Below are 53,592 nucleotides of genomic sequence, written 5' to 3' on the forward strand. Positions count from 1 at the left end.
GCCGGCCGTTGACACGGGCCCCGACACAGGCGTGCGCCGCATCGCCGTACTGCGCGTAGGCGGCGTCCACACAGCTCGCCCCGGCGGGAAGGCCGAGGGTGCCGCCGTCCGCGCGGAAGACGGTGATCTCGCGGTCCTCGGCGAGGTCCGCCTGCAGCGAGGTCCAGAAGGTGTCGGGGTCCGGGGCCGACTCCTGCCACTCCAGCAGCCGGGAGAGCCAGCCCGGCCTGGTGGGGTCGGCCCGCTCGCCGTCCGCTCCGCCGGGGGCGTCGCCCGCGCCCGCGGTGCCGCCCCCGTCCGCTGTGTCCAGCGCCGTGTACGGGTTGCCGAGGGCGACGACACCGGCCTCGGCGACGCGGTGCATCTGGTGCGTGCGGATGAGGACTTCGGCGACGGCTCCGTCGGAGCCCGCGACCGCCGTGTGCAGTGACTGGTACAGGTTGAACTTGGGGGCGGCGATGAAGTCCTTGAACTCGGAGATCAACGGCGTGAAGCAGGTGTGCAGTTCGCCGAGGACGGCATAGCAGTCGGCGTCCTCGCCGACGAGGACGAGGAGGCGGCCGAAGTCCGTGCCGGACAGCTCGCCGCGCTTGAGCCGTAGGCGGTGCACGGAGACGAAGTGCCGTGGCCGGACGAGGACTTCGGCCGGGATGCCCGCGTCCCGCAGGACGGCTCCGACGCTCTCGGCGACGGTGGCCAGGGCGTCACCCGCGTCGGCGTTCTCCGCGATGAGCGCGCGGGTGCGTTCGTACTCCTCGGGGTGGAGGATCGCGAAGACCAGGTCCTCCAGCTCGGTCTTCAGCGCCTGGACGCCGAGCCGCTCGGCGAGCGGGATCAGCACGTCGCGGGTGACCTTGGCGATGCGCGCCTGTTTCTCGGGTCGCATCACACCGAGGGTGCGCATGTTGTGCAGCCGGTCGGCGAGTTTGATGGACATGACCCGGACGTCGTTGCCGGTGGCGACGAGCATCTTGCGGAAGGTCTCCGGCTCGGCGGCCGCGCCGTAGTCGACCTTCTCCAGTTTGGTGACGCCGTCGACGAGGTAGCAGACCTCCTCGCCGAACTCCGTCCGCACCTGGTCGAGTGTCACTTCGGTGTCCTCCACGGTGTCGTGGAGGAGCGAGGCGGTCAAGGTCGTGGTCTCCGCGCCGAGTTCGGCGAGGATCAGCGTCACGGCGAGCGGGTGCGTGATGTACGGCTCGCCGCTCTTGCGGAACTGCCCGCGGTGCGAGGACTCGGCGAGGACGTACGCCCTGCGCAGGATCGTCAGATCGGCGTCGGGGTGGTGGGCGCGGTGCGCCTCCGCGACGTGGCCGATGGCGTCGGGGACCCGGTCCCGTGCTGTCGGACCGAGCAGCGCGGCTCTGCCCAGCCGACGGAGGTCGAGCCTGGGGCGGGCGCGTCGGCGGCTGGGAGCACCAGGGTTGGTGGCCTCTGCACTCATGGGGCACCTCCGGCAGCGTCGACCGGCGGTGGGCGGAGCAGGTGTGCCCTCCCTGCCGGTGCTTGATGCTACCGAGCCCACCACGTAGCCGAGTTCACCTCTCGCTCAGCGTGAATCGGATCACCCATTCGAGCGATGGTTCAGGGGATGCGCGTTCCCATCGGCGGTGCGACCCGTGCCGTGGGACGCCGGGGAGCGCGGCCGGAGGCCCGTGCCGCGGGACGCGATGGAGCGCAGCTCAGGCCGGGGCCTCGAGCCAGGCGGGGTCGATGTGGCCCTCGGCGACGATCACGGCGGGACCGGTCATCTCGATCTCGCCGTCCGGGTGCTCGGTGATCACCAGCCGGCCGCCCGGAAGGTCCACCGTGTACGTGACGGGGACACCGGTCACGGCGGGGTCGGCGCCGTCCCTGCGCGCCGCCGCCACGGCGACGGCGCAGGCGCCGGTGCCGCACGAACGGGTCTCGCCGGAGCCTCGCTCGTGCACCCTCATGGCCACGTGGCGCGGGCCCCGGTCGACGACGAACTCGATGTTCACTCCGTCCGGGTACACCGAGGCCGGGGTGAACGGCGGGGCGGAGAGCAGTCCGCCCGCGTGGCCGAGGTCCTCGACGAACGCGACCGCGTGCGGATTGCCCATGTTCACGTTCCGGGCGGGCCAGCTGCGGCCGTCGACGGTGACGGTGACACCGTCCTCGGGGAGCCGGGCCCGGCCCATGGCGACGGTGATGTCGCCGTCCTCGTCGATGTGCACCCACTTGACGCCGCCGCGCGTGGCCACCGCGAGGTCACCTGCGCCGACGAGGCCCGCCCGGAGCAGATAGCGGGCGAACACCCGCACTCCGTTGCCGCACATCTCGGCGATCGAACCGTCCGCGTTGCGGTAGTCCATGAACCACTCGGCCTCGCCCGCCTGGGAACGCGCCTCGGGGTGCGCGGCGGAGCGCACGACGTGGAGCAGCCCGTCGCCCCCGATGCCCGCGCGGCGGTCGCAGAGTGTGGCGACCACGGAGGCGGGCAGCTCGATCTCGTTGCCGGGGTCCGGGACGATCACGAAGTCGTTCTCGGTCCCGTGGCCCTTCAGGAAGGCGATGGGCGAGAGCGGTGGCGTGGTCGGGGTGGCGTCGCTGGTCACCCGACCATCGTAAGGGCCGGTCCCGGCACTCAGCGGAGCCGGGCCACGCGCCAGACCGCGAGGGCGACGAGGGCCGCGGCCACCACGACGTACAGGGCGATCACGCGCCAGTCGGGGCGCTCCCCGGAGCTGCGCTCGGGCAGGCCCGGCCAGGTGTGGCCGACACGGCGGGCGGCCATCATGCCCCAGCCCGCGGCGCAGCAGCTGATCAGGAGACCGAGCATGGCGACGACCGCACCGCCGTCCCCGGAACCGAACGCGAGCGGGAACGCGAACATCAGCGAACCGACGGCGGCGAGGCCCACGATGGGCGCGAGCTGCCAGATCCTGAGGCGCCGGGGCGGACGCAGCTCCACCTCGACCGCGCCGTCGGCTCCCGAGTCGTCCGCGCCGTCCGCGAGCAGGTCAACGGTCTCGTCCGGGCCGTCGGGGCTCAGACGGGACAGGTCGTTCCGTGCCCGCTGTTCTCTGTCGCGAGGGCCGGCCTCCATCGCCACGCGCCCTCCCAACTCGGACCACTAGTCGATCGATGCTCGATGATGGCACGGCCCGAGGCACCGGAATGACGGCCGTGGCGTCCCGATGCCATCACGTGATCAGGCTGTAACCGGTCGTTCGACCAACGCGAGAGCGCGTCCCGGAAGTTCCCGGCGGTCCGCGGCGGCACCGCTCAGCCAGTGCACGCGCGGATCCCGGCGGAACCAGGAGTCCTGACGACGCGCGAAACGCTTGGTGGCGCGCACGGTCTCGGCGCGCGCCGCCTCCTCGGTGCACTCCCCCGCGAGCGCCGAGAGGACCTGCTGGTAGCCGAGCGCGCGCGAGGCGGTGCGCCCGGCCCGCAGCCCCTGGGCCTCCAGGGCCCGCACCTCGTCGACGAGACCCGCCTCCCACATGCGGTCCACCCGCAGCGCGATGCGTTCGTCGAGTTCGGGGCGGGCGACGTCGACACCGATCTGCACGGTGTCGTACACGGCGTCGTGGCCGGGCAGGTTGGCGGTGAAGGGCCTGCCGGTGATCTCGATCACCTCCAGGGCCCGGACGATTCGCCGGCCGTTGCCGGGCAGGATCGCGCGGGCGGCCTCCGGGTCGGCTTCGGCCAGCCGCGCGTGCAGCACTCCGGAGCCGCGCTCCTCCAGTTCGGCCTCGAGGCGGGCGCGGACCTCGGGGTCGGTACCGGGGAACTCCAGCGCGTCGATCGCACCGCGCACGTACAGCCCCGATCCCCCGACGAGGACGGGCGTACGACCCTCGGCGAGCAGCCGGTCGATCTCCGCACGGGCCAGCTTCTGGTACTCGGCGACGCTCGCCGCCTCCGTGACGTCCCAGATGTCGAGGAGGTGGTGCGGAATTCCGCCGCGCTCCTCCTCCGTCAGTTTGGCGGTCCCGATGTCCATCCCGCGGTAGAGCTGCATCGAGTCGGCGTTGACGACCTCGCCGCCGAGCTGCCGGGCCAGATGGACGCCCAGATCGGACTTGCCGGCCGCGGTGGGACCGACGACGGCGATGACCCGCGGTGCGGGGGCTGCGCTTCTCACCGGCCCAGTCTCGCAAACGACCCCGGCTGTCCCCGAACGAGCTACGTGACGGCACCTGCACGGGGTCGTTGCCTGTTGCGAGGTTCCGGCCGCCGGTCACTGAACCGGCGCCGCCGGGGCGGAGCGATGGGACGCTCCGGACGGCGCGGAATTTCGCCCACACGAGTAGGCTATGGAGTAGATATGGGCGTTTTTGCAAGGTTTCGCCGGAAGGTCAAAGTTGCTGGGGAGGCGTCGACCGAGGAAGGCACGGCCGGCCGTGTGACGGCCGGTCCCGAGGAAGGCGCCGCCGGGGAACCTGCCAAGGACGCCGTGCAGGTGAAGGAGCCAGTGGAGGCGTCCGCGGACGAGGCCACCGGCTCCGTGGACTCCCTGAACGGTGCGGACGACGACGAGGCCGCAACCGGCGCCGAGGAGGCTCCGGCGGCCTCCGGCGCGGCCGGCGGTCCCGGACCGTCGGACGGATCCTCCGGGGCGGAGCACGTCGAGATCCCGAAGCAGCAGTCCGTCGACGAGGCCGCGGACAACGGAGCCGGGGAAGGCGCCCGTAAGTAGATCCGGATGAGCGAAGGTGACCCATGGGCATCATGGACACGCTGAAGGCCAAGCTCGCCCCCGCCCGGGAGAAGGTCTCCGACCTCGCCCACCACCACGGGCACAAGATCGAGCACGGTTTGGACAAGGCCGCACGGACGGTCGACCATCGGACCAAGGGCAAGTACAGCGACAAGATCGAGTCGGGTACCGGCAAGGCCAAGGAGGCCCTGGACCGCCTCGCCCACAAGGACGACGGCACGCAGAAGGGCGGCGAAGGCACCCCGCCGCCGGCTTCCTGAGGGTGCGACGGCGCCACTGCCGCGGAGTTCCGGCTCCGCGGCGGTCCGCCGTGTCCGGGGGAAGGCCGAGCCGGTCGCGGCAGCGTGGTGCTCGATCGCTCCGGCGCCTCGGGGCACGCCCGCAGACGGCCGCCGCCCGCGCCGTGAACCGGTGCGGTCGTCCCCGACGGGGTGGGGGCGCGGTGTCAGGACCAGGCGGCGACGAAGTACCCGACGCCGTACGGGGCGTCCTCGTAGAGGAGCTGCCCGGTCAGTCCGGCGTCCTCGGCGGCTCCCGCGAGGACCTGCCACGGTGCGCGCCCGGCCACCTGGAGCTCCCGTGCGAGGGACTCGTCGAGCCCGGCGAGCACCGCGGTGTCCGCGGCCCCGAGCGCCCGGGCGGCCTCCGCGTCGAACGGCGCCGCGCGTTCGTCCAGGTATCCCGGTGCCTTGAGGGTGCGGCGGGCACTGCCGTCGCCCATGACGAGCAATGCGACCCGCCGGGCCCGCGCGGCCAGCTCCCGGCCCGTCTCCACACAGCGCGCGGTGGTCAGACCGACGTCCACGGCGAGACCCTCCACCGGGGCGATGGACCAGCTCGCACGTTCCAGCAGCCAGGCCCCGACGGCCAGCGCCACGGGAAGCCGTCCCTCCGGCGCAGGCCCCTCGCCGGTGCCCAGTCGCACGTGCGAGGCCACGCCGAAGCCCTCGAAGGAACCGGGCGTCCCCTGGGCGTGGGCACCGGGCCGCTCGCCGGGTCCCGCGGGGCCCACCACGAACAGCACCTCGGGACGGGAGGCGGCCAGCACACCCAGCACGTCGGCACACGCGGTCCGGGCCGCGTCGAGTTCGGAGGCGGCGCCGGCGGCCACGTCGGGCACGAGGAGCGGAGGGCTGGGGCAGACAGCTGCGGCGACAAGCATGATCGCAGCCTAGTGCGCGGGCTCCGGGCGGCCCCGGACGACCGGCGACTGCCCACGACGGGTCGGCCCGGGGCATTGGTTCCCGGACCTCGCCGGACGCACCGGCACCCGGCGGCAATGGCCCGCCACGTACCCGCCGGGTCAGCCGACCGCCGAACAGCCGCCCGTCGGAGCGGGCAGCGGAGCGGGGACGCCGACCGTCGGCAGGCCGAGCATCACGCCGGCGGGCTGCTGAGGGGCGGCGTTGCGCTTCTCCCAGGCCTCACCGGCACGAGTACGGCGCACGGAGATCGTCTCGCCCTCGGCCAGAAGGTGGTGCGGTGCCGCGTACGTGATCTCGACGGTCACCACGTCGCCCGGACGGACCTCGTCCACGGGCTTGGTGAAGTGGACCAGTCGGTTGTCCGGCGCACGGCCCGAGAGCCGGTGCGTGGCACCGTCCTTGCGGCCCTCGCCCTCGGCGACCATGACCTCCAGGACCCGGCCGACCTGCTTCTTGTTCTCCTCCCAGGAGATCTCCTCCTGGAGGGCCACCAGCCGCTCGTAGCGCGCCTGGACGACCTCCTTCGGGATCTGACCGTCCATCTCGGCGGCCGGGGTGCCGGGCCGTTTCGAGTACTGGAAGGTGAAGGCCTGGGCGAAGCGGGCCTCGCGCACGACGTGCAGCGTCTGCTCGAAGTCCTCCTCGGTCTCGCCGGGGAAGCCCACGATGATGTCGGTGGAGATGGCGGCGTGCGGGATCGCGGCGCGGACCTTCTCGATGATGCCGAGATAGCGCTTCTGCCGGTACGAGCGGCGCATCGCCTTGAGCACCGTGTCGGAGCCGGACTGGAGCGGCATGTGCAGCTGCGGCATCACGTTCGGCGTCTCGGCCATCGCGGCGATCACGTCGTCGGTGAAGTCGCGCGGGTGCGGGGAGGTGAAGCGCACCCGCTCCAGGCCCTCGATCCTCCCGCAGGCGCGGAGGAGCTTGGAGAACGCCTCCCGGTCGCCGATGTCGGAGCCGTACGCGTTGACGTTCTGGCCGAGCAGCGTGATCTCCGAAACGCCCTCGCCGACCAGCGCCTCGACCTCGGCGAGGATGTCGCCGGGACGGCGGTCCTTCTCCTTGCCGCGCAACGCCGGCACGATGCAGAACGTGCAGGTGTTGTTGCACCCGACGGAGATGGACACCCAGGCCGCGTACGCGCTCTCACGGCGCGTCGGCAGCGTGGAGGGGAAGGCCTCCAGCGACTCGGCGATCTCGACCTGCGCCTCTTCCCGGACGCGGGCGCGCTCCAGCAGCACGGGCAGCTTGCCGATGTTGTGCGTGCCGAAGACGACATCGACCCACGGCGCCTTCGTGACGATGGTGTCGCGGTCCTTCTGGGCGAGGCAGCCGCCGACGGCGATCTGCATCCCCGGCCGCCGGGCCTTCATCGGGGCGAGCCGCCCGAGATTGCCGTACAGCCTGTTGTCGGCGTTCTCCCGGACCGCGCAGGTGTTGAAGACGACGACATCCGCCTCGCCCTCACCCGTGCCCTCGGGCGCCCGGACATAGCCCGCGTCCTCCAACAGGCCGGACAGCCGCTCGGAGTCGTGGACGTTCATCTGGCACCCGTAGGTGCGCACCTCGTAAGTCTTCGCGCTCATCTCGCACACCAGGGTACGGGGTGACGGCCGCCCTCCGCCCCCTTGTTCCCCGGGCGGGAGAGGGCGGGAGAGGGGAGGACCGTGGGCGGGACACGGAGAGCCGATCATGCACGGGGAGGGGAGGGCCTGGTCAGCACCGTGCGTGAACTGGCAGGATCGCGCCATGCTCCCCGCTCTGTCCCGAATCAGCCGGCGCCGCGCCCTGCAGGGCTCCGCCGCGCTGGCCGTCGTGTGCGGGCTGCTGCTGTGGTGGCTGCTGCCGATGGACGACAGCAGCCCGAGCGGCCGGCTCACGTTCAGCACGGGCGTGCAGAGCGGCGTGTACCAGCGGTACGGAAACCTCCTCAAGCACGCCCTGGCCCACGACCTGCCGAAGGTCTCGATAGAACTCCGCAAGAGCGAGGGCTCCCAGCAGAACCTCGCCCGGGTGGCGAGCGGTGAGGCCGACTTCACGATCGCGACCGCCGACGCGGTGGCGAAGTACAAGCGCGACGGCAGGCCCGGCGCCGACCGGCTGCGCGGCTGCGCACGACTGTACGACGACTACGTACAGCTCGTCGTGCCCCAGGGCTCGCCCGTGGAGACCCCGGCCGATCTGCGCGGCAAACGGGTCGGCGTCGGCCAGGACCGCTCCGGTGTCCGTCTCATAGCGGACCGGGTGCTCACGGCCGCGGGCCTGGACGCCCGCCAGGACGTCGAACCGGTGTCCGCCGGCCTCGACACCTTGCCGGGACGGCTGGAACGGGGCGAACTGGACGCCTTCTTCTGGTCGGGAGGGCTGCCGACCGGCACGATCCAGAAGCTCTCGGAACGTTTTCCCGTACGGCTGGTCCCGGTCGGCGACAGGCTCATCGGCCGCGTCCACGCGACGGGCGACGCGACGCGCCACTACCACTCGGCGGTGATCCCGGCCGAGGCCTATCCGCGTATGGGCGCCAGGTCCCCGGTGCAGACCGTCGCCGTGGCCAATCTGCTCGTCACGACGGACCGGGCGGACCCGGAGCTGACCGAGCGGTTCACCCGGACCGTGATCAGGAGCCGGGACCGCATCGGCCGTGTGGTCCACCCGGCGCAGCTCGTGGACCTGCGGACGGCGATCTACACGGACCCGCTGCCGCTCCACGAAGGCGCCCGCCGCTACTACAGCTCGGTGAAGCCGTAGGACGAGCGCCGGGGACACGGACCCCGGACGCCGGGGTCGGGCGCCGTCGCGGGGGTGACGCTCCGCGGTGCCACCGGCCGGCCCCGGCTCTCGGGGCGAGCGGGCGATCGGCCCCCGCCTCCTGAGGTCGGGGGTGGCGGGGACCGGCCGGGCCGGACGCGGGCCGGTCCACCGGCGGCAGGCCGGCCCCGTACGGACCGCCCCGTCCCTCGTTCCCGCGCACCGGTCCCGGCCGGGAAGCCCTCCCCCTCCGGCAGCCGGCCCCGTACGGACCGCCCCGGCCCCCGCCTCAGGCCGTCGGCGGGTGGCGCGGCAGTGCGACCGTCACCCGCAGTCCGCGCGGTTCGTTGTGCGCGTACGCGATCGAGCCGCCGCCCGCGGAGAGCAGCGCGCGGGTTATGGAGAGTCCGAGGCCGGAGCCCTTCACATTCTGGTGGCGGCCGCTGCGCCAGAAGCGGTCCCCGATCCGGGCGAGTTCCTCCTCCGTGAGCCCGGGGCCGCCGTCGGCGACCACGACCGTGGAGGTCGTGCCGTCGGCCGAGGCCGTGACCGTGACCTCCTCCCCCTCTGGCGTGAACTTCAGCGCGTTGTCGATCACGGCGTCCAGGGCGCTGGAGAGCGCGATCGGGTCGGCCCAGGCGGTGACGGCCGGACCGCGGCCGTTGAGCCGGACGCCCTTCTCCTCCGCGAGCGGACGCCAGGCGGCGACCCGCTCGGCCGCCAGCTCACCGATGTCGGTGAGCCGGATGTCGGCGGAGGCGTGCTCGGCCAGGGCCAGGTCGAGCAGATCGTCCAGGACCCGCGCGAGCCGCTTGCCCTCCGTGCGCACGGAGGCGATCTCCTCGTTGCCCTCCGGCAGTTCGAGGGCGAGGAGCTCGATCCTCAGCAGCAGGGCGGCGAGGGGGTTGCGGAGTTGGTGCGAGGCGTCGGCGACGAAGGCGCGCTGCTGCTCCAGCACCAGCTCGACGTTGTCGGCCATCTCGTTGAACGACCGCGCCAGACGTTGGAGTTCCGGTGGGCCTCCGGCCACGGCGACCCGGGAGTTCATCCGGCCGGTCGCGATGCCGTGGGTGGCGGCGTCGAGGATGCGCACCGGCCGCAGCACCCAGCCGGTGAGCCGGAACGCCGCGCCCACGGCGACGAGCATCGCCGCGGACTCGCCGGCCACGATGATCAGCCATCCGCGCAGGATGCGAGAGCGCAGTTGCCCCGTGGGCGAGTCGGTGACGACGACCGCGACGACGTCGCCGTCGCGCACCACCGGCGAGGCGACCACGATCCGGCCGTCCTGCTGCCAGGGCCAGACCTGCGGCGGATCGTGGCTGCGGCGGCCGAGCAGGGCCTCGGCGAACGCCTGGCGGCCCACCCCCGTCTCCGGGACCTCCCAGTGCCAGGGGGCCCGGGCCATCGCGGCACCGCTGCGGTGGAAGACGCCCGCGTGGATCCCGTACACGTCGTTGTAGCGGGTCAGTTCCTCTTCGAGGGTGGTGTGGCGCTCGTCCCGGCCCGGCACCCCCTCCGTGACGAACTGGGCCTGGGCGGCGAACCGTGCCGTGTCGTCCAGCCGGTCGACCACCACCTGCTGCTGCTCGGCCGCCGCCAGGCTCACCGCGAGCGGGAAGCCCAGGGCGAGCAGGACGCCCGCCATGAGGACGATGAGGAGCGGGAGAAGGCGGGTACGCAAGGGGAGGGCGGGCCTTTACGCGACGGGGTCGACCAGGCGGTAGCCGACGCCGCGCACGGTCTCGATGAGGGCGGGCATGCGGAGCTTGGAACGCAGCGACGCCACGTGCACCTCGAGCGTCCGACCGGTCCCCTCCCAGCTGGTGCGCCACACCTCGCTGATGATCTGCTCGCGGCGGAAGACGACACCGGGCCGCTGAGCGAGCAGCGCCAGCAGGTCGAACTCCTTGCGGGTCAGCTGGACGTCCGCCCCGTCGACGCTGACGCGGCGCGTGGACAGTTCGATGATGACCGCGCCGAGCCTGAGCGCGCTGTCGGAGGCCCGCGGGGCCTCCTCGCCGGGCGCGGTGCGCCGGCTGACGGCATGGATGCGGGCCAGCAACTCGCCCGTGTCATACGGCTTCACGACGTAGTCGTCGGCCCCGAGGTTCAGCCCGTGGATGCGCGAGCGCACGTCGCCCCGCGCGGTGACCATGATCACCGGTGTGGTGGTGAGCTTCCGTATCTTCCCGCACACCTGGTAACCGTCCTGGTCCGGCAGCCCCAGATCGAGCAGGACGACCCCGAAGGGAGCCCTGCCCTCGGCGGCCGCCGGGAGCACGGCCTGCAGCGCCTCCTCGCCGTTGCGGGCGTGGGTGACCTGGAAGCCGTGGCGTGCGAGCACCGCGGACAGGGCCGCGGCGACGTGGTTGTCGTCCTCGACAAGCAGAAGTCTCATGTGGCCCCCCTCCCGGACGTGGCTCTGGCGTTGTTACCAGGGCATAAAGACCGATAGGCGCACCATGAGTCAAGAGGGTCACCGGCGACCTGGGGTCTTTCGTTACCCACCCGGTACTGCGGCCGCCATCCCGTTCACCCTGTGTGTCCGGTTGCAGCCGGATCGTTATGCTCAATTTCCGCTCAGATGTAATGACGGTGCTCGGAGTGCGTCATTAAGGTCCTCCCAACCGAGGAGGACGGAGCAAGAAGCCGATGAGCGGAGTATCAGTGACCAAGGGCGCCGAGGACGCCGTGCCGGCCACGACGGACCTGGTCGTACTGAGCAACGTCAACAAGCACTTCGGCGCGCTGCATGTACTCCAGGACATCGACCTGACGATCGCGCGCGGCGAGGTCGTGGTGGTCATCGGGCCCTCCGGGTCCGGAAAGTCCACGTTGTGCCGCACGATCAACCGGCTGGAGACGATCGACTCCGGCTCGATCACGATCGACGGAAAGCCGCTGCCCGACGAGGGCCGGGAACTGGCCCGGCTGCGCGCCGATGTCGGCATGGTCTTCCAGTCGTTCAACCTCTTCGCGCACAAGACGGTGCTGGAGAACGTCATGCTGGGCCAGCTGAAGGTCCGCAGGACGGACAAGAAGGCAGCCGAGGAGAAGGCGCGCGGCCTGCTCGACCGGGTGGGCGTCGGCTCGCAGGCCGACAAGTACCCGGCGCAGCTCTCCGGCGGCCAGCAGCAGCGCGTCGCGATCGCCCGGGCGCTCGCGATGAACCCCAAGGTCATGCTGTTCGACGAGCCCACGTCGGCGCTGGACCCCGAGATGATCAACGAGGTCCTCGAGGTCATGCAGCAGCTGGCGCGGGACGGCATGACGATGGTCGTCGTCACGCACGAGATGGGCTTCGCGCGCAGCGCCGCCAACCGCGTCGTCTTCATGGCCGACGGCAAGATCGTCGAAGAGGCCACGCCGGAGGAGTTCTTCAGCAACCCGCGCAGCGACCGGGCCAAGGACTTCCTCTCGAAGATCCTGCACCACTGAACCGGGCCGTTCCTGGGCATCGTTGGCCCGGGCAGGTTCTGCTGATCGCACACATCACGTCCAACCAAGGGAAGTTCACATGAAGCTCCGTAAGGCCTCCGCCGCCGCGGCCGCCGCAGTCGCGCTCGCTCTCACCGTCACCGCCTGTGGCTCCGGCAAGAAGGACGACGCGGCCGGCGGCGGTTCCGCGGGCGGCGGCGACAAGATCACGATCGGTATCAAGGTCGACCAGCCGGGCATCGGCCTGAAGACCCCCGACGGCAAGTTCGTGGGCTTCGACGTCGACGTGGCCAAGTACGTGGCCAAGGAGCTCGGTTACGAAGAGGGCGACATCGTCTTCAAGGAGACCAAGAGCGCCGACCGCGAGACCGCGATCGAGCGCGGCGACGTCAAGTTCATCGTCGCCTCCTACTCGATCAACGACAAGCGCCTGGCCAAGGTGGACTTCGCCGGCCCGTACCTGCTGGCCCACCAGGACATCCTGGTCCGCGCCGACGACGACTCCATCAAGTCCCCGGCGGACCTGAACAACAAGAAGCTCTGCTCGGTCACCGGCTCGACCTCGGCGCAGAACGTCAAGGACAAGCTGGCCCCGAAGGCGCAGCTGCAGGAGTACGGCGGCTACTCCGAGTGCCTCACCGGCCTGGAGAACAAGGTCATCGACGCGCTGACCACCGACGACTCCATCCTCGCCGGCTACGCCGCGCAGGACGCCTTCAAGGGCAAGTTCAAGCTCGCCGGCTTCAAGATGAGCAACGAGAACTACGGCATCGGCCTGAAGAAGGGCGACACCGAGCTCAAGGACAAGATCAACAAGGCACTGGAGAAGATGGTCCAGGACAAGTCCTGGGACAAGGCCGTGGCGGCCCACTTCGGCCCGGCCGGCTACCAGAACGAGCCCGCCCCGAAGATCGGCAACATCGTCAAGTAACGCCTGACCGACCGGGCGCGCCGCCGCTGACGGCGGCGGCGCGCCGAGTCCTTCCCACTCGCAGACGCGGAAGCGCGGGAGATCGTGTTCGACTTTCTTGATATGGACGCCCTGCTGGGCGCCTTCTGGGTGACGGTGAAACTCACCGTCTACTCGGCCATAGGCTCCCTGATATGGGGAACGCTGCTGGCCGGCATGCGGGTCAGCCCGGTACCGCTGATGCGGGCCGTCGGCACCGCGTACGTGAACGTCGTGCGTAACATCCCGCTCACCGTCGTCATCCTCTTCACCTCACTGGGGCTCTTCCAGACGCTGGGCGTCACCCTGGCCGGCGGCAACTTCGAGGTGATCAACTTCCGGCTGGCGGTGCTCGGCCTGATCGCCTACACCGCGGCCTTCGTGTGCGAGGCGCTGCGGTCCGGCATCAACACCGTGCCCGTAGGCCAGGCGGAGGCGGCGCGCGCCCTGGGCCTGAGCTTCACCCAGGTGCTGACGCTCATCGTCCTTCCGCAGGCCTTCCGGTCGGTCGTCAACCCGCTGGCCAACGTGCTGATCGCACTGACCAAGAACACCACCGTCGCCGCGGTGATCGGTGTCGCGGAGGCATCGCTGCTGATGAAGGAGTGGATCGAGACGTACGCCGCCCTGATCCCGATCGTCGCGGTCTTCGCGTTCGGCTTCATCTGCCTCACGCTGCCGACCGGACTGGTACTCGGCTGGGTGAGCAGGAAGGTGGCGGTGAAGCGATGAGTTCCGTCCTCTACGACACCCCGGGCACGCGTGCCAAGCGGCGCAACGTCGGCTACACCGTCCTGTTCCTGGCCCTGCTCGCGCTGGCCGTCTGGTGGGTCTACGACGGCCTGAGCTCCAAGGGCCAGCTCGACTGGATCAAGTGGGAGCCGTTCTTCACCAGCTCCCAGCCGTACGCCACCTACCTCTGGCCCGGACTGCAGAACACCCTGATCGCCGCGACCCTCGCGCTGGTCATCGCACTGCCGCTCGGTGCGGTCTTCGGCATCGCCCGGCTCTCCGACCACCGTTCGGTCCGCGCCGTCGCCGGCACGGTCGTGGAGTTCTTCCGCGCCATCCCCGTGCTGATCCTGATGCTGTTCGCCAACGCGGCCTACGCCGACTTCACCGACATCAGCAGCGATGTGCGCCCGCTGTACGCGGTGGTCACCGGCCTGGTGCTGTACAACGCCTCGGTCCTCGCGGAGATCGTCCGGGCCGGCATCCAGTCCCTGCCGCGAGGCCAGACGGACGCCGCCAAGGCGATCGGCATGCGCAAGGGGCAGACGATGCGGCACGTGCTGCTGCCGCAGTCGGTGACGGCCATGCTGCCGGCCATCGTCAGCCAGATGGTCGTCATCGTGAAGGACACCGCCCTGGGTGGCGCGATGCTCTCCTTCAACGAACTGCTGTCCTCCGTCCGGCCGATGAGCGCCAACTACGGCGCCAACACCATCGCCTGCTTCACCGTCGTCGCCGTCATCTTCGTCACGCTGAACTTCGCCCTCACCACCGCGGCGGGGTGGCTGGAGCGCAAGCTGCGGCGCGGCAAGAAGAGCACGGGCGCCGTCGTCCACGCCGGTCCCGGCGGCGGCCTGGAGACGGTGGGGCCCGCCGACGGTATCTCCACACAGGGCGACTTCAAATCGGGCGCCGGAGGCGGGGGCTGACCCCGCAACGGGGCAGGAACCATCGAAGGGCGGCGGCGCGAAGGCGTCCGCCGCCCTTCGTCGCTTGACGGGGACACCGGCAGTGGGTTGCATACGTTCTGTGATCGCACACCGGGTGCCAGCCGGCCCATTCCCCCTGTTCACTCCGTCCCGGCAGGTCTCAGGAGCAGCGCCGTGGACCCGGTGATCGTCGTCGGCGCGGGTCCGGTCGGGCTCGCCCTCGCCCTCGCCCTCGCCGCTCAGGGCGTTCCTTCGGTGGTCCTCGACGAGGGCGAGGGCAAGGACGAGCCGCGCCCCGCGCGTACGGTCCTCCTGCGCGCGGACACCGCGGCGCTCGCCCAGCGGCTGGGCTGCGCCACGATCCGTGACGAGGGAGCCCGCTGGGCCGGCTGGCGTTCGCTGCGGCGCAAGCAGGAACTGCGCCGGGTGGAGTTCCACGGGGAGGATCTGCCGGCTCCCGTGCACATCCCCCAGCACGCCCTGACGCGGGGACTGCGGGCGGCCGTGGACGCGGCGGACCTGGTGCGGGTCGCCACGCACAGCCGTCTCGACGCGTTGGAACAGGACGGGAGCGGTGTCACCGCGCACCCGCGCGGACCCGGGTCGACCTGGTGGCGCGGGAGTTTCCTGGTCGGCTGCGACGGGGCCAGGTCGACGGTCAGAAAGCTCCTCGGGATCCGGTTCCCGGGCCGGACCGCCGTGGAACGCCACGCCGTCGCGGCCCTGCGCACCGAGCTGCCCTGGCCCGACGAAGGCGTGCTGCACCGGCTGCCGCCGTGGCGCGCGGTCGGGGACGAGGTGACCGCGCGACCGCTGCCCGACGGCGTCTGGCGGCTGGACTGGCTGCTGCCCGCGCGCGGCGAACTGGTGACGCCCGACGCGCTGGTGTCACGGGTCCGGGACACGCTGGCCGGCTGGTGCGAGGGACCGCCGCAGTACGACCTCCTCGACACCGGCGTCCACACCCTGCACCACCGGCTGGCCCGACGCTGGCGTGTGGACCGTGCCTTCCTCGCCGGGGACGCGGCCCATCTCCTCGGCGCGGTCGGCACCCAGGGCGTGGACGAGGGCATGCGCGACGCCGACAACCTGGCGTGGAAGCTCGCCCAGGCCTGGCACCACGGCGCCTCCGAAACCCTGCTCGACAGCTACCAGGCCGAACGGCGCACGGCGGTTGCCGCACGGCTGCGGGCCGCGGACCAGTCCCTGCCGATACTGCGCGGCACCGGTGGCCTGCGGACGTATCTGCCGGGCGCCACGCGGGGGCACGACACGCTCCTGACGGACGGGCATCTGGGGCTCGGCGCGCTGGGTGCGCCCCCCGCCTACCCGCACTCCCCCCTCATGCCCCAGCACGCCGACGCGCACACCGCAGTCGGAACACCGGCCGGTGCTCCGGTGGCGGACGTGGCCGTGACGACGCCCGACGGGACGGCCGCCCGGCTGCGGGACCGGCTGGGCCGGGCCCGGCTGCTGGTGGTCCTGATCGCCCCCGGCACGGGCGTGTGGGACCGGCGCCACTGGGTGACGGCCGGCGTCATGCCCCGGCTCGCCTCGACGGTGTCGGAGCTGCCCGCCCGGGCGGAGCTGCTCGTCGCCGAGTCCTATCCGGGTGCATCGGCGCACACGGTGCTGCTGGTCAGGCCGGACGGACATCTCGCCGCCGCCTTCGGGGGCGTGCGTCCGGCCGAGCTGCACGCCGCGGCCGACGCGGTGCGTGGAGGTGCGCCCGCGACCTCGGAGTCCCGCGCCGAGCACGCGACCGCACGGTCGGACTGAGCACCCGCCCGCACTGCGGACATCCGTTGACCGGCACGGGCGCACATGGTGTACTCCGGGGCGTGACCGACACCGATGTGCGCCTGTGGCGGAGGGTCCACATGGACCTGCTCCGCTATGCGGGCTGCGTGTGTCGACGGTCTTGCTGACCCCGCCTTCCCTCTCTCTCCCCCTGCTTTCGCGGCCGCGTTCGCGCACGGGTGTCCCCGTGCGGGCGAGCACGTCGGCCGTGGGCGTCTCAGCGAGTCCCCAGGACGGTTCCCGTGACCCGGTCTGCTCCCGTGCACACCAAGGCCGCCGCACCCACCGCGGCCGAACTCCTCGCGTTTGTGCGGCGTGCCGCCGCCGACACCGACATGATCGCCTCGCTGCCCCTGGACCCCGAGGGCCGCACCTGGGTGCGGCTGGAAGGGCCGGGCGGCAGTGAGGCGTGGTTGATCGGCTGGCCTCCCGGCACCGGCACCGGCTGGCACGACCATGCGGAATCGGTCGGCGCCTTCGCCACCGCGTCGGGCGAGCTGACGGAGAACTCCCTCGCGGTCCGGCTCCCCGCGAGCGGCTGGAAGACCCTGGAGCTGGCGGAGGACGTGGACCGCGGACGGCACCTCGGCCCCGGCGAGGGGCGGGCGTTCGGCAGGCACCATGTCCACGAGGTGCTCAACGAGTCCACCACCGAGCACGCGATCTCGGTCCACGCGTACCACCCGCCGCTGCCGCTGCTGCGGCGGTTCGGCAGGAGCGGCGCGGTACTCCGCCTCGAGCAGGTCGAACGTCCGGAGGACTGGCAGTGAGCGAACGGCCGACAGGAATCGACGAGTTGCTCGAGCGGGTCCGGGAGGGCCTGGACCGGGTCGAACCCCCCGAGGCGTTCGAGGCGGCCGCGGACGGTGCGCTGCTGGTCGACATCCGCTACGCGGCGCTGCGCGACCGGGACGGGCTGATCCCCGGTGCGCTGGTCGTCGAACGCAATGAACTGGAGTGGCGGCTGGACCCGCTGGGCAGCCATCGTGCGCCGGAGGCCACCGGCCATGACCTGCGGGTCGTGGTCGTCTGCAACGAGGGGTACGCCTCATCGCTCGCGGCGGCCTCACTCCGGCAGCTCGGGCTGCACCGCGCGACCGATATGGTCGGGGGCTTCCAGGCGTGGCGTGCGCAAGGACTGCCGGTGCAGGTGCCGGAGACGGCGGAGTAGCGGTCGCGAGGCGGTACGGGTGTGCGGCGTCTGACCGACGCACGCACGGGTGTCGGGAGTCGGCTGCCGGTGAGCCGGCGACGTACACGATGCGGGCGTGCGTCGGTCAACTGACCGTGGGGCGGCCGGTTGACATGGCGCCCCGCAGTCGGCACCGAAGCGGACCGGTGTTCCGGGACGTGGTTTCCCTCGTCCCTTCCCCTCCGTGAACACCGGTCCGCTCCCGTGGTCCTGGTGGGCCTCGGCCTCCGGCCGGCGCCGAGGGCACGGCGTTCGCCCCTCATGAACACCCGGGCGGTCCCGGGTGGTCCCGGGTGGTGAGGAGAGAACCACCAGGCGGGCTGGAAGTCACCGAGGCAGGTGAAAAGTCGTGGACGAGTCCGAACTCGGACGGGCGCTGTGCCCGGCACCGCCCGGGTGAAGCCCGCCACGGCCACGACCCGTGGCCGGCCGGTTCGGCGCCCCGCATCGACCCGTCCATGAACCGTCCTTGTCTGCGGCCGGTCAGGACATACCGTCCTCCAGACCGTCCAGGCCCTCGGTGTCCTCGCCCTCCTCCTCCAGGGCCCGGCGGACCACCCTCAGGGCCATGCCCTCCGGGTATCCCTTGCGGGCGAGCATGCCCGCGAGACGGCGGAGGCGGCGGTCCCGGTCGAGGCCTCGGGTGGAGCGGAGTTTCCTGGCGACCAGCTCGCGCGCCGTCTCCTCCTCCTGGTCGGAGTCGAGCCGGCCGACCGCTTCGTCGATCAGCGCCGGGGCGACGCCCTTGGTGCGCAGCTCGCGGGCGAGGGCGCGACGGGCCAGTCCGCGGCCGTGGTGCCGTGACTCCACCCAGGCGCCCGCGAAGGCCGCGTCGTCGATGAGCCCGACGTCCTCGAAGCGGGACAGCACCTCCCCGGCGGCCTCGTCCGGGATCCCGCGCTTGCGGAGCGCCTCGGCGAGTTGCTTCCGGGTCCGGGGCGTGCCGGTGAGCAGGCGCAGACAGATCGCCCGCGCCCTCTCTTCCGGGTCCTGGGGCGGCAGCTCCTCATCGGCCCTCGACGATGCGGAGCTGCCGCCCGGCCAATCCGCGGTACGCCGCGGGCTCGGGTCGGGCACGGTGCCGGTCAGCCCTTGGCCGCCGTGGCCGTCTTGGTGGCCTTCGCCGCCTTGGTGGCGGGGGCGGGCACCGACTTGGCGGGAGCGTCGGCCGGGGCGGCGGCGCTCGCCGCGTCCGCGCCGGGCTCGCCCGCCGGGGTCTCGGTGCTGCTCACCCCGACGCCCAACTTCTCCTTGATCTTCTTCTCGATCTCGTTGGCGAGATCGGGGTTGTCCTTCAGGAAGTTCCGCGCGTTCTCCTTGCCCTGTCCGAGCTGGTCGCCCTCGTACGTGTACCAGGCGCCGGCCTTGCGGACGAAGCCGTGCTCCACGCCCATGTCGATCAGTCCGCCCTCGCGGCTGATGCCCTGGCCGTAGAGGATGTCGAACTCGGCCTGCTTGAAGGGCGGCGCGACCTTGTTCTTGACGACCTTGCAGCGGGTGCGGTTGCCGACGGCCTCGGTCCCGTCCTTCAGGGTCTCGATGCGGCGGATGTCGATGCGCACCGAGGCGTAGAACTTCAGCGCACGGCCACCGGTCGTGGTCTCGGGCGAGCCGAACATCACGCCGATCTTCTCGCGGAGCTGGTTGATGAAGATCGCCGTGGTCTTGGACTGGTTGAGCGCGCTCGTGATCTTCCGCAGGGCCTGGCTCATCAGCCGCGCCTGGAGACCCACGTGGGAGTCGCCCATCTCTCCCTCGATCTCCGCGCGCGGCACGAGCGCGGCGACGGAGTCGATGACGATGAGGTCGAGCGCGCCGGAGCGGACCAGCATGTCGACGATCTCGAGCGCCTGCTCGCCGTTGTCCGGCTGGGACAGGATCAGGTTGTCGATGTCGACGCCGAGCTTCTTCGCGTACTCGGGGTCGAGGGCGTGCTCGGCGTCGACGAAGGCGACCTGGCCGCCCGCCTTCTGCGCGTTGGCGACGGCGTGCAGGGTCAGAGTCGTCTTGCCGGAGGACTCCGGGCCGTAGATCTCCACCACACGGCCGCGCGGCAGGCCACCGACACCCAGCGCGACATCGAGCGCCGTCGAGCCGGTCGGGATGACCTCGATGGGCTCCTTCGACCGCTCGCCCATGCGCATCACGGCGCCCTTGCCGAACTGTCGTTCAATCTGCGCGAGCGCGGCGTCGAGCGCCTTCTCGCGGTCGGTTCCTGCCATGGGTTCCACCCGGTTTGCTTGAGTCGATCGCTTCACGCCAAAGACGCTAACCCCTGCCACTGACAATGCGCCCCGACGTCCCTCCAACCTGTGGATAACCCGGTGAAGACCCCGGGATCCCAAGGCCGGACCCCCATAAGAATGGATGTTCGATTTTGGTGTCAAGCACGCTGCCCGCGCCGCGCGCCCCGTGCCGCACGCCGCCCGCGGGGCCGCCGGAGGACCGCGGCCGGGCCGCCGCGGCCGCCCAAGGACGGTCGGGGTCCCGGACGGACCGTCAGGCGCCCGCCTCCCCGTCGGCCGCCGTACCGTCCTTCTTGCTGCGCAGGGCCCGCTGGACCCGGGCGAGGACCGCCTCGCCGTGTCGCCGGTGACCGTGGACCCGCGGGTCCTCGGTCACGGTGTAGCGCTTCACGTACGCGCCGAGGAACGCCTGCAGCGTGGCGACGGCCGGAATCGCGATCAGCGCGCCGACGGCTCCCAGCAGCGCGGTGCCGGCGATGACCGAGCCGAACGCCACCGCCGGATGGATGTCCACCGTCCTGGCGGTGAGCTTCGGCTGCAGCACGTAGTTCTCGAACTGCTGGTAGACCAGCACGAAACCCAGTACCCACAGCGCGTACCAGGGGTTGATCGTGAAGGCGATCAGCATCGGCAGGGCCCCCGCGAGATAGGTGCCGATGGTGGGGATGAACTGCGACACCAGCCCCACCCACATGGCCAGCGCCGGGGCGTAGGGCACGTCCAGCATCGCCAGGAGCACGTAGTGGGCGACACCCGAGATCAGCGCCATCAGCCCGCGCGAGTACAGGTACCCGCCGGTCTTGTCGACGGCGATCTCCCAGGCCCGCAGCACCTCGGTCTGCTTCGACGGCGGCAGCACCGAGCACAGCGCGCGCCGCAGCCTCGGCCCGTCCGCCGCGAAGTAGAAGGAGAAGAGGAAGATCGTCAGCAGCTTGAACAGCCCGCCGAGCACCGTGGCCGAGACGTCGAGCACGCCGGTCGCGCTGTTCTGCACGTACTTCTGCAGCCAGTCGGAACGCAGCAGGCTGTCCTGGATCGCGACTCGCGACAGTTCGCTGTGGAAGGTCTTGTTGATCCAGTTGATCACCTGGTCCAGGTACTGCGGGAAGTCCTCGACCATCTCGACGATCTGGCCGGCCAGCATCGAGCCGAGCGCCACGACGAAGCCCGCGCTCACGGCCAGCACCGCGATGAAGACGAGGAACGTGGCGATGCCGCGCCGCACTCCGCGGGCCGCCATCCGCCCCACCGCCGGTTCGATCGCGAGCGCCAGGAAGAACGCGATCAGCACGTTGATCAGCAGACCGATCAGCTGGTGGAAGGCCCAGCTGCCGAGCTGGAAGCAGCCGTAGAGCGCCAGTGCCAGCACCATGGCGCGGGGCAGCCAGCGGGGCATGCGCCCTGGCGGGACGACCGTGACGGCGGTCCCGCCGGCCCCGGCGCCGCCGTCGGGCGCGGTGGCGGGCGAGGGGACCCTCACCCGGTCCCCGGCCCCGGCCGGGCCGGCCCCGGTGTCGTCATCGGGCCGCCCGGCCTCCGCGTACTGGGTGGCCGGGCGGTTCTGGTCCTGGGTGGTCTCGTCATTCGGTGCCACGGAGCAAGTCTCGCCCACCGCGGCGACAACCGGGACGGCCCTGTGGACGACGCCCTGCCGACGGGCGGAGCGACGCGTCCCGGCGCCGGCCTCACCGGCGCGGGCGGCCCGGCTCCCTCCGGCGGGACGACCGCCCGGATCCCGGGCTCAGCGCTTGTCCGCCGGGATGCCGACCGCGGCGCAGACCCCGCGCCAGACGTCCTTGGTCTCCCAGCCCGCGGCCAGCGCCTCGTGCACCGTCCGGCCCCCGAGTTCCGTCATCACGTGGTCGCGCGCGAAGGAGTCGGCGTACGCCGCACCGAAGTGCTCTTCCATCCGCTCCCAGAAAATCGTCAACCGCATGGCACCAGTATCCGCCCCCTGAGGGTGAGACCCGTCCGTCGGCCTTGTGCGGAGCCCGTTCGCCCCTACCGTCGGAGCATGGCTGGAACACCTCTGGCACGCGCCGAGCACTTCGTCTGGCTCACGGCTCGCGTGCTCGAACAGCGGCGGTTCGCGTATCACTTCCTGGGTGCGGCGGCGGAGCCGGTCGAGGCCGCGCTGACCGCGTACCTCAATGAGGACGGCGGCTACGGCCACGCCCTGGAACCCGATCTCCGCGGCCCCGCGAGCCAGCCGCTGCACACGGCGCACGCCTTGCGCGTGCTGGACTCCATCGGGCGCTGCGGCGGGCTGCGGGCGGAGCGGATCTGCCGCTACCTGACGAACGTGGCGACGAGGGAGGGCGCCCTGCCCGTGATCCACCCCTCGCAGCGGGGCTACCCGACGGCGCCGTTCATCCCGATCGTGTCGGATCCGCCCAGTGAGCTGCTGGCCACGGGGCCCGTGGTGGGCCTGCTGCACCGCAACCAGGTGTGGCACGCGTGGCTGTTCCGCGCGACCGACTTCTGCTGGGCGGCGGTGGAGGGGCTGCGGAAGTCGCACCCGTACGAGATCCAGGCGGCGGTCGCGTTCCTGGACGGTGTCCCGGACCGGTCGCGTGCCGAGGAGGCCGCGGACCGGCTCGGACGGCTGGTGCGTGAGCAGCGGCTCGTGGTGCTCGCCCCGGACCGTTCCGACGAGTACCCGGTCGCCGCGGGCTATGCGCCGGGCGAGTACCACTACCCCCACGACTACGCCCGCGTACCCGGCTCGCTGGCGCGGCGCTGGTTCACGGACGAGGAGATGGACCGGTCGCTGGACCACCTCGCCCGTGAGCAGCAGGAGGACGGCGGCTGGCCGGTCCGGTGGCGCCAGTGGGCGCCGAGCACCGCCCTGGAGTGGCGTCCGGTCGTGACGGTCGAGGCGCTGCGCACGCTGCGGGCACACGGGCGCGTGCTGCGCTGAGCAGGCACGCGCCCCCGCGCCGGAGCCTCGTCAGGGGTCCGGCGCAAGGGGTCCGGCGCGAGGGGTCCGGCGCGAGGGGTCCGGCTCAGCCTCCGAGGGCCCGAACCCCCGCGGTGACCGCCACGGAGGCGGCGACCACGACGAGGAACGGCGCCCGGAGGACCAGTGCGATCGCGGCCGCGGCCAGTCCTGCGGCCCGGGCGTCCAGCACCAGTGCGTCGCCCGCGCTGAAGGTCTGCTGGGCGGTGAGCGCCGCCAGCAGGGCGACCGGGAGCAGGGCGGCGAGCCGCTGGACGAGCGGGCGCTCGAGGACTCCGGCCGGCACCAGCAGACCGGCCAGTTTGACCAGGTAGCAGGCGGCGGCGGTCACTCCGATCGCGATCCAGACGTTCAACGCTCCGCTCCCTTCCGCCCGGTGGCGGTCGTCCGGCCCTGCCACCAGAGCACGGCGGGCGCCGCGACGGCCGCGACGAGCACCGGCACTCCGGCGGGGAGCACCGGCAGCAGCCCGAGGCCGAGGACGACGGCGATGGCGGCGACCACTCGCTCGGTCGTCGAACGCAGCATCGGCGCCAGCAGGGCCAGGAAGACCGCGGGCCCCGCCGCGTCCAGTCCCCAGGCGTTCGTGTCCCCGATGGCCTCGGCGCCGAGCGCCCCGAGGAGTGTGGTGAGGTTCCACAGCACGTAGAGGGTGAGTCCGGTGACGGTGAAACCGATGCGGGCGGCGCGGCGGGTGGGCTGGGCCAGGGCCACCGCGGTGGTCTCGTCGATGACCCAGTGGGCGGCGAACGGCCGCACGGCGCGGCGCACCGCGAGGAGCTGGGAGAGCCGCAGGCCGTAGAAGGCGTTGCGGGTCCCGAGGAAGAAGGCGCCGGCTGCCGCGGTGAACGGGTTGCCGCCCGCGGCGAGCGCGCCGACCAGGGCGAACTGCGAGGCGCCGGTGAACACGAGCAGGCTGAGGACGCAGATCTGCAGGACGTCGAGTCCCGCGCCCGCGGCCGTCACACCGAACGCGAAGCCGGACAGGCCGACGGCGACGCCCACGCCGAGGGCGTCCCGTACGACGGCGAAGTCGGCCTTCAGCGGTACGTCCGCGGTCGTCCGCGGTCCGGACCCACCGGCCGCGGCGAGCGGTTCGCCGTCTATGGGTATTTCTGCTGACGCTGTCTGTTCTGGCACGTCAGGGACGGTACGGGACCGGACGGTTCGAGGTCTTGTACGTTCTTGCGCCCGCCCCCTCGTTCCCCGCGCGACCTCCGTGCCCGCGCACCGCGTCCCGTGCCCGCCGACGCAGCCCGTGCGCGGCGCGATGCCCGGCCGCTCGTCCCTCGGGGGGACCGGCCTCAACGCCGCCCGCCGACGCCCCGTCCCCGCTGGTAGGCGCCTGGGGGCACCCCGACGATCCGGGTGAAGTGCCGGTTGAGGTGCGGCTGATCGGCGAACCCGACGGCGGCGGCCGCCTGCGCCGGGGGCGCGCCCATGTCCAGCAGCCGGCGGGCCCGACGGACGCGGGCGTCGGTGAGCCAGGTGTGCGGTGGCATTCCGTAGCGGTCGCGGAAGGCCCGCAGCAGGGCGAAGGGGCTGGTGCCCAGCTCCGCGGCGAGGGTCTGGAGCGTGGGCGGGTCGTCCATCCGCTCCTCCAGCACCGCCCGGGCGCGTGCCGCGTCGCGGGCGCCCGCCGTGAGCGGTTCGCGCGCCGGAAGGCTGCTCCCGTGGTTCCGCAGCAGCCGCGCCACCATGATCCGCAGCACGCTGTCGGCGGCGAGCGCATTGCCTTCCTCGGCCGCGCGATGGACCTCGCGGATCAGCCGGGCCGCCTGCTCGTCGACCACGTCGGACTCCTCGAAGCCGGCGGTGCCCCTGATCGTCGTCGTCTCCGCCGCTATCTCCGCCACCACCCGGGACGACGGGTAGAGCGTCGAGTACACCCAGCCCTCCGCCACTCCGGCCCTGGCGGTGTGCGGAACCTCCGGATTGATCATCACGACCGTGCCGGGCCCTGCGTGCACCACGCCGCCCGGGAGCCCGACCTCCTCCACACCGCGCGTGATGGTCGCGAAGACGTATCCCTCGTGGCTGTGGCGGGGGAAGGTGTGCCGTACGTAGCGGGCCCGGAGCAGATCGATTCCCGGCAGCCGCTCGTGCTGCCAGTACCGCGCCCACTCGCCCTCGGCCATGTCGACATTCTCGCAGGTCCGGGCGCTTGTCAGTGGGGCGGTGCACGATGGGTGTCATGGTCGGCAGTGCACTCGACAGCTTCGCCCCCGCGACCCGCGGCTGGTTCAGGGCGGCTTTCAGCGCGCCCACCGCGGCCCAGGAGGGCGCGTGGCGGGCGATCGGCCGCGGCTCGGACGTGCTGGTCGTCGCCCCGACCGGCTCCGGGAAGACCCTCGCAGCGTTCCTGGCCGCCCTCGACGGTCTGACGTCCGCCCCGCCTCCGGCGGACGTGAGGAAGCGCTGCCGCGTGCTGTACGTGTCACCGCTGAAGGCCCTCGCGGTCGACGTCGAGCGCAATCTCCGCAGCCCGCTGACGGGCATCCGGCAGGAGGCCGTGCGGCTCGGGCTGCCCGAGCCCGAGGTGCGTGTGGGCATCCGGTCCGGTGACACACCCGCGGCCGAGCGGCGGGCGCTGGCGACCCGTCCGCCGGACATCCTGATCACCACCCCAGAGTCGCTGTTCCTGATGCTCACGTCCTCCACCCGCGAGGCGCTGAGCGGCATCGAGACGGTGATCGTGGACGAGGTGCACGCGGTCGCGGGCACCAAGCGCGGCGCGCACCTCGCGCTGTCCCTGGAGCGGCTGGACGAGGTCCTGTCCCGGCCGGCCCGACGGATCGGCCTCTCGGCGACCGTCCGGCCGGTGGACGAGGTGGCGCGCTATCTGTCGCCGCGGCGCAGGGCGGAGATCGTCCAGCCGCCGTCCGGCAAGGAGTTCGACCTGTCCGTCGTCGTCCCGGTCGAGGACATGGGCGAGCTCGGCGGTTCCCCGGCCTCCGAGCCGGACGGCCCCGGCGAGAAGCCGTCGATCTGGCCGCAGGTGGAGGAGCGGATCGCCGATCTGGTGCAGGCGCACCGCTCGACGATCGTCTTCGCGAACTCCCGCCGTCTCGCGGAGCGGCTGTGCAACCGGCTCAATGAGATCGCGTACGAGCGGACCGTGGGAGAGCCGCTGCCCGAGGGCGCCCCGCCGGCGGAGCTCATGGCCCAGTCCGGAGCGGCGCAGGGCGCGCCGCCGCTGCTCGCCCGCGCGCACCACGGTTCGGTCTCCAAGGAGCAGCGCGCTCTCGTCGAGGAGGACCTGAAGGCGGGCCGGCTCCCCGCCGTCGTCGCGACGTCCAGCCTGGAGCTGGGCATCGACATGGGCGCGGTGGACCTGGTCGTCCAGGTCGAGTCCCCGCCGTCGGTCGCCTCCGGTCTGCAGCGGGTCGGCCGCGCCGGGCACCAGGTGGGCGCGGTCTCCACGGGCGTCGTCTTCCCCAAGTACCGGGGAGATCTGGTCCAGGCGGCCGTCGTCACCGAGCGCATGCGCACGGGTTCGATCGAGTCGCTCCGCATCCCGGCCAATCCGCTGGACGTGCTGGCCCAGCAGCTGGTCGCCATGGTCGCCCTCGACACCTGGCAGTTCGACGACCTGCTGGCCGTGGTGCGGCGCGCCGCCCCCTTCGCCTCGCTGCCGGAGTCGGCGTTCACGGCGGTGCTGGACATGCTGGCCGGGCGGTATCCGTCCGACGCGTTCGCGGAGCTGCGCCCCCGTGTGGTGTGGGACCGGGTCGCCGGGACGGTCACGGGGCGTCCCGGAGCCCAGCGGCTCGCCGTCACCTCCGGCGGCACGATCCCGGACCGCGGGCTGTTCGGCGTGTTCCTGGCCGGCGCGGACCCGAAGAAGGGCGGGGGCCGGGTCGGCGAGCTCGACGAGGAGATGGTGTACGAGTCCCGGGTCGGCGACGTCTTCACCCTGGGCACGACCTCCTGGCGGATCGAGGACATCACCCGCGACCGGGTGCTCGTCTCCCCCGCACCCGGAGTTCCCGGCCGGCTGCCGTTCTGGAAGGGCGACCAGCTGGGCCGGCCGCTCGAACTGGGCCGCGCGGTGGGCGCCTTCCTCCGCGAGGTCGGATCACTGCCCGAGGAAGACGCCCGGTTGCGGCTGATGACCGCCGGTCTCGACGAGTGGGCCGCCACCAACGTCCTCTCTTACCTCGACGAGCAGCGCCGGGCCTGCGGGCATGTGCCCGACGACCGCACGATCGTCGTCGAGCGGTTCCGTGACGAGCTGGGCGACTGGCGGGTCGTGGTGCACTCGCCGTTCGGTGCCCAGGTCCACGCGCCCTGGGCGCTGGCGCTGGGCGCACGCCTCTCCGAGCGGTACGGCATGGACGCCCAGGTCATGCACGCGGACGACGGAATCGTGCTGCGGCTCCCCGACGCCGAGCTGATGGGCCTGGACCTGCTGGACCAGGACCCGGTCCACCTCGACACCTCGTACGACGGTGAGCAGGCCCCGGTCGCCGCCGCCGACACCCTCTTCGACAAGGGCGAGGTCAGCCAGATCGTCACCGACCAGGTGGGCGGATCCGCGCTGTTCGCCTCCCGCTTCCGTGAGTGCGCGGCACGCGCCCTGCTGCTGCCTCGCCGCAGCCCCGGCAAGCGGACGCCCCTCTGGCAGCAGCGTCAGCGCGCGGCCCAGCTGCTCCAGGTGGCCAGTGAGTTCGGCTCGTTCCCGATCGTCCTCGAGGCCGTGCGGGAGTGCCTCCAGGACGTGTTCGACGTCCCCGGGCTCGAGGAGCTGATGGGCGACATCGAGGCACGCAAGGTGCGGCTGGTCGAAGTCACCACCCCAGAGCCGTCGCCCTTCGCCCGCTCCCTCCTCTTCGGCTATGTGGCCCAGTTCCTGTACGAGGGGGACTCACCGCTCGCAGAGCGCCGGGCCGCGGCACTCTCCCTGGACTCCCGGCTGCTCGCCGAGCTGCTGGGCCGGGCGGAACTGCGCGAACTGCTCGACGCGGACGTCCTGGGCGAGCTGGAGCAGGAGCTCCAGTGGCTCACCGACGACCGCAGGATCAAGGACGTGGAGGGCGTCGCGGACCTGCTGCGGGTGCTCGGACCGCTCACGACCGAGGAGCTGACCGAGCGCGGTGCCGATCCGCACTGGCCCGGGGAACTCGCCGGGGCCCGCCGCGCCATCAGGGTACGGATCGCCGGCGTCGGCCACTGGGCGGCGATCGAGGACGCCGGACGGCTCAGGGACGCACTGGGCACGGCGCTCCCGGTGGGCGTCCCCGAGGCGTTCACGGAACCGGTGAAGGATCCTCTCGGCGATCTGCTGGCCCGTTTCGCCCGCACACACGGGCCGTTCACCTCGTCGCAGGCAGCCGCACGGTTCGGGCTGGGCGCGGCCGTCACGGACGGGGGCCTGCAGCGGCTCGCAGCGGCCGGGCGGGTCGTCCAGGGCGAGTTCCATCCTTCGGGCATCGGTCAGGAGTGGTGCGACGCCGCGGTGCTGCGCCGGCTGCGGCGCCGCTCCCTCGCCGCGCTCCGCGAGGAGTTGGAGCCGGTGCCGCCCGCCGCGCTCGCGACGTTCCTGCCCCAGTGGCAGCACCTGGGGAACAACAGCCTGCGCGGCATCGACGGGCTGGCCCGTGCCGTCGAGCAGCTCCAGGGCGCCCCCGTGCCCGCCTCCGCGCTGGAGAAGCTGATCCTCCCGTCCCGGGTGGCCGGATACTCGCCGGGCATGCTCGACGAGCTGACCACGACGGGCGAGGTGGTGTGGGCCGGAGCCGGCGCGCTGCCGGGCAAGGACGGCTGGGTCTCGCTCTATCTCGCGGACGCCGCCCCGCTGCTGCTGCCGCAGCCCCACCCGCTGGAGCCGACGGCACTGCACGAGTCGGTGCTCTCGGCCCTCTCCGGCGGCTACGGCCTGTTCTTCCGCCAGATCACGGACCGGGTGCGGGCGACGACGCATCCCGATGCCACGGACCCCCAGCTGGCAGACGCCCTGTGGGACCTGGCCTGGTCGGGCCGGCTCACCAACGACACCCTGGCGCCCCTGCGCTCGCTCCTGGGGTCCGGCCGGACGGCGGGTTCCACGGCACACCGCGCCCGCCGCACGGTGCCGCGCGGGCGGTACGGCTCGTTGACGGCGGCTGCCAGGACCGCGTCGCGCAGTGGTCCGCCCACCGTCTCCGGACGCTGGTCCCTGCTTCCCGGGCAGGAGACCGACCCCACGCACCGCGCCCACGCCCTGGCCCGTACGCTGCTGGACCGCCATGGCGTCGTCACCCGGGGCGCGGTCGCCGCCGAAGGTGTCGAGGGCGGATTCTCGGCGACGTACCGCATCCTGTCCGCCTTCGAGGACAGCGGGCAGGCTCGCCGCGGCTATGTGGTCGAAGGGCTCGGGGCCGCCCAGTTCGCGATGGACGGCGCGGTGGACCGGCTCAGGGCCGCGGCCGGCGCCCGCGAGCGTGCCGACGGGCACACCTCACCGCGTGCGGTGGTCCTGGCGGCCGCCGACCCGGCCAACGCCTACGGGGCGGCGCTGTCCTGGCCCGAGCCGCCCGACGGCGCGAGCCACAAACCGGGCCGCAAGGCCGGGTCGCTCGTCGTACTGGTCGACGGGGAGCTCACGCTCTACATGGAGCGCGGCGGGAAGACCTTGCTGTCCTGGCCCGCCGAGCCGGACGATCCGGCGCTCCGAGCGGCGGCGGAAGCGCTCGCGGAAGCGGGCAGGGCGGGGATGCTCGGCACGATCACGGTCGAGCGGATCAACGGCGCGGCGGCATTGACCTCGCCGCTCGCCCGCCCGTTGGAGGAGGCCGGCTTCCACGCCACCCCCCGCGGCCTGCGCGTTCGGGCCTGACGCCGGATACGGACGCCGCGGCGGACCGGGCGGTCACGGCCGCCTGCACCAGGAGCGGCTCCGGCCTGTGCGTGAAGGGCGGCCGGGGGCGGACGGACCCGCCCCGCTCCCCCGCCGGCGTTCACCGTGCATGCGCGCGACGAGAGCGCCCGGCCCTGCGCCGCCCCGGCCGGGCGGCCGGGACGAGCACCGGACCGCGATGCCGCGGCCTCGCCATGACCGCCGTCGCGCATCATGGAGGCATGCCCGAAGGAGACACCGTCTGGCTGACCGCACGGAAGCTGCACGCCGCCCTGGCCGGACGGACGCTGACCCTCTCCGACCTCAGGGTGCCCCGGTTCGCCACCGCCGACCTCACCGGCCGGGAGGTGCTGGACGTCACGGCCCGGGGCAAGCATCTGCTCACACGCATCGAGGGCGGACTCACCCTCCACTCCCACCTGCGAATGGACGGCTCCTGGCGGGTCTTCGCCGCAGGCGAGCGCTGGCGCGGGGGCCCGAACCACCAGATCCGGGCCGTCCTGGGCAATGCCGACCGCACGGCCGTCGGCTACCGCCTTCCCGTGCTGGAACTGCTGCGCACACGGGACGAGGACCGGGCCGTGGGACATCTCGGCCCGGATCTCCTGGGCTCCGACTGGGATCCGGAGACGGCCGTCCGCAACCTGCTCGCCGACCCCGCGCGCCCGATCGGCGAGGCGCTGCTCGACCAGCGCAATCTCGCGGGAATCGGCAACGTCTACAAGTCCGAACTGGCCTTCCTCGCCCGGGTCACTCCGTGGCTCCCGATCGGCGACCTGCCCTCGGGCGTTCCCGAGCGCCTCGTCGCCACGGCCCGGCGGCTGATGGAACTCAACAAGGACACGTTCGACCGGCGCACCACGCCCGGTGGAAACGCCGGCGGTCCCGGGGACGACCGGCGCCGGAGCCCGCTGCGTCCCGGCGGGCAGCACCTGTTCGTGTACGGGCGCCGAGGCCACCCGTGTCTGCGCTGCGGTACCGCGATCCGCGGAGCCGGCCGGGACGACCGGGTCTCGTACTGGTGCCCGGGCTGCCAGTCCGGGCCCGCACCCTGACGGCCCGCCACCACCCTCACGTCCGACGCCCCGCCGCGTGGACGCCGGCCCCACCCCGAACGCCTCCGCACACGCGATCCCGCACCGGACCAGGAATTGACGGATCGTCAGGAGCGGTCGTACCGTCCCGGCATGCCCGTCACCGCGTACGACCTCACCGGCCGCACCGCGTTCGTCACCGGCGCGGCGAGCGGCATCGGCCGCGCCACCTCCGTTCTGCTCGCCGAGGCGGGCGCCACCGTGCACTGCGCGGACGTGGCCGAGAAGGACCTCGCGCAGACCCTGACGACGATCGAGGACGCGGGCGGCACGGCGCACCCCCATCTCGTCGACGTGAGCGACCGCGCCGCGCTCGACGCGGCGATGACGGCCGCCGTGTCGGCCTCCGGACCGCCGCGCGTTCTGGCCGCCGTCGCCGGCATCATGCACTCCAGCCCGGTCCTGGAGACCAGGGAAGAGGACCTCGACCGGGTCCTCGCGGTCAACTTCAAGGGCGTTCTGTACGCCTGCCAGGCCGCCGCCCGCTCGATGATCGACGCCGGCGTACCCGGTTCGATCATCACCATGGCATCCGGCGCGGTCGACGCCGCGAATCCGGGTCTGCTCTGCTACAGCGCCGCCAAGGCGGCCGTCGTCCAGCTCACCAAGACCCTGGCCGCGGAACTCGGCAGGCATGCGATCCGGGTCAACGCCGTCGCACCGGGCTGGGTTCGCACCCCCATGACGGACCGCCATGACGCGGAGTCGCAGCGGCGGGCGGAGGCGGCCATGGCCAGGATCTCACCGCTCGGCCGGGTCGGTGAGCCCGCGGACGTCGCCCATGCGGTGCTGCACCTCGCCTCCGACGCGTCGTCGTTCACGACGGGCCAGATCCTCCGGCCGAACGGGGGCGTCGCGATGCCGTGGTAGCCGTGGTCGTTCCCCCGGCCCTACCGGCGTCCCCGGACCGCGACGCAACATGCACCGGCAACAGGCTGAGCCCCCACCCGCCTGCCGCCACTGCCCCCTCGACGAGTCCCGCATGCTCCGGCACCAGCGCCAGCCGCAGCACGGCCCACCACCACAGAGCGCCCAGTGCGAGCGCCGGCAGCAGGACCCATCGCCTCACCATGGCCGCCTCCTCCGGTCGACGCTAGACCGGACCGATCACGCGGCGGGAGGGCGCACCGGTTGCACACCCGGCGCGCCCGCAGCGTATGCGCCAGGCGCCCCAGGGGTTCGTGCTCCGGGCCGTGCGCCCGCGCATCCATCCCCTTGTGGTGATGTCCGGTCCGGCCGCGGCCCCGGAGGAGGCTCCGGGTATGCCCACGGCTAGACGCTCTCCGCCTGGAACATCCACGCGTGCTTCTCGAGGTCGGCCGTGAGCGAGATGAGGATGTCCTGGCTCACCGGATCCGGCTCGTCCGTGGCCTGGATGCGCTCACGCATCCGTTCGATCACCGCGGTCAGCGACTTCACCATGGTGCTGACCACGTCGGTGTCCTGGATCCAGCCGTCCGGGACCTTGCCGATGGCACTGGCCGAGGCGACGGTCGAGGCGCGGCCGTCGGGCGCGACACCGATGGCGGAGGCGCGCTCGGCCACGACGTCGGAGTGCTGCCGCGCCGTGGCGACGACCTCGTCCAGCTGGAGGTGAACCGAGCGGAATCGGGGCCCGACGACGTTCCAGTGCACCTGCTTGGCCACGAGCCCCAGATCGATCAGATCGACCAGCGCGCCCTGCAGGGCCTCACCGGTGATCTTGCGCGCGTCCTCGGGCAGCAGGCTCTTCACCGCAGACATAGTGACCTCCGTTCGGTGACACCGCTCTCCACCATGACACACATGGCACAAAACGGTCATTCGGGGGATAAAAGAAGCCCCGGTCGGGTACCCACCCGACCGGGGCTCACACGTGGAAATCAGGCGGCGACGACGTCCACCGCTTCCGCCGGTGCCTTGATCGTCACCCGTTCCGTCGGCACGCCCGCGACCGATGTCACGGACACGGAATTGAGCGGCCGCACCGGCGCGGACACCGGCTCGCTCGCCGCTGCCGACTCGGCCAGCTCGGCGAGCGACAGCTCGTCGCTCACTTCCCGCATGAGCTCGGACATCCGTACGTCAAGCGCGTCGCAGATGGCGGAGAGCAGTTCGGAGGAAGCCTCCTTCTGCCCCCGCTCCACCTCGGAGAGATAGCCGAGAGAGACTCGGGCGGACGAGGAGACTTCGCGCAGAGTACGGCCCTGGCGCTGGCGCTGCCGACGCAGCACGTCACCCAGCAGGCGACGGAGCAGAATCATCGGTGGCTCCCTCCTCGGACCGCGTAGCCGCATCCTTCACGCCCCACCGTACCGCCTCGCGCTGCGGCCGTGCGGGGAGCGATGTCGTGTTCACTCAGGGCTGCAAACATCAATTCCCCCCGTTCTGTTCCGTATCCTGTGCCCGCCCCTTACCCGAGAGTTCGCCGGCGAGCAGTTCCAGCACGCTCCGGACACTCTCTCTACGGATTTCCGAGCGGTCGCCGTTCAATCTCAGCCGCGCCACTTTCCGGGCGCCGTGGGGGCCCGCGACCGCGACGAACACCGTGCCCACGGGCTGTCCGTCCTGGGGATCGGGACCCGCGACACCGGTGGTCGCGATGCCCCAGCCGGCCTCCATCCGGGACCGCACGCCCGCTGCCATCTGGGCCGCGACCTCCGGGTGCACCGCGCCGTGCTCGGCGAGCAGGGCGCCGTCGACCCCCAGGAGGTCCCGCTTGAGGCCGGTCGCGTAAGCCGTCACGGAGCCCAGGAAGCTCTTCGACGCCCCCGGAACGGAGGTCAGCTCCGCGGCCACGAGACCGCCCGTGAGGGACTCCGCCACAGCCAGGGTCTCACCGCGTTCCCCGAGAAGGGCGAGCACGCCGTCGGCACTGCTCATCGCGGCCACTCCGCGCTCATCGAGAGGACCCCGCGCGGTCCCGCCCGGCGGACCGCTCGGCGGCGAGGCCCCTGCGCCGCAGGACCACCGCCTGACGCACGTAGTCCAGCCCCGTCACGACGGTCAGGAGGACCGCCACTGCCATCACCCACCAGCGCAGCGTGGCCAGCGGACCGGTCAGCACGAGCACGTACATGCCGACCGCGGTGCCCTGCGCGAGGGTCTTCAGCTTGCCGCCGCGGCTCGCCGGGATCACTCCGTGCCGGATCACCCAGAAGCGCATCAGGGTGATCCCCAGCTCGCGGAAGAGGATCACTCCGGTCACCCACCAGGGCAGGTCCCCGAGGGCCGACAGACAGATCAGCCCCGCGGCCATGATCGCCTTGTCGGCGATCGGGTCCGCGATCTTCCCGAAGTCCGTGACCAGGTTGTACGTACGCGCCAGATGCCCGTCGAACACGTCCGTGATCATGGCGACGGCGAAGGCCGCCCAGGCCCAGGCGCGCCAGACCGGGTCGTGTCCGCCGTCCATGAGCAGCAGCACCACGAACCCGGGCACGAGCAGCAGGCGCACCATGGTGAGGATGTTGGCGATGTTCCACAGGCTGGCCTGGTCGACGGCCGCAGCGCCCAGCTTCCCGCCGGGCGCCGGCCTTCCGGTCCCGCCCGCTGCGGATGCCGGCGCTCCGGTCATCTGCCCGCCTCCTCGCGGCACTCCGAAACCACGTCGGCCGTGAGATCGACGCCCTCCGTACCGACGACCTTCGCTTCGACCATACGTCCGGATGCCAACCCGACGGCACTCGTGAAGACCACCTGCCCGTCGGTCTCGGGCGCCTGGTGCGCGGCACGGCCCACGGCGCCGTCCTCGTCGTCCACGGACTCGACGAGGACCTGCAGGGTCTGCCCCATGCGCTCCTCGGCCCGCTGGGCGGTCAGCTCCTCCGCGAGCCGGGACAGATGCGCCAGGCGCGCGTCGACGACGTCCTGGTCGAGCTTGCGCTCGTAGCCGGCGGCCTCGGTGCCCTCCTCGTCGGAGTAGCCGAAGACGCCGATGGCGTCCAGCCGCGCCTCGGTGAGGAAGCGCTCCAGCTCCGCGAAGTCCGCCTCGCCCTCGCCCGGGAACCCGACGATGAAGTTGGACCGCACACCGGCCTCCGGGGCCTTGCCGCGGATGGTCTCCAGCAGCTCCAGGAACCGCTCGGTGTCGCCGAAACGCCGCATGGCGCGCAGCACACCGGGGGCGCTGTGCTGGAACGAGAGGTCGAAATAGGGTGCGACCTTCTCGGTGGACGTCAGGACGTCGATCAGTCCGGGGCGCATCTCGGCGGGCTGCAGGTAGCTGACCCGCACCCGCTCGATGCCGTCGACGGCCGCGAGCTCGGGCAGCAGCGTCTCCAGCAGCCGGATGTCGCCGAGGTCCTTGCCGTACGAGGTGTTGTTCTCGGAGACCAGCATGATCTCCTTCACGCCCTGTTCGGCGAGCCAGCGGGTCTCGCCCAGGACGTCGCTCGGCCGCCGGGAGACGAAGGACCCGCGGAAGGACGGGATGGCGCAGAACGAGCAGCGCCGGTCGCAGCCGGAGGCGAGCTTCACCGAGGCGACCGGACTGGTGTCCAGCCTGCGGCGGAGGGGGGCGCGCGGCCCGGAGGCGGGCGCCAGCCCCTCGGGGAGGTCGGCCGGCACGTCCTCCGGGGCGGGGGCCTGCGCGTGCCCCGGGAGGGCCACGTCGGCGCCCTGGCGGTCCGCCGGGCTGATCGGCAGCAGCTTGCGGCGGTCGCGCGGCGTGTGGGACGCGTGGATGCCGCCGCTCAGGATGGTCCGGAGGCGGTCGGAGATGTCGGCGTAGTCGTCGAAGCCCAGTACGCCGTCGGCCTCGGGCAGGGCCTCGGCGAGTTCCTTGCCGTAGCGCTCGGCCATGCAGCCGACCGCGACGACGGCCTGGGTCTTCCCGTGGTCCTTGAGGTCGTTGGCCTCGAGCAGGGCGTCGACGGAGTCCTTCTTGGCGGCCTCGACGAAGCCGCAGGTGTTGACGACCGCGACATCCGCGTCGGCGGCTTCCTCGACGAGCTCCCAGCCGTCCGCTGCCAGGCGGCCTGCGAGCTCCTCCGAGTCCACCTCGTTACGGGCGCAGCCAAGAGTGACAAGGGCGACGGTACGGCGTTCGGGCATGGGCTCAAGACTACTTCGTCCCGGCCCACGCCCGGTCCGCGAGGGTTGCCGCCCGGGGTACGGGCGGTGGATGGTCGATTTCCGGCCTGTCCGGTCAGCCGGCCTCGGGGTCGCCCTTGGCGTAGGACAGCCGTTCCACCTGACCGTTCTCGAACTTGTCCTCGATCTTCCTGCCGTTCACGAACAGCTCGATCGCGCCGGCGTTGCCGAGAATGAGGTCCAGGCGCTCGCCGTCCTGGAAGGTCTTGGACTCGCCCGCGAGGAGCAGCCCGTCGAAGAGCAGCTTGCCGTTGGCGGACTTGGCGGAGATCCAGCTCTTGTCGTCGACCGCCGTCAGCTTCACCGTCACCTTGTCCTGCGGGACGGCGGCGATCGCGCTCTCGGAGGCGTCGGGCTTGGGCGCCACCGGCTTGGCCGGGGGCGGCTGGGGGCTGGTCCGCTCGGGCGTGGAACCCTCGGCGACCTGCTTGGTGCCGTTGGTGCCGTCGGACCCGCCGAAGAGGGTGAAGCCGACGAAACCGATGACGGCGACGATCGCCGCGACCATCGCGGCGGTCCAGTTGGGGCGCCTGCGCTCGGGGCGGATGCGTTCCGCCTCGAAGAGCGGGGCCGCCGGGGTCGGCGAGGGACGGCCGCCGTGCTCGGCGTCGTACCGCGCGACGAGAGGGTCCGGATCCAGCCCCACGGCACGCGCGAGCGTCCTGATGTGCCCGCGCGCGTAGACATCGCCACCGCAGCGCGAGAAGTCGTCCTGCTCGATCGCCTGCACGATGGGGACGCGCACACGGGTGGAAGTACTGACCTCGTCGACGGTGAGGCCTGCGTCGGTGCGCGCCTGCTGGAGCGAGCGACCGATCGAAGGCCCGTCGTCTTCGAGAGAAGGACGGGCGTCTTCGGGGGAGTTGCCGATGGACACGGGGGCGCCTTTCGAGCGTGTAGCCACCTGCTGGAGGTTCAGTCTATGGGTGGTACGAAAGGGTGGGGCAACCGGGCGGATGCAGTTTGTACGCCATCGGAATGGCCGGACGGCGGGAGCACGGGGCATGTCCCGCCCTCCATCCAACTTGACGTACGACCAAGGGAAACGGTTGCCCCGCCCTCCCTTACGAATCAGACTCCCCACGGATCACCGCGAGCACTCCATCCAGCTCATCGGGTTTCACCAGAACATCACGCGCCTTGGAGCCCTCGCTGGGGCCCACGATGTTCCTGGACTCCATGAGGTCCATGAGGCGGCCGGCCTTGGCGAAGCCGACCCGGAGCTTGCGCTGGAGCATGGACGTCGACCCGAACTGGGTGGTGACCACCAGTTCCGCGGCCTGGCAGAGCAGGTCGAGGTCGTCGCCGATGTCCTCGTCGATCTCCTTCTTCTGCTTCGTGCCGACGACCACGTCGTCCCGGAAGACGGGGGCCATCTGCTCCTTGCAGTGCCGGACGGCGGCCGCGACCTCCTCCTCCGTCACGAAGGCGCCCTGCATACGGGTGGGCTTGCCGGCCCCCATGGGCAGGAACAGACCATCGCCCTTGCCGATCAGCTTCTCCGCGCCCGGCTGGTCCAGGATGACCCGGCTGTCGGCGAGGGAGGAGGTGGCGAAGGCGAGCCGCGAGGGCACATTGGCCTTGATCAGCCCGGTGACGACGTCGACCGAGGGCCGCTGGGTGGCCAGGACCAGATGGATGCCGGCGGCGCGGGCCAGCTGGGTGATCCGGACGATGGCGTCCTCGACGTCGCGCGGGGCGACCATCATCAGGTCCGCGAGCTCGTCGACGATCACCAGCAGGTACGGATAGGGCTGGAGCTCGCGCTCGCTGCCCTCGGGGGCCTTGACGCGGCCGCCGCGCACGGCACGGTTGAAGTCGTCGATGTGCCGGAAGCCGTACGCGGCGAGGTCGTCGTAGCGCAGGTCCATCTCGCGCACGACCCACTGCAGGGCCTCGGCGGCCCGCTTGGGGTTGGTGATGATCGGCGTGATCAGGTGCGGGATGCCCTCGTAGGCCGTGAGCTCGACCCGCTTGGGGTCGACGAGGACCATCCGGACGTCCTCCGGGGTGGCCCGCATCATCACGGAGGTGATCAGGCAGTTGATGCAGGAGGACTTTCCGGAGCCGGTGGCGCCCGCGACCAGGATGTGCGGCATCTTCGCCAGGTTGGCCATGACGTAGCCGCCCTCGACGTCCTTGCCGAGGGCGACCAGCATCGGGTGGTCGTCCTCGGCCGCGTCCGCCAGTCGCAGCACGTCGCCGAGATTGACCATCTCCCGGTCGGTGTTCGGGATCTCGATGCCCACGGCGGACTTGCCCGGGATCGGCGAGATGATCCGTACGTCCGGGCTCGCGACGGCATAGGCGATGTTCTTGGTCAGCGCGGTGATCCGCTCGACCTTCACCGCGGGGCCGAGCTCGACCTCGTAGCGGGTGACCGTCGGCCCGCGGGTGAAGCCGGTGACCGCGGCGTCGACCTTGAACTCCGTGAAGACGTTCGTGAGTGCGGCGACGATCGCGTCGTTGGCGGCGCTGCGGCTCTTGCCCGGTCCGCCGCGCTCCAGCAGGTCCAGCGACGGCAGCCCGTAGGTGATGTCCCCGGAGAGCTGCAGCTGCTCGGCGCGCGGGGGGAGGGGCTGCGACTCGGGGGCGGGCTTGGTCAGGTCGGGCACGGAGCCCGACGGGGACTGCTTCTCCCCCGTGGCGGGCGGAGCGGCCGAGGGCTGGTCGGTCCGCGCCCCGGGCAGCGGCCCGGCGGCACGCTCCCGGTCGGCGGTGAGGTCGCGGGTCAGACCGGCGACGACGGGTGACGGCGGCATGCCGTTGAGGACGGCCCCGTCCAGGGCGGCAGCGGCGGCCGCGGCGACGTCGACCGCGTCCATCGGCAGGCCGGCGTCCGGCTGCGCGGTGGGCCCTCGGCGCCGGCGCCGGGACAGCGCCGCCTCCTCCGCCCGGTCGGCGTCGTGCACCTCGCTGTCGCGGCGCGCGGGAGTGCGGGGGCGCGCGGGCCGCTCCCCGCGCCACTCGTCGTACTCCCCCCGCTCCCCGGTGTCGTCCTCACCGGGCTCGTACGGCGCCTCCAGGATCCCGAGCCTGACCCCGAGCCTGCGCATCCGCTGTGGGATGGCGTTGACCGGCGTGGCGGTGACGACGAGCAGACCGAAGACCGTGAGCAGCACCAGCAGCGGTACGGCGAGGACCTCGGTCATCATGAAGATCAGCGGCTTGGAGGCGGCCCAGCCGATCAGACCGCCCGCGTCCTGCATGGCCTCGGCGCCGTCCTCGCGCCCCGGTGAACCGCAGGCGATGTGGACCTGGCCGAGCACGCCGACCACGAGTGCGGTCAGCCCGATGACGATCCGGCCGTTGGCGTCGGGCCGCTCGGGATAGAGGATCAGCCGCACGGCGACGGCGACGAGCAGTATCGGCACAAGCAGATCGAGCCGGCCGAACGCGCCGGTGACGAGCATCTCGACGAGATCGCCCACCGGGCCGCGCAGATTGGACCAGGTGCCCGCGGCGACGATCAGCGAGAGGGCCAGCAGCAGGAGCGCGAGCCCGTCCTTGCGGTGCACCGGATCGAGTCCCTTGGCGCCGCGTCCTATGCCGCGGAGCAGCGCGCCGAGGGCGTGGGCGACACCGAGCCACACGGCACGGATCAGCCACAGCACGCCTCCGGTGGGATTCGGCGCGGGCCTGGGCGCGGTCTTCTTCGCCGCAGCCCGGCGCGCGGGTGCCTTCTTGGCGGGGGCGCGTTTGCCTGCCGCCGGCGTCTTCGCCGCGGTCTTCCTGGCGGGCGCCGCCTTCTTCGCGGCGCCGGTCGTACGGCCGGCGCGCGGCTTCGCGGTGCCCGCCGTGCCCTGGGAACCCTTGCCGGACGTACGTGAGGCCATGGTGGTGAGGTTACCGGTGCGACAGGCGGGGCACACGCGTGACCACCGGTTCACCCGTTCGTGTCGCCCATGCCTGGCTCGGAAACTGACGCCCGCTCAGCGGGCGGGCGCCGGCGCGAGCTTCGCGGCGTTGCGGAACCCCCGCCCGGCCCGCCCCTCGGGCGGTCGGCGCCGGTTCCCGCAACACGACCTAGCTCTGGGACGGAAGCGTCGGCGAACCGGCGCCCGCACCCGGCTCCAGGGCGTCCAGCGCCCTGCGCAGTCCGGTGAGTTTGCGCTCCAGGTGGGCTGCGGTGGCGACGGCCGCGGCGTCGGCGGATTCGTCGTCCAGCTGCTTGGAGAGCGCCTCGGCCTGCTCCTCGACCGCCGCGAGCCGCGCGGACAGTTCGGCGAGGAGTCCCGCCGGTTCCTTGTTGGCCTCACCCGCGCCGTGTCCGCCGCCCTCCAACTGGAGCCGGAGCAGAGCCGCCTGCTCCCGAAGCTGGCAGTTCTTCATGTAGAGCTCGACGAAGACGGAGACCTTCGCCCGGAGCACCCAGGGGTCGAACGGTTTGGAGATGTAGTCCACCGCGCCCGCCGCGTACCCGCGGAAGGTGTGGTGCGGACCGTGGTTGATCGCCGTCAGGAAGATGATCGGGATGTCTCTGGTCCGTTCGCGGCGCTTGATGTGCGCCGCGGTCTCGAATCCGTCCATTCCCGGCATCTGGACGTCCAGCAGAATGACCGCGAAATCGTCCGTCAGCAGCGCTTTGAGCGCTTCCTCCCCTGACGATGCCCGCACCAGCGTCTGATCGAGCGCAGAGAGGATGGCCTCCAGCGCCAACAGATTCTCCGGCCGGTCATCGACCAGGAGGATCTTGGCCTTCTGCACCATGCCTCGCCCTCCTCGCCCCGGCTTGGGGTCTCCCCAGCTCGATGAGCCGGGGGAAACACCGGGCGCCGCCCCGAGGGACGACTCCCTTGCGCCGCCCGTCCTTGTGCCGGTCATGGTAGCCGCACCCCGCCCGTCGCCACACCCTGTCACCGCGATGTCACTGTGCACATAGCAGAAACGCGGTGGGAGACGAGAAGGTTCCCCGGATCCTGCCTCCCCACACGCCCACGGGCACACTCAGTCAGCAATTCATAGAAATCCGTACAGTCTGCAATCAGACTGTGATGTGCACGCGGGCAACCGTCGTCACTTTCCGCGCATCCACTGCTCCATCACGGAGAGAAGATGATCGGGGTCGACCGGCTTCGTGACGTAGTCGGAAGCGCCCGATTCGATCGCCTTCTCCCGGTCGCCCTTCATCGCCTTCGCCGTGAGCGCGATGATCGGCAGCCCGGCGAACTGCGGCATCCTGCGGATCGCCGTCGTCGTGGCGTAGCCGTCCATCTCGGGCATCATGATGTCCATCAGTACGACCGTCACATCGTCGTGCTGCTCCAGGACTTCGATCCCCTCCCGACCGTTCTCCGCGTACAGCACGGACAGGCCGTGCTGCTCCAGCACGCTGGTGAGCGCGAAGACGTTGCGGATGTCGTCGTCGACGATCAGCACCTTCTCGCTGTGGAACTCGTAGGTGCGGCGCGGCTCCTGCCCCGGCTCCTGCGGGGACTGCCCCGTCCACGACTCCTGCACGGAGCCCGACGCGGCCGTCGGCTGCCCGGGCAGGGCGTGCCGCAGGTCCATGGCCCCCAGCGCCTTCCGGCGGCGCCGGAAGAGCGTCCCGGGGGCGTTGTTCGCCTCCCCGGCCGCCGACGGCTGCTGCGCCCCCTGCGGGAGCCCGGACGCCGACGCGTCGTCCATCGCGGGTGCCGGCGTCTCGGAGCCGGGCACGAGCTGCGGGTAGCCCTGCGGCGGCAGTTCGCTGGCGTGCAGCGGCAGGTACAGCGTGAACGTCGAGCCGCGGCCCGGCTCGCTCGCCGCGTGGATCTCACCGCCGAGCAGCCGCGCGATCTCCCGGCTGATCGACAGCCCCAGGCCCGTACCGCCGTACTTGCGGCTGGTCGTGCCGTCGGCCTGCTTGAACGCCTCGAAGATCACCCGCATCTTGCTGGCCGCGATGCCGATGCCGGTGTCGGTGACCGAGAAGGCGATCAGGTCCCCGTCTGCGTCGCGCAGCGATCCCGCCTCCAGCAGCTGCTCGCGGATCGACTGCGGCACATCGGCGTTCGCCGGCCTGATCACCAGCTCCACCGCGCCGGTGTCGGTGAACTTCACCGCGTTCGACAGCAGATTGCGCAGGACCTGCAGCAGCCTCTGCTCGTCCGTGTGGAGCGTCGCGGGCAGCTCCGGCGAGACCCGGACCGAGAAGTCGAGCCCCTTCTCCGCCGTGAGCGGCCGGAACGTCGCCTCCACGTAGTCGACGAGCTGGACCAGGGCGATCCGGGTCGGGCTGACGTCCATCTTGCCCGCCTCGACCTTCGACAGATCGAGGATGTCGTTGATCAGCTGCAGCAGGTCCGACCCGGCCCCGTGGATCGTCTCGGCGAACTCCACCTGCTTCGGCGTCAGGTTGGTGTCCGCGTTGTCCGCCAGCAGCTTGGCGAGGATCAGCAGGGAGTTGAGCGGGGTCCGCAGCTCGTGCGACATGTTCGCCAGGAACTCGGACTTGTAGCGCATGGAGACCGCGAGCTGCTCCGCCCGCTCCTCCAGCACCTGCCGGGCCTCCTCGATCTCGGTGTTCTTCACCTCGATGTCGCGGTTCTGCTGGGCCAGCAGCTCGGCCTTCTCCTCCAGCTCGGCGTTGGAGGACTGCAGCGCCTTCTGCCGGTTCTCCAGCTCCTCCGAACGCTCCCGCAACTGCTCGGTCAGCTCCTGCGACTGCTTGAGCAGCACCTCGGTCTTGGTGTTGACGCTGATCGTGTTGACGCTGGTGGCGATCATCTCGGCGATCTGGTTCAGGAAGTCGCGCTGGATCTGGGTGAACGGCTGGAACGACGCCAGCTCGATCACCCCGAGCACCTTCCCCTCGAACAGCACCGGCAGCACGATCACATGCGCCGGCGACGCCTCACCCAGCCCCGACGAGATCTTCAGGTACCCCGGCGGGACGTTGACCTGGATCGTCCGCTTCTCCTCGGCCGCCGTGCCGATCAGGGTCTCGCCCGGCCGGAACGACGTGGGCATCAGCCCGGCCGAGTAGCCGTAACTGGCGCGCATCACCAGCTCGTACGCGCTCTCGTCGCCCGAGGCCAACTCGTCCCCGCCGCCCGTCGGCATGGCCAGGAAGAAGGCGCCGTGCTGCGCCGAGACCACCGGCGTCAACTCGCTCATGATCAGCGAGGCGACGTCGTCCAGGTCCCGCCGGCCCTGCATCAGACCGGAGATCCGCGCCAGGTTGCCCTTCAGCCAGTCCTGCTCCTCGTTGGCGAGGGTGGTGTCGCGCAGATTGGCGATCATCGTGTTGATGTTGTCCTGCAGGACCTGGATCTCGCCGGCCGCGTCCACGTCGATCTTGAGGTTGAGGTCGCCCCGGGTCACCGCGGTGGCGACGGCCGCGATCGCGCGCACCTGCCGGGTCAGGTTCCCGGCCATCTCGTTCACCGACTCCGTCAGGTCCCGCCAGGTGCCGTCCACGTCCCGGACGCGCGCCTGACCGCCGAGCATGCCGTCCGTGCCCACCTCGCGGGCCACCCGCGTGACCTCCTCGGCGAACGACGACAGCTGGTCGACCATCGTGTTGATGGTGTCCTTGAGGTCCTGGATCTCGCCGCGCGCGTCGATGTCGATCTTCTTGGTGAGATCGCCCTTGGCGATGGCCGTGGTGACCGTGGCGATCTGGCGCACCTGACCGGTCAGGTTGGAGGCCATCGAGTTCACCGACTCGGTGAGGTCCTTCCAGGTGCCCGCGACGCCCGGGACCCGGGCCTGGCCGCCCAGGATGCCCTCCGTACCCACCTCACGGGCCACCCGCGTGACCTCCGCCGCGAACGACGACAGGGTCGTCACCATCGTGTTCACGGTGTCGGCGAGTTCGGCGACCTCGCCGCGCGCCTCGACCGTCACCTTCTTGGTCAGATCGCCGTTGGCGACCGCGGAGGACACCCGGGAGATGTTCCGCACCTGACTGGTCAGGTTGTTGGCCATCAGGTTGACGTTGTCGCTGAGGTCCTTCCAGATGCCGGTGACGCCGCGCACCCGGGCCTGGCCGCCCAGGATGCCCTCCGTACCCACCTCACGGGCCACCCGCGTGACCTCGTCGGCGAAGTTGGAGAGCTGGTCCACCATCGTGTTGACGGTCGTGACCAGCTCCAGGATCTCGCCCTTGGCATCGACCGTGATCTTCTTCGACAGATCGCCCTTGGCCACCGCCGTCGTCACCTCGGCGATGTTCCGCACCTGGCTGGTGAGGTTGTTCGCCATGAAGTTGACGGACTGGGTGAGGTCCTTCCAGGTGCCGGAGACGCCCTGCACCTCGGCCTGGCCGCCCAGGATGCCCTCGGTGCCCACCTCACGGGCCACGCGGGTGACCTGCTCCGCGAAGTTCGAGAGCTGGTCGACCATCGTGTTGAGGGTGTTCTTCAGCTCCAGGATCTCGCCGCGCGCGTCCACGTCGATCTTCTGCGACAGATCACCGCGCGCCACGGCGGTGGCGACCTGGGCGATGTTGCGGACCTGGGCCGTGAGGTTCCCGGCCATGCCGTTCACGGAGTCGGTCAGGTCGCGCCACACCCCGGCGACACCGGGCACCTGTGCCTGACCGCCGAGCCGCCCGTCCGTGCCCACCTCGCGAGCGACCCTCGTCACCTGCTCGGCGAACGCCGACAGCTGGTCCACCATCGTGTTGATGGTGTTCTTCAGCTCCAGGATCTCGCCGCGCGCGTCCACGTCGATCTTCTGTGACAGATCACCGCGCGCCACGGCCGTCGTCACCTGGGCGATCTGGCGCACCTGCGAGGTCAGGTTGCCGGCCATGAAGTTGACGGAGTCGGTGAGCTCCTTCCAGGTGCCCGAGACTCCGTCGACCCGCGCCTGACCACCGAGCCGGCCCTCCGTACCCACGTCCCGGGCCATGCGCGTCACCTGGTCGGCGAACGAGGACAGCTGCGCCACCATCGTGTTGACGGTGTTCTTCAGTTCCAGCATCTCGCCCGCCACGTCGACGGTGACCTTCTGCGACAGGTCGCCGTTCGCGACCGCCGTCGTCACCTGCGCGATGTCCCGCACCTGACCGGTGAGGTTGCGGAACGCCGTGTTCACCGAGTCGGTCAGGTCCTTCCACGTGCCCGCCGCACCCGGCACCTCGGCCTGACCGCCCAGCCGGCCCTCGACGCCGACCTCCCGCGCCACACGGGTCACTTCGGAACCGAACGACTGGAGCTGGTCCACCATCGTGTTGACGGTGTTCTTCAGTTCCAGCATCTCGCCCGCCACGTCGACGGTGACCTTCTGCGACAGGTCGCCGTTCGCGACCGCCGTCGTCACCTGCGCGATGTCCCGCACCTGGGTCGTGAGGTTGCGGAAGACGGTGTTGACCGAGTCGGTCAGGTCCTTCCACGTACCGGCCGCACCCGGCACCTGCGCCTGGCCGCCGAGCAGACCCTCGGCACCGACCTCGCTCGCCACCCGGGTGACTTCGTCCGCGAATGTCCGAAGCGTCTCGGTCATCTGATTGATGGTCTCGGCGAGCTGGGCGACCTCGCCGCGCGCGCTCACCGTGACCTTCTGCGACAGGTCGCCGTTCGCGACGGCCGTGGTGACCTCGGCGATGCCCCGCACCTGCGAGGTGAGATTGCCCGCCATCGTGTTGACGGAGTCGGTCAGGTCCTTCCACACACCGGCGACGCCCGGCACGACCGCCTGGCCGCCGAGCTCACCCTCCGTGCCCACCTCACGGGCGACCCGGGTCACCTCGGAGGAGAACGAGGACAGCTGGTCCACCATGGTGTTGACGGTGTTCTTCAGCTGGAGCATCTCACCGGCGACATGCACGGTGACCTTGCGCGAGAGGTCACCCTTGGCGACCGCCGTGGTCACGAGGGCGATGTCACGCACCTGAGCCGTCAGCCGGTACGCCATCGTGTTGACGGAATCCGTGAGGTCTTTCCATGAACCGGACATACCTCGCACCTGGGCCTGTCCGCCGAGTTTGCCCTCGGTACCGACCTCGAGTGCGACCCGTGTCACTTCGTCGGTGAACGCGGACAGCTGGTCCACGAGGTTGTTCACCGTGCGCGCGACCTTCAGGAACTCACCGCGCAGCGGCCGCACCGCCCCGTCCGAGCCCTCCTCCGCGTGCGACCGCAGCTCCATGCGGTGCTCCAGATCGCCCTCCGCGACCGCCGACAGCACCCGACCCACCTCGGACACCGGGCGCGCCAGGTCGTCCACCAGATCGTTGGACGCCTCGATCGCGGCGGCCCAGGAGCCCTCGCAGGCGCCGGGATCCAGCCGTTCCGTGAGCTTTCCCTCACGACCGACGACACGCCGGACCCGCGCGAGCTCTCCGGTGAGATGCAGATTGCGGTCCGCGACCTCGTTGAAGACGGCAGCGATCTCGGCCATGACGCCGTCGCCCGAGACCGTCAGCCGCTTGCGGAAGTTCCCGTCCCGCATGGCTGACAGGGCCGCGAGCAGCCGGTTCAGAGCCGCGGTGTCCACCGCGGTCGTTCCCCCGCGTGACTGATTCCTCCGGGACTGTCCGCCTTGTGCGCGCGTGCCGGCACCACGCGCCGTTGCACCAGACTCCACCGTGTCCCTCCCGCGGGGGTTGACCATGTTGCTCGGGCTGTCTCAGGAAGCTTTCCCAGTGTTTCACCGCAGCCGAACCAGGCCATAACAGTTCGGCAGCTTCGCATAGCGTCCCCACCCCTGGAAGGCGGAAACGGCGGTGACCGGCATCCGCTCGGACAGCGAAGGTAAGTAACCTGGCATCCGGCTGTCCAACCGCCCCGGTCGCCCGGCGGGGGGCGGCATGGCGCAAGGACTACCAGACCGGGCACCGGGAGGGGCGGACATCGACCATGGCCGAGCCGGGCGTCGAGACGCGTACGAGAAGTTCCGAGATCACCGCACGGGCGGCTGCCAGCTTCGAACCGGTCGGCCGGTCGGTGGCCACGGCACGCGCCTTCGTCCGCGACACCCTCCAGGGCTGGGGGCACTCCGACGTCGTCGACGACGCCGTCGTCCTCACCAGTGAGCTCGTCACCAACGCGGTGATCCACGCCGGCACCGCCGCAGAGGTGCTCTGCCTGCGCACCGTGGAGGGCGTACGGGTCGAGGTCGCCGACCGGTATCCGGAACGCGAGATCCCGATGCAGGGCGGCACCAGAGCCGTCGCCCACCCCGATCGGGAGAACGGGCGCGGACTGCTGCTCTGCGCCGCGCTTGCCTCGCGCTGGGGCGTCGAGTACACACCGACCCACAAGCACGTCTGGTTCCAACTCGACCTGCCGCAGCGCGCGGTGGGCACCCGGTCGGCCGGTCCGGTCCTTCCGCCCGATCTCCTTCCCGTCGCCGACGAGCGCGTCCGCGTCGCCGTGATCCAGATCGACCGCAACGGCGCCATCGGCTCCTGGAACGACGACGCCGAGCACCTTTTCGGATATGCGACGGACCAGGTGCTCGGCAAGCCCCTCGGCGACTTCGCCGCCTGGCCGCACACCCCGGGGACCGGCACCGGCCTGGCCGAGGCGCTCCAACTGTCCCGCTGGGAGGGCAGCTACGGAATCCGCGGCACGGACGGCCGCGTCGTCCCCGTCTACGCCTCCCACCTCCGCGTGCGCGACACCCTGGGCGAGGCGTCCACCGTCTGCCTCCTGGTGCGCGACTACGAGCGGGCCGTGCTGCAGACGCCGACGCGCGCGCCCGCCGGGGACGGCGCCGGCCACGACAACCGCAACGCCGATCCCTTCGAGGTCTTCATCGGATCCCCGGCGCCCGACGACCTCGACGGCCTCCTCCAGCGCACGGTCGAACGCGCCCGCGACATGCTCGACGGCGACGCCGCGTTCCTGCTGCTGGCCACCGACGACGAGACGGAGCTCGAGGTACGGGCCACCACCGGACTCCCCTCGGCCCGCCAGCGCTTCGCCCGGGTCCCGGTCGAGGCCGGGACGGGACGCTACGGATCGGCCCGTATGCCCGCCGTCCACGAGGACCTCACCGCGGTCCCCGGGGCCGTCCCTCTCCTCAGTGGCACCGGGATGCGCTCCGTGGTCACCGTCCCGCTCAAGGTCGAAGGCCGGCTCACCGGCTCCCTGGGCGTGGCCGCCGAGGGCTCGGGCCGCTACTCCAACGAGGAGGCGCTGCGCCTGCAGTTCGCAGCCGACCGCATCGCGCTCGCCGTCGAGTCCGCACGCCTTGGCGAGCTGGAGCGGCTGCGCCGGGGATCCCTCAGCTTCCTCGTCGAGGCCTCGGACCTGCTGGCCGGCACTCTCGACCGCGACCAGACACTGGCGCTGATGGCACAGATGACGGTGCCGACGCTCGCCACCTGGTGTGCCGTGTACACGATCTCCGACCAGTCCTCCGAGCCGTACCTCTCGTACGTCCTCCACGAGGACGAGGAGCGCATCGACGGCCTGAAGGCCCTGCTCGCCAAGATCGACCCGCCGGACCCGGTTCCCACGCCCGGCGCACGGGTGTGGACCGCCCCGGCCGAGGCCGCGCACCAGGCCGCACTGCGCACCTCCATGCGTGAACTCGGCCTCGGCGCGGCCCATGTGTCGTCGGGCATCGGCACGACCCTGGCCACGGCCTCCGCGGTCGGCGGCGAGACCGTGGTCCTCCCTCTGGTCGCCCGAAATCGCGTCATCGGCATGCTGACGCTCGGCAAGCCGTCCGACGACCACTTCCGCCAGGAGATCCTGGAACTCGCCGAGGACCTTTCCCGCCGGGCCGCCCTCGCCCTGGACAATGCCAGGCTCTACTCGGAGCGCACGGCCATCAGCCAGTCCCTGCAGCGCAGTCTGCTGCCGCCGGGCCTGCCCCAGGTGCCGGGCGTTGAGGTGGAGGTCATCTACCGCGCGGCCGGCGAGGGCAACGAGGTCGGCGGAGACTTCTACGACCTCTTCCCTATCCGCGACGGGGCGTACGGCTTCGCCATCGGCGACGTCTGCGGAACGGGCCCGGAGGCCGCCGCGGTCACCGGTCTGGCCCGGCACGCCCTGCGGCTGCTGGCCCGGGAGGGCTTCGGAGGTCCGGCGGTGCTGGAACGCCTCAACGCGGCGATCCTCGACGAGGGCGCCCGCAGCCGCTTCCTCACGCTGCTGTACGGCGAGCTCTGGCCCCAGGAGGACGGCTCGGCGCTCCTGAAGGTCGTCTGCGCCGGACATCCGCTGCCGCTGCGGCTGCGCCAGGACGGCTCCGTGGAGCCAGCGGCCGATCCGCAGCCGCTGCTGGGCGTGATGGACGACCTGGAACTGTACGAGCAGACCGTCACTCTCGACCCGGGCGACGTCCTCCTCTGCGTCACGGACGGTGTCACGGAACGCCGTGAGGGAACGCGCATGCTCGGCGACGACGGCCTCAGCGACGTTCTGACGACGTGCACGGGCTTGACGGCCGGCGCGGTCGCGGCACGGGTTCTCCGCGCTGTCGAGCGCTTCGCTGCCGAACCCGCCTCGGACGACATGGCGATCCTCGCGATGCGCGTGCCGGAGCCCCACGCGAGCTGACGGAAAACGCACATACGACGATGGCCCCCGCCGTGAGGCGAATTCGAGGGGTCGTTGCAACACTGCTGGTCAGCTGGCTAGGTCCAGTAGCTTAGCGAGGCGCTCGGCTGGGGTTTCCCAGTCGAGCGTTTTGCGTGGGCGGCTGTTGAGTTCGGCGGCGACGGCCTGGAGGTGCTCGGGGGTGTGGGTGCTCAGGTCGGTGCCCTTAGGGAAATACTGCCGCAGCAGGCCGTTCGTGTTCTCGTTCGAGCCCCGCTGCCAGGGACTGGCCGGGTCGCAGAAGTAGACCGGGATGTCGGTGGCGACGGTGAACGACCGGTGGGCGGCCATCTCCGAACCCTGGTCCCAGGTCAGGGATCGCCACAGATGCGGCGGGAGGGTCTGGACGGTGGCGGCGAGCGCGTTGCGGGTGGCGAGGGCGCTGTGGCCCGTCGGCAGGTGCACGAGCATCACGTAGCGGGTGGACCGTTCGACCAGGGTGCCGATGGCGGAGCGTCCGTCCTTGCCGATGATGAGGTCGCCTTCCCAGTGGCCGGGGACGGCACGGTCTTCGGCTTCGGCGGGCCGGTCGCTGATCAGGACCATGTCCTTGATGGCGCGGGAGGTGCGCTTGTGGGCCTGGCGGTGCGGGCGCCGGCGGGCACGTCCTGTGCGAAGTGCGCGGGTCAGTTCCCGGCGGAGTTCTCCGCGGCCGTGGACGTAGAGGGCCTGGTAGATCGTCTCGTGGGTCACGTGCATCTCCGGCCGGTCGGGGAAGCGTGCCCGCAGAGCCTGGCAGATCTGCTCGGGGCTCCACCGCATCGTGAGGTGGTCCTGGATGAAGTCCCGCAGTTCGGGGTTCTGGCCGATCTTGCCGGTCTTGGGGCGGGGTCGGCGGGCATCGGCCCGGGCCTGGGCGGTGTGCGGCCGGTAGTACCAGCCTCCCTTGGGCATGGTCCGCCGGTTGCGGCGTATCTCGCGGCTGATGGTGGACGGGCTGCGGCCCAGCTCGGCGGCGATCTGCCGCATCGACGCCTTCTCCCGCAGCCGGTCGGCGATGTGGATGCGGTCGTGCTCCTGGAGATACCGCGAAGGGCCGCAAGGCGGCGCCTCCAGATCTCCCGCAGTCACGGACGCGTGCCCGTGCTCGGGATGGATCGGAGGAACTACCTTGCGGCCCCTCGTGTGACCGTTGCGCCACTTCTTGCCCGTGCGCCGGTCGATGCCGACGATCCGGGCCGCTTCCCGGGTGCTGTAGCCCTGCTCCATGAGCTGGAAGTATGCGGCCCGCTCACGGAGCAACGGCTTGGGCCCCTGCGGCTTCCTGTTCTTGCGGATCTCGAAGTCCATGACACCCCTTGAACTGGGGTGTTGCAACGACCACTAGAACTGAAGTGAGGCGGGGGCCATCGTCCGTTCGGAGCCCCCAAACGGAATCGAACCGTTGACCTTCTCCTTACCATGGAGACGCTCTGCCGACTGAGCTATAGGGGCCTGTTGCTCATTGCGGTATCCCGCTCGGCAACGGCATGAAGCATACCCCGAACTGACGTGTGCTCCTAATCGGCCGCAGGCAACCATTCTGAGCATGTGTCAGCAGTGGCAGAGCGTTCTCGTCGCCGGTCGGCGGCTCTCACCGGTTGTGCAGAGAGACGGTGCGGGATCAGCCCCGGAACGCGAAAAAGCCTCAACCCCCGGGTTTCACCCGGGGGTTGAGGCTTCAAAAATTGTTCGGCGGTGTCCTACTCTCCCACAGGGTCCCCCCTGCAGTACCATCGGCGCTGAAAGGCTTAGCTTCCGGGTTCGGAATGTAACCGGGCGTTTCCCTGACGCTATGACCACCGAAACTCTATGAAGATGTCGAACCCGACCGACCATCCACATGGTCCCGGCATGTTCGTTACTTCAGAACTGACACAGTGGACGCGAGCAACTGAGAACAAGCCCTCGGCCTATTAGTACCGGTCAACTCCACCAGTCACCTGGCTTCCATATCCGGCCTATCAACCCAGTCGTCTACTGGGAGCCTTACCCCATCAAGTGGGTGGGAGTCCTCATCTCGAAGCAGGCTTCCCGCTTAGATGCTTTCAGCGGTTATCCCTCCCGAACGTAGCCAACCAGCCATGCCCTTGGCAGGACAACTGGCACACCAGAGGTTCGTCCGTCCCGGTCCTCTCGTACTAGGGACAGCCCTTCTCAAGACTCCTACGCGCACAGCGGATAGGGACCGAACTGTCTCACGACGTTCTAAACCCAGCTCGCGTACCGCTTTAATGGGCGAACAGCCCAACCCTTGGGACCGACTCCAGCCCCAGGATGCGACGAGCCGACATCGAGGTGCCAAACCATCCCGTCGATATGGACTCTTGGGGAAGATCAGCCTGTTATCCCCGGGGTACCTTTTATCCGTTGAGCGACGGCGCTTCCACAAGCCACCGCCGGATCACTAGTCCCGACTTTCGTCCCTGCTCGACCCGTCGGTCTCACAGTCAAGCTCCCTTGTGCACTTACACTCAACACCTGATTGCCAACCAGGCTGAGGGAACCTTTGGGCGCCTCCGTTACCCTTTGGGAGGCAACCGCCCCAGTTAAACTACCCATCAGACACTGTCCCTGATCCGGATCACGGACCCAGGTTAGACATCCAGCACGACCAGAGTGGTATTTCAACGACGACTCCACCTGAACTGGCGTCCAAGCTTCACAGTCTCCCACCTATCCTACACAAGCCGAACCGAACACCAATATCAAACTGTAGTAAAGGTCCCGGGGTCTTTCCGTCCTGCTGCGCGAAACGAGCATCTTTACTCGTAGTGCAATTTCACCGGGCCTATGGTTGAGACAGTCGAGAAGTCGTTACGCCATTCGTGCAGGTCGGAACTTACCCGACAAGGAATTTCGCTACCTTAGGATGGTTATAGTTACCACCGCCGTTTACTGGCGCTTAAGTTCTCAGCTTCGCCCCACCGAAATGGAGCTAACCGGTCCCCTTAACGTTCCAGCACCGGGCAGGCGTCAGTCCGTATACATCGCCTTACGGCTTCGCACGGACCTGTGTTTTTAGTAAACAGTCGCTTCTCGCTGGTCTCTGCGGCCACACCCAGCTCACACTGCAAGAGTGATCACCAGACGTGGCCCCCCTTCTCCCGAAGTTACGGGGGCATTTTGCCGAGTTCCTTAACCATAGTTCACCCGAACGCCTCGGTATTCTCTACCTGACCACCTGAGTCGGTTTAGGGTACGGGCCGCCATGAAACTCGCTAGAGGCTTTTCTCGACAGCATAGGATCATCCACTTCACCACAATCGGCTCGGCATCAGGTCTCAGACACATGTCACGCGGATTTGCCTACGCGACGTCCTACACCCTTACCCCGGGACAACCACCGCCCGGGCTGGACTACCTTCCTGCGTCACCCCATCACTTACCTACTACCACCTTGGGTCAGCGGCTCCACCACTCCGACCTCGTCCGAAGACTCAGCCGACGGCTTCACGGCCTTAGCATTAATGGGCTCGATACTGGGCGTTTCAAAGCGGGTACCGGAATATCAACCGGTTGTCCATCGACTACGCCTGTCGGCCTCGCCTTAGGTCCCGACTTACCCTGGGCAGATCAGCTTGACCCAGGAACCCTTAGTCAATCGGCGCACACGTTTCCCACGTGTGTATCGCTACTCATGCCTGCATTCTCACTCGTGAACCGTCCACAACTCGCTTCCACGGCTGCTTCACCCGGCACACGACGCTCCCCTACCCATCACGATCCCCGTTGGGGGTACATATCGCAATGACACGACTTCGGCGGTACGCTTGAGCCCCGCTACATTGTCGGCGCGGAATCACTTGACCAGTGAGCTATTACGCACTCTTTCAAGGGTGGCTGCTTCTAAGCCAACCTCCTGGTTGTCTCTGCGACTCCACATCCTTTCCCACTTAGCGTACGCTTAGGGGCCTTAGTCGATGCTCTGGGCTGTTTCCCTCTCGACCATGGAGCTTATCCCCCACAGTCTCACTGCCGCGCTCTCACTTACCGGCATTCGGAGTTTGGCTAAGGTCAGTAACCCGGTAGGGCCCATCGCCTATCCAGTGCTCTACCTCCGGCAAGAAACACACGACGCTGCACCTAAATGCATTTCGGGGAGAACCAGCTATCACGGAGTTTGATTGGCCTTTCACCCCTAACCACAGGTCATCCCCCAGGTTTTCAACCCTGGTGGGTTCGGTCCTCCACGAAGTCTTACCTCCGCTTCAACCTGCCCATGGCTAGATC

At 70.8% G+C, this 53,592-nt stretch carries 42 protein-coding genes, 1 tRNA gene, 2 rRNA genes and 1 pseudogene (2 of these 46 only partly in view); 17 read left to right on the forward strand and 29 right to left on the reverse strand.

The genetic code is table 11. The features are described 5' to 3' along the window. The 4 genes from O7595_RS07990 to miaA all read right to left on the reverse strand — a co-directional run. Positions 1-1,444, reverse strand: the 5' portion of a protein-coding gene (locus O7595_RS07990; protein WP_269728035.1) for a RelA/SpoT family protein. The gene continues 677 nt to the left of window position 1, outside the view; only the first 1,444 of its 2,121 coding nucleotides appear in the window; its start codon is at positions 1,442-1,444; the stop codon falls past the left edge of the window. Positions 1,445-1,682: 238 nt separating this feature from the next. Beyond that, the gene (gene dapF, locus O7595_RS07995; protein WP_269728036.1) at positions 1,683-2,579 is read right to left on the reverse strand and encodes a diaminopimelate epimerase; all 897 of its coding nucleotides are present in this window, start codon (positions 2,577-2,579) and stop codon (positions 1,683-1,685) included. 29 nt (positions 2,580-2,608) lie between these two features. Continuing rightward, positions 2,609-3,070, reverse strand: coding sequence for a hypothetical protein (locus tag O7595_RS08000; protein ID WP_269732415.1), 462 nt, complete (start codon positions 3,068-3,070; stop codon positions 2,609-2,611). Between the two features lie 105 nt (positions 3,071-3,175). Further along, a complete protein-coding gene (gene miaA / locus O7595_RS08005) occupies positions 3,176-4,114 on the reverse strand; it encodes a tRNA (adenosine(37)-N6)-dimethylallyltransferase MiaA (RefSeq protein WP_269728037.1) in 939 nt (312 codons plus the stop codon). On the opposite strand from miaA, the gene O7595_RS33825 reads away from it, so the two are divergent. From O7595_RS33825 to O7595_RS08015, 3 genes are all read left to right on the forward strand, one after another. After that, positions 4,083-4,163, forward strand: coding sequence for a hypothetical protein (locus O7595_RS33825; RefSeq protein WP_443071828.1), 81 nt, complete (start codon positions 4,083-4,085; stop codon positions 4,161-4,163). The genes miaA and O7595_RS33825 overlap by 32 nt on opposite strands. A gap of 269 nt (positions 4,164-4,432) precedes the next feature. Further along, a complete protein-coding gene (locus O7595_RS08010) occupies positions 4,433-4,669 on the forward strand; it encodes a hypothetical protein (protein ID WP_269728038.1) in 237 nt (78 codons plus the stop codon). Positions 4,670-4,692: 23 nt separating this feature from the next. Beyond that, positions 4,693-4,950 carry an antitoxin gene (locus O7595_RS08015; protein ID WP_269728039.1) on the forward strand — a complete coding sequence of 86 codons (258 nt, stop codon included), beginning with the start codon at positions 4,693-4,695 and terminating at the stop codon, positions 4,948-4,950. 185 nt (positions 4,951-5,135) lie between these two features. On the opposite strand, the gene O7595_RS08020 is transcribed toward O7595_RS08015, so the two are convergent. Then, entirely contained in the window at positions 5,136-5,852 is a 717-nt protein-coding gene (locus tag O7595_RS08020; protein WP_269728040.1) for a class III extradiol dioxygenase subunit B-like domain-containing protein, read from the reverse strand. A gap of 141 nt (positions 5,853-5,993) precedes the next feature. Next, entirely contained in the window at positions 5,994-7,484 is a 1,491-nt protein-coding gene (gene miaB, locus O7595_RS08025) for a tRNA (N6-isopentenyl adenosine(37)-C2)-methylthiotransferase MiaB (RefSeq protein ID WP_269728041.1), read from the reverse strand. Between the two features lie 163 nt (positions 7,485-7,647). Here miaB and O7595_RS08030 point away from each other — a divergent pair, with 163 nt between their 5' ends. Next, complete coding sequence (locus tag O7595_RS08030) at positions 7,648-8,646, forward strand: TAXI family TRAP transporter solute-binding subunit (RefSeq protein WP_269728042.1); 999 nt, start codon at positions 7,648-7,650, stop codon at positions 8,644-8,646. Between the two features lie 289 nt (positions 8,647-8,935). Here O7595_RS08030 and O7595_RS08035 read toward each other — a convergent pair whose 3' ends face one another. Together O7595_RS08035 and O7595_RS08040 are read right to left on the reverse strand one after the other, a co-directional pair. After that, positions 8,936-10,330 (reverse strand): sensor histidine kinase, encoded by a 1,395-nt coding sequence (locus tag O7595_RS08035; RefSeq protein WP_269728043.1) that lies wholly within the window; start codon positions 10,328-10,330, stop codon positions 8,936-8,938. A 15-nt stretch (positions 10,331-10,345) separates the two neighbouring features. Then, complete coding sequence (locus O7595_RS08040) at positions 10,346-11,047, reverse strand: response regulator transcription factor (protein ID WP_269728044.1); 702 nt, start codon at positions 11,045-11,047, stop codon at positions 10,346-10,348. 254 nt (positions 11,048-11,301) lie between these two features. Between O7595_RS08040 and O7595_RS08045 the strand changes: the two genes are divergently transcribed. From O7595_RS08045 to O7595_RS08075, 8 genes are all read left to right on the forward strand, one after another. Continuing rightward, the gene (locus O7595_RS08045; RefSeq protein WP_138052733.1) at positions 11,302-12,087 is read left to right on the forward strand and encodes an amino acid ABC transporter ATP-binding protein; all 786 of its coding nucleotides are present in this window, start codon (positions 11,302-11,304) and stop codon (positions 12,085-12,087) included. Between the two features lie 79 nt (positions 12,088-12,166). Beyond that, the gene (locus tag O7595_RS08050; RefSeq protein WP_269728045.1) at positions 12,167-13,018 is read left to right on the forward strand and encodes a glutamate ABC transporter substrate-binding protein; all 852 of its coding nucleotides are present in this window, start codon (positions 12,167-12,169) and stop codon (positions 13,016-13,018) included. 84 nt (positions 13,019-13,102) lie between these two features. Beyond that, positions 13,103-13,768: an amino acid ABC transporter permease gene (locus O7595_RS08055; RefSeq protein WP_269728046.1), complete on the forward strand. Its 666-nt coding sequence runs from the start codon at positions 13,103-13,105 to the stop codon at positions 13,766-13,768. Next, positions 13,765-14,697 (forward strand): amino acid ABC transporter permease, encoded by a 933-nt coding sequence (locus O7595_RS08060; protein WP_269728047.1) that lies wholly within the window; start codon positions 13,765-13,767, stop codon positions 14,695-14,697. Before O7595_RS08055 ends, O7595_RS08060 begins: the two co-directional genes overlap by 4 nt. 174 nt (positions 14,698-14,871) lie before the next feature. Next, positions 14,872-16,476: an FAD-dependent monooxygenase gene (locus O7595_RS08065; RefSeq protein ID WP_269728048.1), complete on the forward strand. Its 1,605-nt coding sequence runs from the start codon at positions 14,872-14,874 to the stop codon at positions 16,474-16,476. Positions 16,477-16,553: 77 nt separating this feature from the next. Then, the gene (locus O7595_RS33645; protein WP_332328350.1) at positions 16,554-16,625 is read left to right on the forward strand and encodes a putative leader peptide; all 72 of its coding nucleotides are present in this window, start codon (positions 16,554-16,556) and stop codon (positions 16,623-16,625) included. 114 nt (positions 16,626-16,739) lie between these two features. Then, positions 16,740-17,267, forward strand: coding sequence for a cysteine dioxygenase (locus O7595_RS08070; RefSeq protein WP_269728049.1), 528 nt, complete (start codon positions 16,740-16,742; stop codon positions 17,265-17,267). Beyond that, entirely contained in the window at positions 17,258-17,668 is a 411-nt protein-coding gene (locus tag O7595_RS08075) for a rhodanese-like domain-containing protein (protein WP_269732416.1), read from the forward strand. Before O7595_RS08070 ends, O7595_RS08075 begins: the two co-directional genes overlap by 10 nt. 504 nt (positions 17,669-18,172) lie before the next feature. On the opposite strand, the pseudogene recX reads toward O7595_RS08075, so the two are convergent. From recX to O7595_RS08095, 4 genes and pseudogenes are all read right to left on the reverse strand, one after another. Then, positions 18,173-18,871: pseudogene (gene recX / locus O7595_RS08080) on the reverse strand (recombination regulator RecX); the annotation flags it as partial. Continuing rightward, a complete protein-coding gene (gene recA / locus O7595_RS08085) occupies positions 18,775-19,911 on the reverse strand; it encodes a recombinase RecA (RefSeq protein ID WP_269728050.1) in 1,137 nt (378 codons plus the stop codon). The pseudogene recX and the gene recA, both read right to left, overlap by 97 nt. A 277-nt stretch (positions 19,912-20,188) precedes the next feature. Beyond that, entirely contained in the window at positions 20,189-21,331 is a 1,143-nt protein-coding gene (locus tag O7595_RS08090) for an AI-2E family transporter (protein ID WP_332328351.1), read from the reverse strand. A gap of 345 nt (positions 21,332-21,676) precedes the next feature. After that, positions 21,677-21,871, reverse strand: a complete 195-nt coding sequence (locus O7595_RS08095) for a DUF3046 domain-containing protein (protein ID WP_269728052.1) — start codon at positions 21,869-21,871, stop codon at positions 21,677-21,679. A 78-nt stretch (positions 21,872-21,949) separates the two neighbouring features. On the opposite strand from O7595_RS08095, the gene O7595_RS08100 reads away from it, so the two are divergent. Next, positions 21,950-22,855 (forward strand): hypothetical protein, encoded by a 906-nt coding sequence (locus O7595_RS08100; protein WP_269728053.1) that lies wholly within the window; start codon positions 21,950-21,952, stop codon positions 22,853-22,855. Between the two features lie 85 nt (positions 22,856-22,940). On the opposite strand, the gene O7595_RS08105 is transcribed toward O7595_RS08100, so the two are convergent. The 3 genes from O7595_RS08105 to O7595_RS08115 form a co-directional block, all read right to left on the reverse strand. Beyond that, entirely contained in the window at positions 22,941-23,249 is a 309-nt protein-coding gene (locus tag O7595_RS08105) for an AzlD domain-containing protein (protein WP_269728054.1), read from the reverse strand. Next, the gene (locus O7595_RS08110; protein ID WP_443071583.1) at positions 23,246-24,034 is read right to left on the reverse strand and encodes an AzlC family ABC transporter permease; all 789 of its coding nucleotides are present in this window, start codon (positions 24,032-24,034) and stop codon (positions 23,246-23,248) included. The genes O7595_RS08105 and O7595_RS08110 overlap by 4 nt, the downstream gene beginning before the upstream one ends. A 164-nt stretch (positions 24,035-24,198) precedes the next feature. After that, positions 24,199-25,032 carry an AraC family transcriptional regulator gene (locus tag O7595_RS08115; protein ID WP_269728055.1) on the reverse strand — a complete coding sequence of 278 codons (834 nt, stop codon included), beginning with the start codon at positions 25,030-25,032 and terminating at the stop codon, positions 24,199-24,201. A gap of 56 nt (positions 25,033-25,088) precedes the next feature. Between O7595_RS08115 and O7595_RS08120 the strand changes: the two genes are divergently transcribed. The 3 genes from O7595_RS08120 (at position 25,089) to O7595_RS08130 (ending at position 31,696) form a co-directional block, all read left to right on the forward strand. Then, a complete protein-coding gene (locus O7595_RS08120) occupies positions 25,089-29,711 on the forward strand; it encodes an ATP-dependent helicase (RefSeq protein ID WP_269728056.1) in 4,623 nt (1,540 codons plus the stop codon). A gap of 242 nt (positions 29,712-29,953) precedes the next feature. Beyond that, entirely contained in the window at positions 29,954-30,787 is an 834-nt protein-coding gene (locus O7595_RS08125; protein ID WP_269728057.1) for an Fpg/Nei family DNA glycosylase, read from the forward strand. 132 nt (positions 30,788-30,919) lie between these two features. Beyond that, the gene (locus tag O7595_RS08130; protein WP_269728058.1) at positions 30,920-31,696 is read left to right on the forward strand and encodes an SDR family NAD(P)-dependent oxidoreductase; all 777 of its coding nucleotides are present in this window, start codon (positions 30,920-30,922) and stop codon (positions 31,694-31,696) included. On the opposite strand, the gene O7595_RS08135 is transcribed toward O7595_RS08130, so the two are convergent. From O7595_RS08135 to O7595_RS08180, 10 genes are all read right to left on the reverse strand, one after another. After that, entirely contained in the window at positions 31,644-31,898 is a 255-nt protein-coding gene (locus tag O7595_RS08135) for a hypothetical protein (protein ID WP_269728059.1), read from the reverse strand. The two genes, O7595_RS08130 and O7595_RS08135, sit on opposite strands and share 53 nt — an antisense overlap. Positions 31,899-32,098: 200 nt before the next feature. Continuing rightward, positions 32,099-32,569 carry a Dps family protein gene (locus tag O7595_RS08140; RefSeq protein WP_269728060.1) on the reverse strand — a complete coding sequence of 157 codons (471 nt, stop codon included), beginning with the start codon at positions 32,567-32,569 and terminating at the stop codon, positions 32,099-32,101. A gap of 119 nt (positions 32,570-32,688) precedes the next feature. Then, positions 32,689-33,069 carry a helix-turn-helix domain-containing protein gene (locus O7595_RS08145; RefSeq protein WP_017949992.1) on the reverse strand — a complete coding sequence of 127 codons (381 nt, stop codon included), beginning with the start codon at positions 33,067-33,069 and terminating at the stop codon, positions 32,689-32,691. Between the two features lie 109 nt (positions 33,070-33,178). After that, a complete protein-coding gene (locus tag O7595_RS08150; protein WP_269728061.1) occupies positions 33,179-33,688 on the reverse strand; it encodes a CinA family protein in 510 nt (169 codons plus the stop codon). Positions 33,689-33,704: 16 nt separating this feature from the next. Next, a complete protein-coding gene (gene pgsA / locus O7595_RS08155) occupies positions 33,705-34,382 on the reverse strand; it encodes a CDP-diacylglycerol--glycerol-3-phosphate 3-phosphatidyltransferase (protein ID WP_269728062.1) in 678 nt (225 codons plus the stop codon). Further along, a complete protein-coding gene (rimO, locus tag O7595_RS08160) occupies positions 34,379-35,860 on the reverse strand; it encodes a 30S ribosomal protein S12 methylthiotransferase RimO (protein WP_269728063.1) in 1,482 nt (493 codons plus the stop codon). The genes pgsA and rimO overlap by 4 nt, the downstream gene beginning before the upstream one ends. A gap of 94 nt (positions 35,861-35,954) precedes the next feature. Continuing rightward, complete coding sequence (locus tag O7595_RS08165) at positions 35,955-36,776, reverse strand: helix-turn-helix domain-containing protein (RefSeq protein ID WP_269728064.1); 822 nt, start codon at positions 36,774-36,776, stop codon at positions 35,955-35,957. A gap of 187 nt (positions 36,777-36,963) precedes the next feature. After that, entirely contained in the window at positions 36,964-39,735 is a 2,772-nt protein-coding gene (locus O7595_RS08170; RefSeq protein WP_269728065.1) for a DNA translocase FtsK, read from the reverse strand. A 190-nt stretch (positions 39,736-39,925) separates the two neighbouring features. Further along, on the reverse strand, positions 39,926-40,609 hold the full coding sequence (locus O7595_RS08175) for a response regulator (RefSeq protein WP_269728066.1): 684 nt from the start codon (positions 40,607-40,609) through the stop codon (positions 39,926-39,928). A gap of 306 nt (positions 40,610-40,915) precedes the next feature. Next, positions 40,916-46,414: a HAMP domain-containing protein gene (locus tag O7595_RS08180; protein WP_269728067.1), complete on the reverse strand. Its 5,499-nt coding sequence runs from the start codon at positions 46,412-46,414 to the stop codon at positions 40,916-40,918. Positions 46,415-46,686: 272 nt separating this feature from the next. On the opposite strand from O7595_RS08180, the gene O7595_RS08185 reads away from it, so the two are divergent. Continuing rightward, positions 46,687-49,341, forward strand: coding sequence for a SpoIIE family protein phosphatase (locus O7595_RS08185; RefSeq protein WP_269728068.1), 2,655 nt, complete (start codon positions 46,687-46,689; stop codon positions 49,339-49,341). Positions 49,342-49,410: 69 nt separating this feature from the next. Here O7595_RS08185 and O7595_RS08190 read toward each other — a convergent pair whose 3' ends face one another. The 4 genes from O7595_RS08190 to O7595_RS08205 form a co-directional block, all read right to left on the reverse strand. Further along, on the reverse strand, positions 49,411-50,589 hold the full coding sequence (locus O7595_RS08190; protein ID WP_269732418.1) for an IS30 family transposase: 1,179 nt from the start codon (positions 50,587-50,589) through the stop codon (positions 49,411-49,413). 152 nt (positions 50,590-50,741) lie between these two features. Further along, positions 50,742-50,814, reverse strand: a tRNA-Thr gene (locus tag O7595_RS08195). A gap of 235 nt (positions 50,815-51,049) precedes the next feature. Continuing rightward, a 5S ribosomal RNA gene (gene rrf, locus O7595_RS08200) occupies positions 51,050-51,166 on the reverse strand. Between the two features lie 89 nt (positions 51,167-51,255). Then, positions 51,256-53,592, reverse strand: a 23S ribosomal RNA gene (locus tag O7595_RS08205) (it continues 786 nt past the right edge of the window).

It is taken from the genome of Streptomyces sp. WMMC940 (genome assembly GCF_027460265.1).
Taxonomy (GTDB): domain Bacteria; phylum Actinomycetota; class Actinomycetes; order Streptomycetales; family Streptomycetaceae; genus Streptomyces.

Excerpts from the sequence above, each read along its gene's own strand:
- O7595_RS08000 (WP_269732415.1), bottom strand. The coding sequence starts at position 3,070 with ATGGAGGCCGGCCCTCGCGACAGAGAACAGCGGGCACGGAACGACCTG.
- O7595_RS33825 (WP_443071828.1), top strand. The coding sequence starts at position 4,083 with ATGACCCGCGGTGCGGGGGCTGCGCTTCTCACCGGCCCAGTCTCGCAA.
- O7595_RS08015 (WP_269728039.1), top strand. The coding sequence starts at position 4,693 with ATGGGCATCATGGACACGCTGAAGGCCAAGCTCGCCCCCGCCCGGGAG.
- O7595_RS08020 (WP_269728040.1), bottom strand. The coding sequence starts at position 5,852 with ATGCTTGTCGCCGCAGCTGTCTGCCCCAGCCCTCCGCTCCTCGTGCCC.
- miaB (WP_269728041.1), bottom strand. The coding sequence starts at position 7,484 with ATGAGCGCGAAGACTTACGAGGTGCGCACCTACGGGTGCCAGATGAAC.
- O7595_RS08030 (WP_269728042.1), top strand. The coding sequence starts at position 7,648 with ATGCTCCCCGCTCTGTCCCGAATCAGCCGGCGCCGCGCCCTGCAGGGC.
- O7595_RS08040 (WP_269728044.1), bottom strand. The coding sequence starts at position 11,047 with ATGAGACTTCTGCTTGTCGAGGACGACAACCACGTCGCCGCGGCCCTG.
- O7595_RS08045 (WP_138052733.1), top strand. The coding sequence starts at position 11,302 with ATGAGCGGAGTATCAGTGACCAAGGGCGCCGAGGACGCCGTGCCGGCC.
- O7595_RS08050 (WP_269728045.1), top strand. The coding sequence starts at position 12,167 with ATGAAGCTCCGTAAGGCCTCCGCCGCCGCGGCCGCCGCAGTCGCGCTC.
- O7595_RS08060 (WP_269728047.1), top strand. The coding sequence starts at position 13,765 with ATGAGTTCCGTCCTCTACGACACCCCGGGCACGCGTGCCAAGCGGCGC.
- recA (WP_269728050.1), bottom strand. The coding sequence starts at position 19,911 with ATGGCAGGAACCGACCGCGAGAAGGCGCTCGACGCCGCGCTCGCGCAG.
- O7595_RS08090 (WP_332328351.1), bottom strand. The coding sequence starts at position 21,331 with ATGCCCCGCTGGCTGCCCCGCGCCATGGTGCTGGCACTGGCGCTCTAC.
- O7595_RS08095 (WP_269728052.1), bottom strand. The coding sequence starts at position 21,871 with ATGCGGTTGACGATTTTCTGGGAGCGGATGGAAGAGCACTTCGGTGCG.
- O7595_RS08100 (WP_269728053.1), top strand. The coding sequence starts at position 21,950 with ATGGCTGGAACACCTCTGGCACGCGCCGAGCACTTCGTCTGGCTCACG.
- O7595_RS08115 (WP_269728055.1), bottom strand. The coding sequence starts at position 25,032 with ATGGCCGAGGGCGAGTGGGCGCGGTACTGGCAGCACGAGCGGCTGCCG.
- O7595_RS08120 (WP_269728056.1), top strand. The coding sequence starts at position 25,089 with ATGGTCGGCAGTGCACTCGACAGCTTCGCCCCCGCGACCCGCGGCTGG.
- O7595_RS08125 (WP_269728057.1), top strand. The coding sequence starts at position 29,954 with ATGCCCGAAGGAGACACCGTCTGGCTGACCGCACGGAAGCTGCACGCC.
- O7595_RS08130 (WP_269728058.1), top strand. The coding sequence starts at position 30,920 with ATGCCCGTCACCGCGTACGACCTCACCGGCCGCACCGCGTTCGTCACC.
- O7595_RS08135 (WP_269728059.1), bottom strand. The coding sequence starts at position 31,898 with ATGGTGAGGCGATGGGTCCTGCTGCCGGCGCTCGCACTGGGCGCTCTG.
- O7595_RS08140 (WP_269728060.1), bottom strand. The coding sequence starts at position 32,569 with ATGTCTGCGGTGAAGAGCCTGCTGCCCGAGGACGCGCGCAAGATCACC.
- O7595_RS08145 (WP_017949992.1), bottom strand. The coding sequence starts at position 33,069 with ATGATTCTGCTCCGTCGCCTGCTGGGTGACGTGCTGCGTCGGCAGCGC.
- O7595_RS08150 (WP_269728061.1), bottom strand. The coding sequence starts at position 33,688 with ATGAGCAGTGCCGACGGCGTGCTCGCCCTTCTCGGGGAACGCGGTGAG.
- pgsA (WP_269728062.1), bottom strand. The coding sequence starts at position 34,382 with ATGACCGGAGCGCCGGCATCCGCAGCGGGCGGGACCGGAAGGCCGGCG.
- rimO (WP_269728063.1), bottom strand. The coding sequence starts at position 35,860 with ATGCCCGAACGCCGTACCGTCGCCCTTGTCACTCTTGGCTGCGCCCGT.
- O7595_RS08170 (WP_269728065.1), bottom strand. The coding sequence starts at position 39,735 with ATGGCCTCACGTACGTCCGGCAAGGGTTCCCAGGGCACGGCGGGCACC.
- O7595_RS08175 (WP_269728066.1), bottom strand. The coding sequence starts at position 40,609 with ATGGTGCAGAAGGCCAAGATCCTCCTGGTCGATGACCGGCCGGAGAAT.
- O7595_RS08185 (WP_269728068.1), top strand. The coding sequence starts at position 46,687 with ATGGCCGAGCCGGGCGTCGAGACGCGTACGAGAAGTTCCGAGATCACC.
- O7595_RS08190 (WP_269732418.1), bottom strand. The coding sequence starts at position 50,589 with ATGGAGCAGGGCTACAGCACCCGGGAAGCGGCCCGGATCGTCGGCATC.